The organism is Anabaena sp. CCY 9910 (genome assembly GCF_963920875.1).
Classification (GTDB): domain Bacteria; phylum Cyanobacteriota; class Cyanobacteriia; order Cyanobacteriales; family Nostocaceae; genus Trichormus; species Trichormus variabilis.
This window is the reverse complement of sequence record NZ_CAWUDJ010000025.1, coordinates 1-57,671: the sequence shown is the minus strand read 5'-3', so window position 1 is coordinate 57,671 and position 57,671 is coordinate 1. Positions and strand designations below refer to the sequence as shown.

Here is a 57,671-nt window from a genome sequence, read left to right as displayed (position 1 = left end):
TTTCGGTATAAATGTCGTCATCGGCAGTGTTTAACAAAACTTTGAGGAGATGGAGTAATAGGAGAAAATAGGAGAGAGTTTATTGATTTGAAGTTATATCTCCCTACACCCCTAAACCTCTACACCCCCACACCCAGTCTCAACCGACAATTTTAGTGCGTAAGTCCAATAGAGATTTATTTTTATTTACCAGCCTATGACTGCCTCACAACCTGCTCAGTTTAAGTCGGAAATCACGGCAATGCCCAGTTGGTTGCGCCGTCCCATTGGCAAAGCTAGTGAACTGTCAACAGTACAGCGCATTATTAAGCAGCGTCAAATTCATACAATTTGTGAAGAAGGTCGCTGCCCGAATCGGGGTGAGTGCTATGCCCAAAAAACGGCTACATTCTTACTTATGGGGCCTACCTGCACCCGTGCTTGTGCTTTTTGTCAAGTCGATAAGGGTCATGCACCAATGCCAATTGACCCAGAGGAAGCAGCAAAGGTGGCAGAAGCGGTACAACTTTTGGGACTGCGTTATGTAGTACTTACTTCTGTCGCTCGTGATGATTTACCAGATCAGGGAGCAAGCCACTTTGTCAAAACTATGCAGGCAATTCGTCAACTAAATCCGGGTACTCAAATTGAAGTGTTGACACCGGATTTTTGGGGTGGTGCAGGTGCAGGGGAAGCCGGACAACGCCAGCGCCTAAAAATGATTGTAGAGGCGCAACCAGCTTGTTTTAACCATAACATTGAGACAGTGCGTCGCTTAACTGGGCCAGTCCGCCGGGGTGCTAAATACGATCGCTCTTTGCGGGTTCTTTCTCTTGTCAAAGAACTCAACCCCCATATTCCCACCAAATCAGGCTTAATGGTGGGACATGGCGAGACAGTTGCTGAACTAGTCGAAGCAATGACAGACTTGAGGGCTATAGGATGCGATCGCCTAACTATAGGTCAGTATATGCGCCCATCCCTAGAACATCTACCAGTCCAAAAATATTGGACACCAGAAGAATTTGAACATCTGGGCAAACTAGCCAGAGAAATGGGCTTTAGCCACGTCCGTTCGGGTCCACTAGTTCGCAGTTCCTATCATGCTGGGGAGGAACCAATACCGTTCGGATAAGCAGGGGAGGCAGAGGAAGCAGAGGAGGCAGGGGAGGAAAGAAGTTTATTTTCATAATTTTTCTCTTCCCCTACTTCTGTTTTCCCCTTACTTCCCCTGCCTGCCTTAACCAATAAATCCCTTAACCGAAACGTATTGGGGGAGGAACAGGAATAATTCCAGATTCTCTACTCAACACCCCCTAATTTGCGATTCACACAAATATTTTTAAAGAATGTGGGCAATTGTGTCCTCTGTTTGGTATTTCTGAAAAAGTCATGACATAAGGAGAACCGATTTATGGCTAAAGCCAAAACTCCCGCAGTTGCCAATACAGGCGCTAAACCCCCCTATACTTTTCGTACAGCTTGGGCGCTGTTGCTACTAGGTGTTAACTTTCTGGTAGCAGCTTATTATTTCCACATTATTCAATAGTTCAATTGGGGAAGTAGGGAATAGGGACTAGGAAGGGGGAAAAGTTTTACCCAATCCCCCTTCGTGTTTGCAGTCGCCTGGTTCGGGAAAACCTCCCGCAGCGCTGTCTCACCAGACCCTAATCCCCAGTCCCCAAACTAAGTGGAATGGTGTTGCTCACATCGTGCCTTTAAATAAACCTTTAGGACGAATGAGCAACACCAAAATCATGATTAATAGGGCTACACCTTGTTTGTATTGGGAACCTAACAAAGGCGTACTCACCTCTTGAACAATGCCAATGATAAAAGCCGCAGCGATCGCACCGTAAGGGTTGCCAATACCGCCCAAGATGACGGAAGCGAATAGTGGCAGAATTAAAAACCAACCCATATTAGGACGTACTGCCGTAATTAAGCCATACATACTGCCACCTAAAGAGGTAACTGTGCCGGCAATTAGCCAAGTCCAAAAGATTACTTGCTCTACATCAATCCCAGAAACCTTGGCTAAATCCAAATCGTCAGCAACAGCACGCATCGCCTTACCAATTTTTGTGTTTTGTAAGAGGTAGTGCAGTACGCCGATGGATAATACTGCTAATGCCAACACAAGCAATTGATTTTGTGGTACTTTCACACCAAAAATATCTAAGGCGGGGGTGATGGGTAAATTATAATTTTGGTTTCTGCCGCCCCAAATTAAAATAATCCCGTTACGCAGGAATAATGCCAGCCCAATTGAGATAATAATAAGAGTAGTGGAATTAGCTCGAATCGAGCGCATCCTAGACCATAGCAATTTTTCTGACAGTAACATTGCTCCCACCGTTCCCACTACTGCCACTATCATCGATAACCAAATATTTATCCCAAAAGTGTTGACCAACAAAGTCAAATAAGCCCCTAAAGTTAAGAAATCACCGTGGGCAAAATTAGACAACCGTAAAATTCCATAAGTTAAAGTCAGTCCCACAGCCGCAAGAGCGATAATGCTACCTACCGCAATACCATTGACAATCAGTTGAATCGTTTGTATGTCCATATTGCTAATTAAATAAGCTAATCTATAGTTATTTAGAAAGTGGTGATTGACAACAAAAATTCCCAGTTTATTACCGAAAATCAGTACTATAAGTTATGATTTATCGACAAAAAAGAATTGTGAGCTAATATACATAGAATCGTGTTTGCATTTTTTGCAAAACTCAAGTTGTTAAACGGTCTAGTTGACCATGCAGCAGTATTCAAGCTTACCAGAACACAACTCATCGATAGACACAACGCCGACTCTGTTGGCAAAAAGTCAGCAGCTTTGCGCTGAGTTATGGCTGGAACGCAGCTTGAACCAGCTACAGACACGCCTGCTTAATTGCTTAGAGTCTGCTTTCAACAGTGTTCCCACAAGAACCACAGAAGCGGATATTTTCCAAACAGTGGTTAATGAACTAGACATTGCTTTAAACAATAGCAATGTGGGTTTTCCTTTGTGTGCTGTGGGTATTGCTCTGTTGCAACCGCAAGCAGCAGTTGGTAAAGTTTACTATATTTCTCGCCCTCTATCTCTAGGCTGTCAACCTCCACTCTTAGAAGAAATATCCAAAGACGGGAAAAAACTGCGGTTGCAATTGCAAGAAGCGATCAAAATTACAGATTTACAAAAACTAGAAAAGCAACAACCTCCACAAGCTTGGCAATTAAGGGATGATGCTGATGGTGTGATCGGGTGGTTACTTCTGGCGACAGATAACTCAAAGCCTCATGAAAACGCATTCACAGCACCACATCCTCAACTGAATACGCAACTCATGGAGCGATCGGCCGAACAATGTGTGAAAGCCTTAGCACATCTCAAAAAAATCCAATCTTTGCAGCAGAAATCTCAAAGTTTAGGTATTTCTAATCAGGAATTGGAGCGGACTAATCAACTGAAAAATCAGTTTTTAGCCAATACAAGTCATGAAATTCGCACACCCCTAAGTTCGATTATTGGTTTTACTCACCTGCTTCTAGCGCAAGGTTACGATCCAACGAGAGAGCGCCATCATGAATATTTAAATATTATTCAATCTAGTGGTAAACATCTATTGGCTCTGATTAACGATATTTTGGATCTCTCGAAGATTGAAGCGAATCAGTTAGAAGTACAGTGGGAAAAGGTGAATGTACCTGAACTTTGTCAAAATGTATTAACGCTGATCAAGGAGAAGGCTGCAAATAAAGGGGTGAAATTGTCTTTGGAATTAGATCCCCATATCAAGACTTTTGTTGCTGACCCTTTGCGGCTCAAACAGATGCTTTTGAATTTGTTATTTAATGCTCTCAAATTTACTAATCAAGGCACTGTTGGCTTAAAGGTGACACAGCGAGAGTCATTGATCCACTTTACAGTCTGGGACACTGGTAGCGGTATTTCTCCAGAAAATCTGGCGCTACTGTTTCAACCATATTTCCAAATTCCTAATTCTTCAGTTGCCCAACATGAAGGTACTGGTTTAGGTTTAGTGGTGACTCGTAAACTGGCAGAAATTCACAATGGTTTTGTAGAAGTAGAATCCCAAGTTGATCACGGTTCCCGCTTCACTATTATCTTGCCTCTACAACAGAATGGACAAGTATTAGTAGGAGAAGATATGGAGGATGAGGAAACGACATCTCCTGCATCTTTGACACCTAAAAGTTCAAAAGAAATTTTGTTAGTTGAGGATGATTTACCCAATGGTGAATTGATGCAAACTCACTTGTCTAAGTTGGGATATAACGTTACTTGGGTCAAGAATGCCCATGAAATGTGGGCATTCTTGACCAACAACAAGCAGCAGTTATCTTAATGGATATTCGGTTACCAGATGGTGATGGTTTAGATTTAGTCAAGCAGTTGCGAGAAAAATCTCAATATCAACAGATTCCTATTATTGCCCAAACGGCGATGGCGATGAAAGGCGATCGCTCTATCTGTCTATCTGCTGGAGTCAACGACTATATTTCTAAACCCATAGATTTAAATCTTTTGGCCAGTCTGGTGGCTAAGTATAGTCAGCTTTAGGGATTGGGGATTGGGGATTGGGGACTGAGGATTGGGGACTGGGGATTGGGGATTGGGAGGAAGAACTAATTACCAATGACAACTGACAACCGACAACTGACAACTGACAACCGACAACTAACAACTAACAACTGACCAATGACTAAAATATTGCTATAGGGTTTTGGCAGGATTTGGGAATGATGTTAACTGAAAAACTTGAGCAATTAAAAGCCTTATTTACAGAAATGGGACGGGCTTTAATTGCCTATTCCGGGGGTGTTGATAGTACTTTGGTAGCGAAGATAGCCTATGATGTGTTGGGCGATCGCGCTTTGGCTATGACTGCGGTTTCACCTTCGTTGTTACCAGAGGAACTAGAAGACGCGAAAATTCAAGCCGCAACGATTGGTATTCCTCATAAAGTTGTCCAAACACACGAAATGGACAACCCCAATTACACATCGAATCCCGTCAATCGTTGTTATTTTTGTAAAAGCGAATTACACGATACCCTCAAACCTTTGGCTTTAGAGATGGGCTATCCCTACGTAGTCGATGGGGTTAATGCTGATGATTTGCATGATTATCGTCCAGGGATTCAAGCCGCGAAGGAAAGAGGTGCGCGATCGCCCTTAGCAGAATTTGGTGTGACTAAATTAGAAGTCAGACAGCTTTCTCAGCAATTAGGCTTACCTTGGTGGGAAAAACCAGCCCAGCCTTGTCTGAGTTCCCGCTTTCCCTACGGTGAGGAAATTACCATAGCCAAATTGCAACGGGTAGGTAGAGCCGAAATTTATCTTAGGAAGTTAGGTTGGCAAAATTTGCGTGTCCGTTCTGAAGAAGATACAGCCCGGATTGAATTACCACCAGAAAAAATCCAAGATTTTGTCTTAACAACAGATTTACCCTCTGTAGTCAACGCATTCCAAGAGTTGGGATTTATCTACGTCACCTTAGATTTAGAAGGTTATCGCAGTGGTAAATTAAACCAAGTCATCAATCAGGCGAATACCCCAATAAAGGTCTAGTCACCAATTATCAAAAAGTCTCTGCTTCCACAGAAACGAGAATACAACCATTAATCCTCCAACTATCATCTGGTTGTTTCTCCATAAAATACAAAGCCCTGAGAGGAACACCATCGGGTGCTAAAAGCAATACTGGTTGAGTGATATTGTCCTGAATTGTGGTAACGTTTTCAAAGAAAACTGAGCGTGGACGATACACCGCCGGATAACTCATACTCACCATCCGCAGGAAATTCTCGGCGTTTTGAAACTGCTCTTGAATTGCTGGGGTAGCACAAGCAAAAGCACTTGGTGCATCATCTTGTTGAAAAGCTGCTAATTGGCTTTCAATCACAGATCGGATGGTAAGAAAATCTTGATCAGTAACTTCCATAAATGTATCAATTACGGTAGTTTTTGTTGACGCTTCACTGTTAAATATTGACTGTTATACCGTCTCTTAATGAAGATGTGCTTTGTTCTGGACTGTAGAGACGGTGCGTGCAAAGTCTCTACATCATTTATTTGGTGCAACTTCATAGATAATTAGTATTAACGGTCAACATTTTTGTTTTGAGAGAGTTTGAATTCTACCTGTTGGATAGCAAATCGCCACACATCATAACCATCAGCCGACAAATGCAAGCCATCTGTGGTTAAATCAGAACGTAAATTGCCATCACCGTCTGCAAACCAACTATGAATATCTAAATAATTTACTTTTTCTTTCTTAGCAATTTGAGCCAGTTTTGTATTAATTTCCCGAATCCGACTATTAGAAATTGTTGGTAGGTTAGTAGGTAATATAGATTGTATAAAAATCTGAGTTCTGGGGTGAGACTGCCGTAATCTCCGAACCATCTGCCGATGATTACGCAAAATGACTTCATCGCTGGTTCCTTTTCGTAGGTCATTAATCCCAGCCATGATGTAGATAGCATCAGGACGCGTATATGAAAACGCTGTCAATCTATTGGCGATACCAGTGGAAGTGTCTCCGGATATACCTTGATTTAGCCACAACTTACCAGATGGTAGCTTTTCTCTAGGAAACCACATACTCAAGGAATCCCCGACAAGGATACTAAGACGGTTTTTACCTTGACCTTGAGCGATCGCTTTAGCCTCTAGAGCCAATAGACTTTTCCAATCGTCATAAGTTAGTTGCTGCTTTTGAGTCGCATCTCGTAATGATTGGTCACTATCACCATCCTGGCGTGTGTAAATCTGACCTGTTTTCAGTGCAGCTAATCGGTAATAGTAAAGTTGATTACCAGAAGTTAATAGTTGGTTAGTCGGCTGGGGATTGAGGTTAAAGAATGAGTTTATGGGTGTTGATGATTCTTGATTGGTAAATTGCAGTAAAGGTATATCAGCACCGGGAATATTTTTCTCGCCATTCGTTGATTGAGAGGCTTTAGATGGTGACAAAGGTTGACTGCTAAATTCGGGGAAGGATACGTTAAAAAGCGTAGGCAAGCTTTTTTCATCTGCATCCTGTGGTAAGCTCTCAAACGCCTGTGATAGTTGGTTACTGAATGGGGATAAAGATATATCCTCGGTAATCACCTCCGGTGAACTTTGTTTTATATCCGATGCGAAACTAGAATTATCTGGCAGGATATTCGATATCTGTGGTAGAGCTGATGCTGGTAGTGTCAATCCTGTTAACAAGCCTACTGCCAACAGATAAGAATCCCTCATCACTTTATGTCTCCTCTGTGTACTTTTTTGTTCTATGACAGTTTTGATTTCCTACATTCAGGAATTTTACTGTTGTTAAAATATTATTTTTATTGAAACCGTATAGTTCTGTAAACTAGGTTAACGAGATCATATTTAACAATTCACCAATTCTTTAAAGCACGTCTTGCGGTTGAATTAGTAAAAATGATTGTACTGATGTTAACAGACTGTATTAATAGGTCATTAACTAAGTATTATTACTAGCCTTATGATATATGTAATAATTACTACTTAATTCCAGCATATCTTCCGTATCAAAACTTGTAAATATTCATCTTCATCCATTTAAATAAATTTCTATTGGTATAGAAGAAACCAGGATAAAGTGCTAAGATTTAGTCGCAGTGATTGATGATTCCCCATAATTTTGTGGCTAGAGCTAGTACAGCAATTGGTGTTAGTCCAATTATTAAAGAGATTGTGCAGAAACAGGCACATTCTACCCGTTTAACCCTAAAAGAGGTAATTCTCATGGGAATGTTAGCAATAGATAAACTTGACGATCAAGGTCGTCAAGAGTTAGCAGACAAGGTTCATCAAATGCAAGTTAATGGTGAAATATAAATTTGTTTGCTCTATGTTAATAGTCACAAGTTCATACACAATTGATTGGCTATTAAGCGAACAAGAGTAAGGATACAAACCCCTAAATTGTTTATGGGAATTGTGCTTCTGGACTCCAATTTTGGAATTTTTTGTAGTGGCTGACTATTCACTAAATCTATAGCGACTTCCCAGAACATAATCCTGATTAATTTCCACAGCAATCCAACGACGTTGGAAAGTTTCAGCAACAAACCCAGTAGTATTAGAACCTGCAAATGGGTCTAATACTAAATCCCCTTCATCAGTCAAGAATTTGATGAAGAACTCAGCAAACCCCTGAGGAAATCTAGCTGGATGTGGTTTAACCCCTGCTGCTTTACAACGTCGTAAATAAGTACTGTTGGATTCAGTATTAGCAATTTCTAGCAAATTTGGGGGAATTGCACCCTGATTATCTTTTTGAAACTTATCAGAAATATCATGTCCACTAGGACGAACTTGCGCTTTATAACCTTTTTTGAGTAATCGCTTCATACTCTGGCTATAGGGCTTTAAAATTTTTTTGTTATCTGCTTTGGGATTGGGAGTTTTTGATAGCCACCAAACAATATTTACTGCATCTTTGACACGGACTCTTCTAATAGTTACCCATTCAGCCGGGGTAGGTAATCGTGCAGGATTGTAGTGATAGAATTCCTGAGCCAGAAAAAATCCAACTTCCTTACATAATCTCACTAGCAGTTCGTATTGATAAATACTCCGCACAGGATTCCCTGGAAGATATGCGCCACCTAAATCTAAAATAAATGAACCATTTTCTGCTAAGACTCTCTTAAATTCGTCAGCAAAAGGTAAAAACCATTCAATATATTTTTCTGCGCTTTCGTTACCGTATTCTTTTTTACGCGTTAAAGCGAATGGTGGTGAAGTGAGGATTAAGTTAACACTGTTGTCGGGGATAGACTTGATAATTTCTAAACAGTCGCCTAAATATACTGCTCCGTGTTGCTGAGTATAGGAAGGTATAAAATTAGTTAATTCTATGGTTGTTGTTTGTTGTGAGTTCAAGCGACATTTTAACTATTGCGATGAGTCAAAGACTACCACTTTTTGTAAGGTAAGAATTTACCAGACATAGTAATCTTAACGCGATCGCCTTTTGGGTCTGCTTCTTTTTCCACATCCAAGGTAAAGTCAATTGCACTCATAATTCCATCGCCAAACTTTTCCTGAATGACTTGCTTAATCGGAAAGCCATACACCTGCATAATCTCATAGAAGCGGTAAATCAGTGGGTCTGTAGGCACAACTGGCCCCAAGCCTTTGATTGGATATTCAGTTAAATGTTGAATATAGCTGGGGTCTAATCCCAATGCTTCCACCAGTAACTTAGCTTCTTCCTCTGATGCGCTTGCTTGGCGGTAGAATAAGGCAGCAATCCATACTTCATTCCGCCCCAAAATTGCTTCTAAGTCAGCAAAGCTGAGTCCTTGGTCTTTCTTCGCCTGTAAGAGAGTTTGCGTAATTTCCGGTATCGACATCTGATAAATCTTCTACTGAATTAATTTTGTCAGAGAAAATTCTACCATGACGTAGCAAGTAATAGGCGATGGTAGGTCATCGTAGTCTTGCTATTCTACCAAGGTGCAAATTTATCTACGTTAAACCACAATCTGACCACTCATACGCTGTTCTAATAATTCCAACAACCCATCTACATCCTTCCCGACTTGCTCAAAACAGAGGGGTGGCGGGGGTTCTGGTGCAAACTGAATTAACTTGATTTCACCTCTACCAATACCAATCATCAAGACTTCAATTTCTGGTTGATTATGTTCAATAATTCCCAAAAGTTCTTGGAGTCGATTTTCTACATTATTATTTAATTTCTCTACAGCCTCTTGCGGGCAGTAAACAAAATGTGGTGTAGGCTGTAAATCGATACCGATAGTACCTTGGCTATCACCATTTTCTAACCATAACCCCCAAAAAAGTGCAGCCAAATCTTGCTGATTTTCTTTCACAAACCTATCTAACTGGCCACGCCACTTACTATCACCTGATTCCGACTTAGTACTACCAAACATCATAAATAATTAGTCATTGGTCAACAGTTATTACTCATTTCAAACCACTCTGCACACGCCAGAGACTAGCATATATTCCATCCTTGTTTAACAATTCTTGATGGGTTCCTGACTCCACTAATTGTCCATGTTCCATGACATATATACAATCAGCATTGCGAATTGTGGAAAGACGGTGAGCGATCGCAATTGTAGTTCTATTGATGGTAATTCGTTCGAGCGATCGCTGAATTGCTGCCTCTGTTTCATTATCCACTGCCGAGGTAGCTTCATCTAAAATCAAAATCGGTGGATTCTTCAAAACCGCCCGTGCAATGGCTATTCGTTGTCTTTGTCCCCCAGATAACTTTTGCCCCCTTTCTCCCACAATTGTTTCATAACCTTGGGGTAGATGGCTAATAAATTCGTGCGCTTCTGCTATCTTGGCAGCAGTGATGATTTCTTGTTCTGTCGCATCGAAAGTACCGTATGCTATGTTCTCAGCGACCGTGCCATGAAATAGGAATACATCTTGACTAACTAAACCCATACTACGGCGTACATCGCGTAGCTTTAAATCTTCTATATTGATCCCATCTAAGGTTATTTTCCCAGCTTGCACTTCATACAAGCGCAGCAGCAGTTTCACTAAAGTACTTTTACCAGAACCAGTAGAACCAACAATAGCAATAGTATTACCTGCGGGTATTTTCAAAGATAAATGTTTAACTACAGGTAATCTATCTTTATAGGCAAAAGTAACATTGTTAAATTCCACTGCACCGCGTACTTCTTCTACAGGTAAAGCAATATTTCCTGTATACGCTGTAATTGGAGTATCTAACAACTCCATCACTCTATTAGTGGAAGCCATAGCCCTTTGATAAAGATCAAAAGTTTCCCCCAATCTAGTTAAAGGCCAAAGTAGTAGCTGGACTAAAAATACTAATGAACTATAAGCGCCTACGGACATTCTCCCCGCAACGGTTGCCATACCCCCAAATAGCAGCAATGAGGTAAATCCTACGAGAATTAGCATCCGAATTAGGGGAATAAAAGCGGCAGATAAGGCGATCGCTCTTGTGTTACTTTGACGATAAGCGGAACTATCTATTTCTAAACGCCCTTTTTCATACTCTTCCGCCGTAAAGCTTTTAATTGTGGTGATACCACTCAGGTTATTGGACAAACGCCCATTGAGTAACCCTACTTTTTCCCTTACATCGGCGTAACGTGGTGCTAGCAATTTCTGGAAAGCCACCGAACCCCACAGAATAAATGGCATTGGTAAAATAGCCATCCAAGCTATGCTGGGAGCCAAAATAAAGAAGGCACCGCCAACGACTACAATAGTCGTGACTACCTGGATAATGTCGTTAGCGCCCACGTCCAAAAAACGTTCTAGTTGGTTAACATCATCACTGAGGATAGACATTAAACCACCTGTGCTACGTTCTTCAAAATAAGCCAATTCCAATTCTTGTAGGTGACTATATGCGTCCAAACGTAAGTTATGCTGGATATTCTGTGCTAGGTTACGCCATAACACGCGATAGCGATATTCAAAAAATGACTCTAGTATCCAAGTGATGACTGTGAGCAGCGCCACAATTAAAAATTGCCCAAAGATATCTTTTATTCCCAACTGAGCAATGATAGAATCCTGCTGCTTAACTACCACATCCACCGCCATACCAATTAAAGCTGGTGGAGCTAAATCAAAAAGCTTATTTAGAATTGAACAACCAACCGCCAACAACATTTGTTGACGATACTGGTATCCATAGTCAAACAGGCGCTGTAAAGGATGTGCAGAATGTCTACGCCTTTGTAATACCCGGTGAGATGGAGATGCTATAGCCACAGCCGTTGCAAGTTGTGTGCAACTGATATTACCACAGAGTGGAGACAGGGGGCATGGTGTAAGACAACACGGTCTTCTCGACGAGGTGCTACGCGAAGGGTAGGAAGAGAAGAGAACTATTAACTATGGACTGTCAACATTTAACCTTCAACTAATGACTACGGAGAAACAAGCTTGAAAAACCAGCAATTGGGAAATTGGCAAACTACTGTTTTCGGAATTTTGGTGGCAATAATTGTGATTATTGGGTTAAATTCCTTTATTATTATCAATCCAGGGCAGGCAGGAGTGTTGAGTATCTTAGGGAAAGCTAGGGATGGGGCGTTACTAGAGGGAATTCACTTGAAGCCGCCTTTGATTTCGGCCATAGATGTTTATGATCTCACCGTCCAAAAATTTGAAGTACCAGCAGAAAGTTCTACCAAGGACTTGCAAAATTTGTCTGCTAGGTTTGCTATTAACTTTCGCTTAGATCCCATTCAGGTGGTAGATGTGAGAAGAAAGCAAGGAACTTTAGAAAATATCGTCTCGAAAATTATCGCGCCCCAAACACAAGAAGCATTTAAAATCGCTGCGGCTAGAAGAACCGTGGAAGAAGCAATTACCAAGCGGAGTGAATTAAAAGAAGACTTCGATAATGCTTTAGGCGATCGCCTAGATAAATATGGAATAATAGTATTAGATACTAGCGTAGTTGACTTGACCTTCTCGCCGGAATTTGCCAGAGCCGTAGAAGAAAAACAAATTGCTGAACAACGCGCCCAAAGAGCCGTTTACGTAGCGCGAGAAGCCGAACAAGAAGCGCAAGCAGAAATTAATCGAGCCAAAGGGAAGGCAGAAGCCCAAAGACTTTTAGCAGAAACTCTCAAAGCCCAAGGTGGGCAATTAGTACTGCAAAAAGAAGCCATAGAAGCCTGGAAAACTGGTGGCGCGCAAATGCCCAAAGTTCTAGTCATGGGTGGAGAATCACAGGGCAGTGTACCCTTTATCTTTAATTTAGGGAACACCCAAAATTTAAACTAATTGTCTACTCACACACAAACACAACTTAGGAACATAATAAAGTAGTTTATGTCAATGCCCAATCATCCCAATCTTACCACCGCCGACGCGAAAAAAATCCTCAATAAATTCAACTGCTTAGATATCGCCCCGATTCTCAAGCCATCAGAAAAAGAATCAGTTCGTCGGGCATTGATTTTGATCACCAAACTTTCTGACTATCAAATATTAGGAATTTGCGCCGATACAGCCGACGAAGGACTACTAGCTATGAAAACCTACTCTCACGCTTTAGGTTATGAAGTTCCTATTGATCTACCTGTAGTTGAAGGCCCAGTCTACATTAAATTAAATGGCAAAAATGGTCTGTGTTATCTCGACTCCTACGCAGGGCATCATCGCGGTGTTCTAGTATCATGCCAATCTTACTATGAAGGAGGAATCAACGAAATGTATGGACATCTACCCCTCGACCTATTTGTTTAAAAGTTTAGATTTAATCTGAGGTACGCTACACTCAATAAGCGTACCTCTTCCTCCTCAAATCTTCTGACCTTTGCACCTGGGCGTGAGCTAAACAGTATCTTTTAAAATTGCTATGAGCGTCATCACATTACAATCAGTTAAAAAAGACTTTGGAATCAAAGAAATTTTAAAAGATGCTAGCTTTAGTTTAGATGCTACCGATAAAGTTGGCTTAATAGGTACAAACGGTTCCGGCAAATCCACTTTATTAAAAATGATCGCCGGCATAGAATCTATTGATAGTGGACAAATTCTTTGTACTTCTGGTTCTAAAATCATCTACTTACCCCAACAGCCAGACTTAGATGAAAACCGTACTGTTTTAGAACAAATTTTTGCCGACAGTGGCGAACAAATGACCTTAGTACGTGAGTATGAAGAACTTTCTGATAAACTAGCTCACTACCCGGAAGATAGCCAAATCATGTCTCGCCTTTCCGTTGTCATGCAGCGCATGGACGCAACTAACGCCTGGGAGTTAGAAACCAATGCCAAAATTATCCTCAGCAAACTAGGAATTACTGATTTTGATGCGCCCATTGGTAGTTTGTCTGGCGGCTATCGTAAACGCATAGCTTTAGCAACAGCCTTACTTGCAGAACCAGATGTTTTACTGATGGATGAGCCAACAAACCATCTGGATGCTCTATCTGTAGAATGGTTACAAAGCTATCTTAATCGCTTTCGTGGGGCATTATTCCTGATTACACACGATCGCTACTTTTTAGATAAAGTTACCAACCGCATCATCGAAATCGACCGAGGTGATGTCTACAGCTATGCAGGTAACTACTCATACTACCTGGAAAAGAAAGCCCTAGCGGAAGAATCAGCCATTAGTACCCAACGCAAACATCAAGGTGTATTGCGGCGAGAACTAGAATGGCTCAAGCGCGGCCCCAAAGCCAGAAGTACCAAACAAAAAGCCCGCATTCAACGCGTCCAAGCTATGCGCGAAACTGAGTTTAAACAAACTCAAGGTAAAGTGGATATCTCCACAGTTAGCCGCCGCATTGGCAAAAAAGTGATTGATTTACACAGCATTTCTAAAGCCTATAATGACCGCATCTTAATCAAAGATTTTACCTACGAGTTTAGCCCAGAAGACCGCATCGGCATTATCGGCGGTAACGGTGCTGGCAAATCTACCTTAATGAATATCATTACCGGGCGTATAGAACCCGATGCCGGTAAAGTAGAAATTGGTTCTACCATCCACATTGGTTATTTTGACCAACATTCTGAAGAATTACTCACAGCTGTAGATGAAAATCAGCGCGTGATTGACTACATTAAAGAGGAAGGGGAATTTGTTCAGATAGCTGATGGGACAAAAATTACTGCTTCCCAAATGTTAGAACGCTTTCTCTTTCCAGGGAATCAACAGTATGCACCAATTCATAAACTATCCGGTGGTGAAAAACGCCGATTGTTTCTCCTGCGTATCCTCATCAGCGCCCCCAATGTCTTGATTTTAGATGAACCGACAAACGATTTAGATGTGCAAACACTAGCAGTCTTAGAGGACTACTTGGAAGATTTTAGCGGTAGCGTGATTGTAGTTTCCCACGATCGCTACTTTTTAGACCGTACTGTTGATACAATATTTGCCTTGGAAGAAGGTGGAAACTTGCGGCAATATCCAGGTAATTATTCAGTTTATCTAGACTACAAAAAAGCCGAGGAAGCACAACAAGCAACACTTAACACTAAAGAAAAGACAAAAAATTCCCCAGAAACAAAAGTTACATCGCAAACTAAAGATGTAGAAACTAAAAAACGGCGTAGACTATCCAATTGGGAAAAGCGGGAATTTACCGAGTTAGAAGGCAAAATTGCTCAACTAGAGGACGAAAAAACCCAAGCCGAGCAAGCACTAACTCATGTCCCTCCCGGCAATTATACCCAAGTACAAAAACTCTACGAACAAATAGAAGCGCTAAAGCAAGCAATTGATGTAGCGACTGAGCGCTGGTTAGAATTAGCGGAGATAGAGTCTTCCGAGAGTGGGTAAGCGCAACATGATAGCTCGAAAGCAGAATCTACCATCAAACCTGGCATTAAAGGATGCCCGAATTGCCAACACAAATCAATTCTTTAAAAACTCGGCCACTGAGTTTACCAAAAGTTCGCCTTAATATTGACAATCAGATGTTACTCTTTGTCTGAGTGGAAGTTTGACTAGGTTTTCAGGTTAGTGCTTTTCATCGGGCTATTGATAACTTTAGCCGTGCATCCAATAGTTAGATATAGTGCCAAACAATGATCATGATCAATCCTCATACTCAAGACATCCGCTCTCAGTCCATTCATTTTTTAGAACAGAGTCCATCAGAACGCCTACAAATTCTGCAAGAATTAGGCTTAGGTCGTTTCAAGTTCTTATCTAAAATCCGTTTGAATGACAGCAACGTTGATTGTGTGATTCGCTTCTTTCAAAATCCCGGACAGATGAAATTTCCCAATCTTTCTGGTGCGGATTTATCTGAATTAAATTTAGACGAAGTAAGTTTAATTCGAGGTAATTTGTCAGAGGCAAATTTACAAGGAAGTAGCCTATTAAATGCTGATCTAATTTTTGTGAATTTCACAAAAGCTGACTTAAGAAAAGCTGATTTAAGAGGTGCAACTCTCAATGGAACTGTTTGGTTAGATACCCTTGTAGATGAATGTCAATTAGGTATTGGTAATGGTTTAACCAAGCAGCAACGTAAAGATTTACAACTGCGTGGAGCTAAGTTCAACTACTTGGCAGATGATAATTAAAATGCAGTATTAACTATTAGGCTGCTGGATTTTATTTATCTGGGAAAGGTGCATGAGTAAGGCAATTATGCTACCCCAAAAACTAATGTTATTGGGGTCAGGTGAGTTGGGCAAAGAATTTGTCATTGCGGCTCAACGTCTTGGTAATTATGTGATAGCCGTTGACCGCTACGCCAACGCACCCGCGATGCAGGTTGCTGATTGTTGTGAAGTAATATCAATGCTTAGTGCTGATGATTTAGAAGCTGTAGTCACTAAGTATCAACCTGATTTTATCATACCAGAGATTGAAGCAATTAGAACCGAGAAACTACAGGAATTTGAAGACAGAGGTATCACTGTCATCCCCACTGCGGCAGCTACAAACTATACAATGAACCGCGATCGCATTCGGGAATTAGCCCATGAAGAATTAGGTATTAGAACAGCGAAATATGGTTATGCGCTCACCTTAAAAGAATTGATTGCTGTTTCTGATAAGATAGGGTTTCCCAATGTAGTCAAACCTGTGATGTCGTCCTCAGGTAAAGGACAATCGGTAGTTACTACAAAAGAGGAAGTAGAAAAAGCTTGGAATTATGCGATCGCTAATTCTCGTGGTGATAGTCAAAAAGTCATAGTCGAAGAATTTATCAACTTTGAAATTGAAATCACACTCCTCACCATTAAACAGTGGAATGCACCCACAATTTTCTGTTCACCCATCGGACACCGCCAAGAACGAGGCGATTATCAAGAATCTTGGCAACCAGCAGGCATAAGTGAAGATAAGATATTAAAGGCGCAAGCCATAGCCAAAACCGTTACCGATGCTTTAGGCGGAGCGGGTATATTTGGGGTAGAGTTTTTTATAACTAAAGACGAAGTAATCTTTTCCGAACTATCACCCCGTCCCCACGATACAGGCATGGTGACATTAATTTCACAAAACTTGAACGAATTTGAGTTACATCTTAGGGCAATTCTCGGCCTACCAATTCCTAAAATAGAACAGTTAGGTTTCTGCGCCAGTGCCGTAATTTTAGCATCAGAAAAATTAGATGCAGTTGCCTTTACAGGGATAGCTGAAGCCTTAGCCGAACCAGATGTAGATATTAGACTGTTTGGTAAACCCACAGCACATCCTTACCGCCGCATGGGTGTAGCTTTAGCCAAAGCAGAGAACGTGGAAGCAGCTAGGGAGAAAGCGACAATAGCGGCGAGTAAGATTTATATCATTTGTGAGTCCTGAGTTGACTTTGATTTATGCTGTTTGATTTCAGTCTTTGTTCATTAGAAGATGTACATCCTTGGGGTGAAACTCCAAATTTAAGATTGTTATGGTATCGCTATGACAATCTGGCAAATTAACTCAACCCCAATCCCTGAAAACCCATGAAAGCGATCGAAACTACTGCTACCGTCAACGATCAAGGACAACTCTCTCTTGATCAGCCACTTGCTATACCTTCTACTCGTCGAGTGCGAGTGATTGTACTGATTTCCGAAGATGAACCTGATGAAGATATTGACGATACTCCCACTGAAGTTGTTATAGAAGGTATTCGCCAAGGGTTACACGAAGCTTTTACCGGAAAAACGATCCCCCTCTCCGAAATGTGGGAAGGTATTGATGTTGACTGACCCATCATCCATCCAAATTGAACTCACCCCGCGCTTCAAACGTGACCTCCGTGACCTTGTCAAACGCTATCGTCAAATTCGATCTGACCTCCAACCCTTAATCGAACAACTCAAAGCAGGTGAGCTTCCAGGCGATCGCATTGCTGGTGTAAACTATACAGTTTTCAAAGTCCGGCTCAAAAATAGCAATGTTCAAAAAGGTAAAAGGGGTGGCTATCGTGTCATTTATTACCTCAAAACCCCTGAAAATATTATTCTGGTAACTATCTACTCTAAATCCGATATCTCTGATGTAGATGCCGAAGTCATTGAAGAGGTGATATCACAATACGAACAACTCCAATTACCCGATCTTTAATATCCGGAAGCGATAGAAGATGAGTAAAAATACAGTCAAGTTGTTGGGTATAGTAGCATTAATAGTTAATCTGCCTAAATATAATCTTTATCGTGGTCAAGTTGGTACGGTAGTAGGATTATTAGCTTAATTCTCAATGATGAAGTTCAACTATCTCGTCAATTGGAGAACTTCAGCCAATGTACCAGAAAGCGATCGCTAATTATTAACATAGATGAAGGTGTAGAATTTCCCATCTAGGTTATGAAGTCAGAACTACCGATAATTGCTAGCGATCGCCTAATATTACGTATAGGTATCCAAGAAGATATCCCCAAAATCCTCAAATACTTTCTGGAGAATAAAGATTATCTCACTCCATTCTATCCTACTTGGGTTGACCAGTTCTTTACAGCAGAATATTGGCACTATCAATTAGAAAATAATTTTTTAGAATTTATCCATGACCAGTCTTTAAAACTATTTATCTTTCCCAAAAAGCGACCGACGGAAATTATAGGCACTATAAATTTTAATAATTTTGTTAAAGGCGCTGCCCATTTTTGTTATGTAGGATATAGCCTCGCAGAAACTGAACAAGGCAAAGGATATATGACGGAAGCTTTAAAAGCAGCTACCGATTATGTGTTTGAAGAATTGAATTTCCACCGCGTTATGGCTCATTATATGCCCCATAATCAGCGTAGTGGCAACGTACTCAAAAGACTAGGTTTTGTTGTGGAAGGTTACGCCAGGGACTATTTATTAATTAATGGTAAATGGCAAGACCATATCTTAACTAGTCTTATCAACCCCAACTGGCAAGAAAACGAAAATAGGTAATGAGTACTGAAAATCCCATAATTACCTATTACCACTAAAACTCCGAAAGGGTACGCCAACAAAATACCCTTTGCAACGCTACCGCGTAGCTTGCTTCCCCGTGGGGGTAAGGGTTCTCCGCAGGAGTACGAAAAGACAGAACAAGCGTTTGGGGCTGTGTATTTGTCGCATTCTTTTTTTAAATTGGTCTAATAACCATAGAAAAATTCTATGCAAACAATATTTTTATCTTAATCATCCATTAAGCACGAATACCCATAGTAGCGTAAAGTTAAAAACATCCAAATAATTTAAATATTACGATTTAGTTTTTTAAAGCTTGAAATCGCTCGACAATCATCCTCAACATTGTGTTGTTGAGACTTTTTTGAGTGTCTGATTGCCGATGCCAGACTTCATTCTCCAACTGAATCTTTATTCGTAGCCGATCTTTTCTATGAAAGGGGGCGCTTCCAATTAGTTCGATCTACCGTTCATTGACCACAAGTATGGCAATCACCAATCTCATCCGGTTTAATAACCTCCGAGGCGATATCTTCGGCGGTATCATTGCTGCCATTGTCTCGTTACCCCTGGCCTTCTGATCTGCCTCTAGGGCGGGTTCCCTCGGTGAACTCTATAGGGCAGTTTGTGTTGGCTTTTTTGCCGACTTGTTTGGCGGTAGCCAACGTTAATTTCTGAACCGACTGGGTTAATGACTATCAGCCCCGTCTACAGGTTCCCATACAGCACCTGCGCTGTAAAGGTGAAGCTCCTCACTCTTACTCAGAGTAACTCTTGAAAGTTCATTTAGTTCATTTATTGCAATACTCCTCATCAGAGGAAGCACAAGGAGGTATTCGTGGATTTTGTGTCGCTGTTCGTGAAGGACTTCATTGCCCAATTGCAGTCCCCAACACTCGCCTTTTTGATTGGTGGGATGATCATTGCTGCCCTCGGTAGCGAATTGGTTATTCCTGAGTCGATTTGTACGATCATCGTCTTCATGCTGCTCACCAAAATCGGTCTAACAGGTGGAATTGCGATCCGTAATTCCAATCTGACTGAGATGGTGTTACCCATGATCTTTGCTGTAATAACAGGGATTACGATTGTATTCATCTCGCGCTATACGTTAGCCAAGCTGCCAAAGGTGAAAGTCGTTGATGCGATCGCAACTGGGGGATTGTTTGGAGCCGTGAGTGGTTCTACAATGGCTGCCGGTCTGACGGTACTGGAAGAACAAAAGATGGCATATGAGGCATGGGCTGGCGCACTCTATCCCTTCATGGATATCCCAGCGCTGGTAACTGCAATTGTTATCGCCAACATTTACCTCAACAAGAAGAAGCGTAAAGAAGCAGTCTACTCTACTGAGCAGCCTGTTGCGGCTGGTGATTATCCCGATCAAAAAGATTATCCCAGCAGCCGTCAGGAGTATCTCAGCCAGCAGAAGGGAGATGAGGATAATCGCGTCAAGATATGGCCGATCATCGAGGAAAGCCTCCGGGGTCCTGCCTTATCGGCAATGTTGTTAGGTCTGGCTCTGGGACTATTCACCCAGCCGGAAAGTGTCTATAAAAGCTTCTACGATCCCGCCTTTCGCGGCTTGCTTTCGATTTTGATGCTGGTCATGGGGATGGAAGCTTGGTCAAGAATTGGTGAACTGCGTAAGGTAGCCCAGTGGTACGTTGTATATAGTGTGGTGGCACCGTTTGTACATGGGCTAATAGCCTTCGGTCTCGGCATGATTGCCCACTACACCATGAACTTCAGCATGGGCGGTGTTGTGATCCTAGCTGTCATCGCCTCCTCTAGTTCAGACATCTCAGGACCACCCACATTGCGAGCTGGTATCCCGTCAGCCAATCCATCCGCCTATATAGGCGCATCCACAGCCGTCGGTACGCCAGTTGCGATCGGCTTGTGTATACCGTTCTTCCTCGGACTTGCCCAGGCGATCGGCGGCTAATCCCAGGCGGATTGAGGTCTGTCGGCGCTTCCTTGACCTGGCAGACCAAGTAGATCAATGTACATCATTTAAGGAGGTAAATAACATGAGCAAGCGTGCCAACAAGCTCGTCATCGTCACAGAAAAGGTTCTGCTGAAAAAGGTCGCCAAGATCATTGAAGAAGCTGGGGCGACCGGTTATACGGTGGTGGATACTGGCGGTAAAGGCAGTCGCAACGTGCGCTCTACGGGTAAACCCAACACTTCCGATACCGATTCCAATGTAAAGTTCGAGGTACTCACCGAAAATCGGGAGATGGCAGAGAAGATTGCAGATCAGGTCGCAATCAAGTTTTTCACCGATTATGCGGGCATTATCTATATCTGTGAAGCAGAGGTACTGTACGGGAGAACTTTCTGTGGGCCAGACGGCTGTTGAATCGAAATGACGCGCCACGAAAGGAACAAGCAAGTCATTGCTGCGAGTTTCTGTGGGTCAGACGACTGTTGCATCAAGAGGACACAGACCCCAAAGGCCGAGGTCATAACCTCGGCTTTTGAGTGACCGTGTTTCCTGTCCGCACTACCTTGATCCTGGTGCAGAATTTATTCTCCCCGCAGTTTTATAACTTCCTCAAACCCTTAACCTTCATTGCTTTAAACTCATGATTTTGTCCAACATTCTGCCTCCTTTCATTGGGGGTATGTCCGCTCTCATGACTCCGATACCATTCCTGGCGACCGTTGTTGCTGAGGATTCACCCATTATTTTGTCTGGCGTATTGCTGACGCTGGTGGTGATTTATCTGGCCAGCAAGTTCGGTGCAGAGATCGCTAGACGCTTGGATTTTCCTCCCGTCCTGGGGGAACTAGTCGCTGGTGTAATTGTTGGCGTTTCGGCATTGCACCTGGTGATCTTTCCCGAAGGGGGGCTGTCTGCCTCTGACTCGGTGATTATGAGGGCGCTGCAAGGATTGAACCAATTGGCACCGGACGCGCTGACCCGAATCTTTGAGTCGCAAAGTGAAGTGATTTCAGTTCTAGCTGAAATCGGCGTGATTATTCTGCTGTTTGAAATCGGACTGGAATCCGATCTGCGGCAACTGAAGGAAGTGGGAATTCAAGCCACGGTTGTCGCCTGTGTCGGAGTCGCGGCACCTTTTGCGGCAGGTACGGCAGGGTTAATGATACTCTTTCATGTCGCAGCCATTCCAGCGATTTTTGCGGGTGCTGCGTTAACGGCAACGAGTATTGGCATTACTTCTAAAGTGTTGTCAGAGTTAGGTCAACTCAAATCCAAAGAAGGGCAAATCATTGTTGGCGCGGCGGTGATTGATGATGTTCTCGGCATTATTGTCTTGGCTGTAGTCGCCAGTTTAGCCAAAACCGGTGAGATTGATGTTGCCAATGTCATTTATTTGATTGTCAGTGCTACGGCATTCTTGATTGGATCAATTTTGTTGGGGGGTGTCTTTAACAAAAGTTTTGTGGCGATCGTAGAGCAGCTCAAAACCCGTGGAAATATTGTGATTCCAGCATTCATCTTCGCTTTCTTCATGGCATTTTTAGGTAACGCCATTCACCTCGAAGCGATTTTGGGTGCCTTTGCTGCGGGTTTGGTACTCGATGAAACCGATCCCAGGAACGAGTTAGATGAATTAATCAAACCGATCGCCGATTTACTGGTACCTGTCTTTTTTGTGACAGTGGGAGCGCGTGCCGACCTCGGTGTTTTAAACCCGGCGTTACCAGAGAATCGGGCGGGACTATTGATTGCAACGTTTTTGATTGCAGTGGCGATTATCGGCAAGCTGATCACAGGTTGGGCAGTGTTTGGACAACCCGGCATCAATCGAGTGGCAATCGGGATTGGGATGATTCCACGCGGTGAGGTGGGTCTAGTGTTTGCCGGCATCGGATCAGCTAGCGGCATTTTGGATAAGCCTCTGGAGGTGTCAATTATTATCATGGTAATTTTGACAACCTTTCTGGCCCCACCTTTTTTACGGGTTGCCTTTGGTTCATCCACGAATCCCATCCCAGAATCTACCACGCCTGCAGAAACAGTAAGTGAGTAACGGCTTTAGGGAGTTCCAAGCAATAAAATCCCCAATGTATAAGAATGATAATTATTATAGGGGAAGGGAAGTCGGGGCTGTCATCGGCAGCCCTGACTTCCCTTTTTATTGAATATATGAATTCACAACATAATGATGAATAGGAAGGCAAATTTACTTAGTGGTCAATCTCAGATAAGAATAACAGGAGCAGAAATAATGAATGAACTTAAAATACTCTTTCCTGTTGAGTTATGAGGGATGAGTAAGTAGAACGTAGCCTAAGCAAATAACAAAAGAAGCAAGTTATTAACTGTTAAATGGGTTCTTTATTAGAAAAAACTTTCACAACTCCCCTATTAGAAGTAAGGGGAGTTTTTGGATTTTACAAGCAGACGCTTTTTAGTTCCAGGGTGAAGGGATAGCTGTTGTTGATAGTACCTTATCAGCCATCAACCTGATTGCGGTTCTACCACAACTGGGACAAGTGAGTTCTAAAACTTGTGGGGAAACTCCTTCTACCTCACTTAATAACCCTTGTTTACAGTGCCAACATTCAAAAATAACTCTGCTGACTGGTTGGTTACAGTCTAGTATTTTAACGTGTTGAAAGTTTCTAGTTTCGTTGTCTTGAGTTCTTGGCTTGTAAGATTTTTTAATTTCTTTAATTTCCATATTGTCTGTAAGTGCTGGTAATTTACATTACAAAATGATGCTCAAGGCATGGGTTGACAATCCGTAGAAGAAAAGGAAGTGTTCAAACCTTGGCTTTTTCTCTTTTCAGGCTTTTTCACATAAAACTGGGCGTCCTTCGATTTTATGTGGAAGACTTCCTTAACTCAATAGAAATGCGGAAATTCACAATAAAGCTGGGTAGATTATTTTATAAAAATCACCATCTCTGAGATCAACAGGGTACATTTATGACGGACTTAAAAGAAGTATTAACCTTTATTGAAAAAATTGAAAGTGAAAATCTGGGCAAATCGGCTTATGAAATCGCTAATCTTTTACGTGGTTATACAAAGTCAGAATACACGAGTAAGTTATGGACTTTAGCCACAGGGTATGAGCAAAAATACATTGCAGGAGCATTTCAAGGCAGACTCAACAAACATTTATTATTGAGTGGCGAAATGACTGACTTTGCTCATTTCATCGCCTCACTTTCCGACCAAATCAACCAACCAGGAATTAAAAAGTCTGACTTAACCAGTTGGACTGCTGACCATACCTCATGGGCTGGGGATATTGGCTCTGCTATTATATTTTATCGCTCTCAAGCTGATAAAGGGAATGCCATGACCCTTGAGAGAGTACTGATGGGTCTGGCTAGTGACTCCGATTTTACCGCTAATGTTGCCGCTTACTTAGTTGGCTTTGTGATTAATTTAAATCAGCAAACTACCATTTCACAAGCTATTGCTGATTACGATAAAATCCAATATGCAGAGCATATTAAAATATTTATCAAGAAACGTTTTGGGGGCATTATTGAGGGTAATAAATTACAAAGTCCAGATTTAATTGAATCGGAAATTCAGCAATCTGTGTCTACTTTTATGAAGTTATATTCCCCTGCATCTAATTTATATAAATCTTTAAAAACCTTACTAAAATTTCCACCTCAATTAAGATGGCAGAACAAGACTGTGCTTAATAGTGGTGATTTGCAGATTGGTTCCCAACATTTCTTGTCTCATTTGATGAAATATGCAGCCTTAGAGAGACCATAGTTATTTTTCAGAATCCTTGGCTTTTCTCATCTTCCTACTCTCAGGGACTTCCATCTCAAAAAATATCCCATCGCTTTGATGAGCAGAGAGAAGTCTGAGCGCAGGTTTCCTCGGATCAGAATTTCGGGGGGATCAGGGGGAGAAATCATCTTTCCATCGTCTTTGCTATCAACATTGGATAATGTATTTTCTGGAAATCCCCGATAACTGTGTGTTTTGACGCTTTGTCATCAAGCCGAGGTAGGAGCATGAGGCTTCTAGAATTAAATTGAGCGATCGCGCTTACCTCCTTAAGCATGAGCATTCAAAAACCAACCAGAATTTCTCTATGCTGCAATTTAAAGGAGTAGCATAGTTTAAGAGTTGATAAAACTTGAATTATTTCCGGGATATTACAGTTGTCACTGATTACTTTATCAAAAATCTACGCTTTTGCGACCCCCTTCCTCCCCAAATCCTAGTCCGAATTTAAAGATTACTCACAGACTTTTTAAGAATCTCTATAAAGTCTATTTTTCTCTGCCAGTATTCATCAACCTGAAGCGTACAATAAATATATATAAGTACATAGTGTAGATATGATGGGCAAATACCACCCGTATTTGCTCGGAATCTCTGGTTTACTGACAAAACTTCTAGCTTCATTGTCTAGAAAGTTCAATGAAAATTGCCACTGGCTATCTGAATGCTGTTAGTTTAGTGAAATTTCGGGGAACTATGTAACTATAAACTTTTAATATTTGTCAGTAAAATACCCGAACAGTCAATGCAACTGCTTTATAAAGCTTGTGAAAAGACAGTTTCTGAGTATATAAACCTATGAATATGAAAGAAAGAGCTACCGACGCGGATTCAAGCCAAGCCGATAAGGTAGAAATCGCTGTCCAACTGGATTCGGAGTTATTGGAGCAAATTCAGCACCTAACTAACGACCCCAGCAAAGTGATTGAAGTAGCCATTCGTCAATGGTTACGGGGTGAAGCTCTCAGAGATGATGAACTGACACGCAGTCCCAATCGCGTGCCAGTACCGCCTCGTGGAGAATGGAACGATTAACTTTCATAAATAGGCTGTAAAGATAAAGCCTAAAAATGTAAAGTTTGTCAATCTAAATACCAGAACAGTTACAATACGCAATACTCAGTATGTAAAATTGGTCAAATTTTACGCCAAGCTTTGCCCAGCCTTAGTAAGACTGTTTTGAGTTGCCATTAGTCCATCCAACTCGATTCAACGTAATGACTATTACTGCCAATTCCCAATTACCAAATAGATTTCCCCAAAATCTAGAATCGATGAACCACAAGGCTGATGGATTATTAGCAACCCTCGGTGCTGAGTTGGTATATGTGCAGGATGGGGTGGGGCGTTACCTGTCTTTTTATTGGCAGAAAAGTGAACTTTTGGGTTTCAACCAAGAGCAAATAGTATGCGATGGTAATGGACAGGAAATTTTTGTCCCACTGGACAAAGTTTCTTACATGAAGAGACTGCACTATGTCATGGCTAACTTAGCTCCAGAAAAGTTCTCTTGCTGGTTTAGCTGTCATCAAAATCTATTTGAGTTGGAACTGGCTATCACGCCGATTATTCCACCTTTGGGAACTGCTGCCACGACGGTCTTGGTAATGGGTAGGTTATTACAAGTTAAAGTAAATAACCAAGAGGTCAATGTAGCAATTACCACCCCTACACAAACAGACCTAGCTTCGCGATCGCAACAACACCAAAGATTGGTAAATAAAATTACCAGAAATATTCGCCGGACACTAGATTTAGACGTTATTTGGCAACAAACAGTTGACAGTCTAGGTAAAGCACTCAGGCTAGAGCGCTGTATTATTTGTCCTTACCAGCCCTCTAGCTCTAAAGTGCGAGTAATTGCCGAATATCATCAACCAGACCGTCCTTCCATGCTGGGTTTAGAAATAGATGTGACTTCTGAACCAGCTTTTGCTCAGGCGTTGACAACCTTGGAACCAATCATTATGGAAGTTCCTGGTTATAAACTTTGCCCACAACAGAAAATTTTAGTAGTAGCCACTTGTTACCAAGACCAAGCTAATGGCTTAATAGCGATCAATTTACGGCATGAATGTTATCCCTTAACCAATGCCGAATTAGAACTAGCTAAAGAAGTAGCAGATCAGTTGGGAACAGCGATCGCTCATGCTACCTTATATAAAGAATTAGAAGCAGCACGACAAAAAGCTGAAGAAGCTTCCCGCCTCAAGAGTGAGTTTCTCGCTAATGTCTCCCATGAAATCCGCACTCCCTTGAATGGGATGATTGGTTTCCTCAAGCTGATTTTAGAAGGCATGGCAGACGATGTCGAAGAAAAAAACCAGTTTTTATCCGAAGCTCATCAATTATCTTTACATCTACTCAACATTATTAACGACATCTTAGATATAGCTAAAATCGAAGCTGGCAAAATGGAGTTAGTGTGCGCTCCCATCAAGTTGGAAGAGCTATTCTCTGATGTAGATAACTTTATGCGCCCACAAGCAGAGGTCAAAAACCTCAGCTTCCGGATGCAATTGCCACCAACCTCCGATGAAATTGTGGTGCAAGGTAATTACCAACGGCTTTTACAAGTCATGTTAAATATAGTCGGGAATGCGATTAAATTTACCCACGAAGGTGGCATTACCGTTTCTGCCGATGTTGTCCTGAAAAAAGGGAAACTCCAAGAACAGAACTTTCCTGGTATGGTAAGAGTCAGAATAGCCGATACAGGTATTGGTGTTTCCTTAGACCAGCAAGACAAATTATTTCAATTATTCTCTCAAGTAGATGGTTCCCGTACTCGTCAGTATGGTGGTACAGGTTTGGGACTGGCAATATCCCAAAAACTTGTAGAGACGATGGGTGGGGAAGTGCATTTTTACAGTCTTGGTGAGGGACTTGGTTCGACAGTCACATTTACCGTACCTCTATACCAACAGCCAGTCATGCTTTCCTCTAACGACGCTGACGCTGAGTGCATCGGTTAAGTCTAGGACTTATGTACTCAGGGATTAGGGGGAAGGGTGTGAGGGTGTAAGGGTATAAGGGTATGAGGGTTTTAAACATTTACAGTCCCATACCCCTATACCCCCATACCCCTACAAGCAATCACAGATTTGCTATGTAGGAATATTATGTGTTCATGACTATCGCATGAAGCAACCGAGAATAAAACACAATTTGGCAACAATTGGATCTAGGATCGATTTAATCAAGCTGCAAAATAAAACTCTGTGTGGGATATAGAAAAATAGGTAAAGGCAAAATAGCCAATGCCAAATGTTTCCTATCTCACAAATTTTGTTAATTTACTAGGTATCAAGCAATGGAACTAACAATTGACAACGTGGAAACTGTTTTAGATGAAATGCGCCCTTACCTAATTTCTGATGGTGGTAACGTGGAACTTGTAGAACTCGATGGGCCTATTGTTAAATTACGTTTACAAGGTGCTTGCGGTTCTTGTCCTAGTTCTACCATGACTCTGAGAATGGGTATTGAGCGCCGTCTGCGGGAAATGATTCCTGAAATTGCCGAAGTTGAACAGGTAATTTAGGGAATAGGGACTGGGGACTGGGGACTAGGTAAGGACTGAGGATTAGGAAAGAGGCAATTTACCCAATACCCAATACCCAATCCCCGATACCCAATACCCAATACCCAATACCCGATACCCAATCCCTAAGACCCTATGACTCATCCGCTATACGTTGCTTTTATTTGGCATCAACATCAGCCATTGTATAAATCTCCTGGTAGCAGCCTTTCAGTGCCTTCTAGTCAGCAATATCGCCTGCCTTGGGTGCGCTTACATGGTACAAAAGATTATTTAGATTTAATACTAATTTTGGAAAAGTATCCAAAATTACATCAAACAGTAAACTTAGTTCCTTCCTTAATTCTGCAACTGGAAGATTATATTGCTGGTACAGCGTTTGACCCTTACCTCAAAGCCAGTCTGACACCAACTGAGCAACTGACTCAGCAACAACGAGAGTTTATCATTCAGCACTTTTTTGATGCTAATCACCACACCTTGATTGACCCTCACCCTCGTTACGCCGAGTTGTACTATCAAAGGCAGGAAAAAGGGCCGGCTTGGTGTTTGGCGAATTGGCAATTAGCAGATTACAGCGATTTGTTAGCGTGGCACAATTTGGCATGGATAGACCCATTGTTTTGGGATGATCCAGAAATTGCGACTTGGTTACAGCAGGGGCGTAACTTTAGCTTAGGCGATCGCCAGCGCATTTATTCCAAACAACGTGATATTCTCAGCCGCATTATTCCTCAGCACCGGAAAATGCAGGAATCGGGGCAATTAGAAGTTACCACCACACCCTACACACACCCGATTTTGCCTTTGTTAGCTGACACTAATTCTGGTCGGGTAGCTGTGCCAAATATGGCATTACCTGAGTCCCGATTTCAGTGGTCAGAAGATATTCCTCGTCATTTAAGAAAAGCTTGGGAACTATATACAGAAAGATTTGGGCGAGAACCAAAGGGTTTATGGCCGTCCGAACAGTCAGTTAGTCCAGATATATTACCGTATATTATTAAACAAGGATTCCAGTGGATTTGCTCAGATGAGGCAGTCTTGGGGTGGACACTGAAACACTTCTTTCATCGGGATGGGGCAGGGAATGTACAGCAGCCAGAACTTTTGTATCGACCTTATCGCCTATCAACTCCAGCCGGAGATTTGGCGATTGTCTTCCGTGATCACAGATTATCAGATTTAATAGGCTTTACCTATGGGGCAATGCCCGCCAAACAGGCAGCCGCCGATTTGGTGGGACACCTACAAGCGATCGCCAAAATGCAACGAGAACGGCCAAGCGAACAGCCTTGGTTAGTGACTATCGCCTTAGATGGCGAAAACTGCTGGGAATTTTACCCCCAAGATGGCAAACCATTCCTAGAAGCTTTATATCAAAGTTTAAGTAACGAACCCCACATCAAACTCGTTACCGTCTCCGAATTTATCGAGGAATTTCCCGCCACAGCCACCATTTCCGCAGAACAACTACATAGCGGTTCTTGGGTTGATGGTAGCTTTACCACCTGGATTGGTGATCCTGCCAAAAACCGGGCTTGGGATTACCTCACCGAAGCGAGAATCATGTTGGCAAATCATCCCGAAGCAACAGAAGAAAATAACCCCGAAGCTTGGGAAGCTTTATATGCTGCCGAAGGTTCAGACTGGTTTTGGTGGTTTGGTGAAGGACATTCCTCAAATCAAGATGCCATTTTTGACCAATTGTTTCGAGAACATTTGTGTGGCATCTATAAAGCTTTGAATGAACCCATACCCGTATATCTCAAGAATCCAGTGGAGGTTCATGCAGCCAGAGATGATCATTCCCCAGAAGGCTTCATTCATCCTGTAATTGATGGCAGAGGAGATGAGCAAGATTGGGACAAAGCTGGACGGATAGAAATTGGTGGGGCGAGGGGGACAATGCACAACAGCAGCATAGTTCAGCGCCTATGGTACGGTGTAGATCACCTGAATTTCTATTTGCGAGTAGATTTTAAGAGCGGTGTTACCCCTGGACATGGTTTGCCCCCAGAGTTAAACCTGTTGTGGTTTTATCCAGATCGAACAATGCACAATAGTCCGATTCCTTTAGCTGATGTGCCGGATACAGCCCCACTTAATTATCTATTCCATCATCATTTGGAAATTAACTTGCTGACCCAATCAATTCAGTTTCGGGAAGCAGCAGAAAATTATCAATGGCATCCCCGTTTCAGCCGCGCTCAAGTCGCCTTAGAAAATTGTTTAGAAGTGGCGATACCCTGGGCAGATTTGCAAGTTCCCCCAGATTATCCTCTGCGGCTAATTCTAGTACTTGCTGATGAGGGGCGTTTTAGTAAATATTTACCAGAAGATACTTTAATTCCGATTGAAGTGCCGTAAGCAGCAATGGAGAGTCGGGTATAAAATTTTATAGGATTGGTATGTAAGGGTTAATAAAACTATGATGATATCCTGAGCTTTATGGTGATTACTCATAGCTTTATAAAAAACCTACACTTGTCAGACTCTCCACTACCCGATAAATATTAATTTTGCAAAGTTGCCGTAATGCTACTGGCACAGAAAAACTTTTGTGGTTAGATTGATAACATCACAAAGTAGCTATTGTTGGGCTATGAATCGCTTTTCGGGAAATATTACTAATTTACATCAGTACAATTTGCAGCAGAATCAGCTAGCGCAAATGTGTGGTTCTAAAGAGCTATTTTGCGATCGCTATCAGATATTGCGGATATTAGGTAGAGGCGGTTTCGGGATCACGTTTCTAGCTGGAGATGCGGTGTTACCAGGAAATCCTTTGTGTGTAATTAAACAGCTTTGCCCTAAAGTTACTAGTGCTAAAAGCTGGCAAAATGCCTGTCAGCGCTTTCAAAAAGAAGCTAAAACTCTCGCTAAACTCGGTAGCCACTCGCAAATTCCCATGCTGCTTAACTACTTTGAAGGCGACGGGGAACTGTATTTAGTCCAAGAATATGTGCGGGGCTATACTTTGTCACAAGAAGTCAGACATCATGGTATAAAGACAGAAGCAGAAGTTAAACGATTTTTGCTAGAATTACTGCCAATTTTGCAATATCTTTATCAAAATCAAGTAATTCACCGAGATATTAAACCGCAAAATATAGTACGTTGTGCAGACGACGGCCGCATAGTATTAATAGATTTTGGTGCAGTTAAGGAAAAATTATCTGATGTGGGTCTAAGTTCATTTAGTCAAAATGCTCACACCAACTTCGTGGGGACAACGGGATTTGCACCACCAGAGCAGTTTTCTTTACGTCCAGTTTATGCCAGTGATATTTACGCCTTGGGTATGACTTGTATTTATCTGTTAACTGGCAAAGCACCTTTAGAAATGGAAAATAACAGCAAAACTGGGGAAATATGTTGGCATAAATACGTAAAAGTTAGTGATGATTTCGCCAAGATTATTCGCAAAATGGTGAAATTTTCCTTAGATGAGCGTTTCCAAAAACCACAGGATGTCATTGAGGCTTTGAATAAAGAAAGGGATTTACCCAACTTTAGTGATTGTCTGACTAGCCAACCATTAAGTAATAAGCGCCAAACAAAAGTAGAAACTTCCGAGAAATACGTCCCATCCGTAACTAGAACTGCAACGGCAATCCGTGAATGGAAAGCCAAACTGCAACAAAAACAGCTACAACGTTCATTGCAGCATTTTTCGTCTGTATAATACACAATTCTGGGGATGAAAGACTAATCAATCACTCCTGTCCTCTGCTTTTCTGCGATAATTTTCACAGCTTGGGGGTTGTTAAAGTTGCTCGACAATCACTAGAGTAAATAGAGAAGAACACAAAGCATATTTAACATACAGCTAACTAAGCATAATTGCCCATGACCACTTCTAACCGCCGCTATCACATTACTACCTTTGGTTGCCAAATGAACAAAGCCGACTCAGAGCGCATGGCTGGCATTTTAGAAGACATGGGCTTTGAGTTTTCCGAAGATCCCAACAATGCAGATGTGATTCTCTACAATACCTGTACAATTCGGGATAATGCTGAACAGAAAGTCTATTCTTACCTCGGTAGACAAGCCAAGCGCAAACACGAACAACCAGACTTAACCTTAGTTGTAGCTGGTTGTGTTGCCCAACAGGAAGGCGAAGCACTACTGCGGCGAGTACCAGAACTAGATTTAGTCATGGGGCCACAACACGCCAACCGTCTCAAAGATTTGCTGGAGTCGGTGTTTGCGGGTAATCAAGTCGTTGCTACTGAAGCCGTCCATATTATGGAAGATATCACCCAGGCGCGGCGAGATAGCACCGTAACAGCTTGGGTAAACGTGATTTATGGCTGCAATGAACGCTGTACCTATTGTGTAGTTCCCAACGTGCGCGGTGTGGAACAGTCCCGTACACCGGAAGCCGTTCGTGCAGAAATGGAAGAATTGGGACGGCAAGGTTACAAAGAAATTACCCTACTTGGTCAAAATATTGACGCTTATGGTAGAGATTTACCAGGCGCGACACCAGAAGGACGACACCTACACACCTTCACAGACTTACTGTATTACGTCCATGATGTGCCAGGAGTAGAAAGAATCAGATTTGCTACCAGCCATCCCCGTTATTTTACAGAGAGACTAATTAAAGCTTGTGCAGAGTTGCCCAAAGTTTGCGAACATTTCCACATTCCTTTTCAATCTGGAGATAACCAACTACTGAAAGCAATGGCGCGGGGTTACACTCAGGAGAAATATCGCCGGATTATCGACACAATTCGTAGATATATGCCAGATGCTTCCATTAGTGCTGATGCAATTGTTGGGTTCCCAGGGGAGACAGAGGAACAGTTTGAGAATACGTTGAAACTGGTGGATGATATTGGCTTTGACCAATTAAACACAGCCGCCTATTCACCCCGTCCCGGCACACCAGCAGCTTTGTGGGAAAATCAACTGAGTGAAGAAACCAAAAGCGATCGCCTACAAAGATTAAACCATTTAGTGAACGTAAAAGCAGCCGAGCGATCGCAACGTTATATGGGACGCATCGAGGAAGTTTTAGTAGAAGAACAAAACCCCAAAGATCAAACCCAAGTCATGGGACGCACACGCGGTAATCGTCTCACCTTCTTCAAGGGAGATATTAATGAACTAAAAGGGCAATTAGTCAAGGTGAAAATTAACGAAGTTCGCGCTTTTAGTTTGACTGGTGAACCGATAGAAATGCGCCAAGCTGTACAAGTTTAAATGAATTTACACCACACTAAAAGTAATTATTTGTGGAGTCTGAATCTAAATGTCAAACTTGTTGCAACGAATCACGGTCAACCCTAAACAGTGTGGTGGTCGTCCCTGCATTCGTGGTATGAGAATTAGGGTATCAGATGTACTTGATTTGTTGGCTGCGGGACTTAGCTCCGAGCAAATCTTAGCAGAAATGCCCGATTTAGAGATGGATGATTTGAAAGCATCACTCGCTTACGCTGCTCGTAAATTAAATCATCCCATCCTGACGGCATGACAACGATTTGGATTGATGCACATCTGTCGCCGGCGATTGCTACCTGGATTAACAATACATTTGGGATTACAGCATCGGCATTGCGTGACATTGGCTTGAGGGATGCTGAAGACCTGGAGATTTTTGAAGCAGCAAAAGCTCAAGGAGTTATCTTCATCACCAAAGACAGCGATTTTGTTGACTTAGTAGAACGATTAGGAGAACCACCAAAAATCATCTGGCTAACCTGTGGTAATACATCAAATGCTCGTTTGCAAGAGATTCTGAGTGTCACACTACCGGACGCATTGAGGCTTCTACAAGCAGGCGAGAGATTGGTAGAGATTAGTGGAGTTTAATATAACTGCATAAAAGCGATCGCCAGTTAGTGTCAAGCTGTCTTAAAAAAGCGAATGATTTCTCGCACATGATCGAGGAACTGTCCATCGGTAGAAAGCTGGGCGATCGCATTTCTGGCTTCCCTAGATAATCGCTCATGTTCAGTTTGATTTGTAGCCCGTAATTCTTCTAAATTGGCGGCGATTTTTGCTAAATCTCTACGGGTTTCTTCACCAAAGCGTTGTTGTGTGGCTGCTAAAGAATAGGGCTGTTCTAGGTTAAATTGGTCTTCCAAAACTTGGACTTTTTGTTCTAATTCAACAAAGCGATGACGGAGTTCTACGATATCTTCACGGGGATATTTCCATTCTTGGCTAATCATTGTTAGCCGTGCATAGATATATTCATAAGCACGAATTGCCGGTCTGAGGATTGTTAATAATAATGCTGCGCCAGAACTGATATAACCTACAGCACTAATACCTGTGGCGGCGAGGAGATAAAGACCAATAGCTGAGAATAAGTGTAAAGCCAAAGCCACCCACAGCGATCGCTTGGCTAACCCTTGGACATATCGCACTTGTCGCTCATCCACAGGAATTTCTTTTTCTCTGGACTGTGCGGCTTCAGCTAACACTTGTTTAGCTTGAAAATGAATATTCCAAGGTACAGTCACAATGACTAACAACCACCAAAAACTCGCCCCTCCAATTACCCAATCCAGAAAGCTACCCGCAGGTACATGAAACCATTGCAATACGCTAAAAGCTAGCAATACTGTAATGACAATTCCGGCAATAGAACTAATAAAAAAATTTACATACATATAGCCATTTCTCCAATGAAACTAATTTGTAATAGTTAATACTTACGCAAGTGTCATAATCAAAGTAACTGTAGGGTGCGTCAGCCCCAATAATTTCGTACACATTAGAGGATTTTCCGCATCTGACGCACCCTACTATTGTGCCAGTTGCATAAGTCCTGATAGTCTTGCCATAGGCTATTACAAATTACGAATTAGTTTCATCATGGCTATGCTGGAGGATTTATACAGAAAAGTCTGTGATGCTTTTTCCAGTTGCATATATGATTTATGGGATGAGATAGCTATGCCAAACTGGTTCCGTATCTTTACTGGTCTTATCTGGAAGTAACAATCGCCAAGTTTTACCTTCTTGCTGGATTTGGAGGTAAACATCAAAGGGTTGTTGCAGTTTGGTTAACTGTCTCTTTGGTAACTGGAAAATTAAGTCATAGGTTCCCAGAACTCGGAAGGCAGGAAGATTTTGAATTGTCAGGGGTTGTTCCTGGCGAATCTTCAGGTGTTTAATTTGAAAACCTTGGAAATTTAAATCTAGCTGTTGATTAAGTTTTTCTTGAGTTTGTTCTAGCTGGAGTGCGATCGCTCTCTGCACTAATTCGCTAGTCGGCAACAAGCCAATATTATTACAACCCACTAATAGTAATAGTAGTACTGCTGTGAAAAAGAACCGCACCATGTCACTTGTAATAGACTTCAGCGATAGTATAGCGGTAGATACCTGTAGTTTTTTAGTCAATAGTCAATAGTCAGTAGTTATCTTTCCCATATCCCTGCTTCTTCCCTATCCTCTATCTCTGGCGATGAAAAAAAGTTGGTGGCAATTTTTGGGATTAGTGATGGCGATCGCGATCGCCATCATTGCTTACCATAGTTGGCAAGTGCAAAGTTCGTCTTCAGCATCTGCCCCAGTCACTGTTAAACTCAGTGGCTGGGGTGGTTCTCCCGTTGAGCAAAAACTATTGAAACAGGTTTTACAAGACTTTGAAGCACAGCATCCTCTGATCAAGGTCAAATATGAAGTGATTTCTGACCAATACATGGACGTGATCAAAACCCGCTTGATTGGAGAAGCTGCCCCTGATGTCTTTTACTTGGATGCCCTGGAGGCTCCTTTTTTGATGAGCCAGAATGTGCTGGAACCATTAGAAAGTTACATCACTCCCGCATTTGACTTAAGTGACTTTGAAACCAATCTCCTAGAAACCTTTAAATACCAGAACCATATTTATGGTTTCCCTAAGGACTATTCCACTTTGGCGCTGTTTTATAACAAAAAAGCCTTTGCTGCTGCTGGTTTGAGCAGCCCCCCAGCGACATGGCAAGAATTACGCACCTACTCCCGAAAATTAACAGGTAAGCTCAACAAGTATGGCTTTGGGGAAGCACCGGAATTAGCGCGCCAAGTTTACAAAATTAAAGCTTTTGGTGGGGAGGTTGTCAATCAAAATGGTCATGCTACCTTTGCGAGTGAAGCTGGTTTACGGGGATTGCAATTAGTGATAGACCAGTATCAAAAAGATAAATCATCTGCTCAAAAATCTGACGTAGGGACAAACTCAGGTAGCGAAATGTTTGGTCAGGAGAAAGTGGCAATGGTAATTGAAGGTAATTGGGCAATTCCATACTTACAAGAAACCTTTCCGCAATTGGAGTTTGCAACTGCACAATTACCAACGATTAATCAAAAAAAAGGCACAATGGTATTCACTGTTGCCTATGTTATGAGTAAGCAATCACAGCATAAAGCTGAAGCATGGGAGTTAATTTCCTATCTCACAGGTAAAGCCGGAATGCAGAAATGGACAAGTACAGGCTTTGCTTTACCTACACGCAAATCAGTATCTCAACAATTAGGATATGAGCAAGATCCCTTGCGATCGCCTTTAGTTGCCGGTGTTGATGATGCTACACCCTGGCAGGTTGGTAAATACCCAGCCCCAATTGTGAACAACTTTGATAATCAATTTGTCAGTGCCTTACTAGGACAACAACCATTAAAACAGGCGATGCTTAGGGCGCAGAATCAGGCAAATAAGCAAATTCAAGCAATGGAGTGAAGCAAGGAAGCAGGGAATTATGGACTGGACTGAGAACTAAACTGCTACGTACAGACGTTGCTGTGCAGCATCTCTATTGAATACTTGGTAGCGATCGCCACTAAATAAAACCCTTTGATATTAGTAATCAAAACTCGATAAATGTTGATGTTGGGGTATTTAGCAGTATTAAATTTATTTCCATCTAGAGAATCAATCAACACATACATAAACACTACCATTACCATTAGAAAAATGAATTTCTATTTTTTCAGCCTAATTGGCATAGCACAGCCATCAATTACGATAATCTTTTTAAAGTCGGAGATCACCTACTACTGATTTGCCAATAGAATAATTTTGAAGACCCACAATATCATACAAACATCCCATCCGACCAAATCATTGAACGCATAAAATAGCCTGTTTGTCTAGTCTTACTATATTGCAATTTCTTCTTAGATATTGCTATTTAACCCAAGCAAATCACAATTAAAACCTAATATTGAAATTTTACTCACTATCAGTTTAGCTAACTCGTTTTGCGGTCAATAAGATAATGAAGATTGACGAATTAACTATGCCATTCAACGAGCTACCGAGTGATTTACATAATTTATATCATTTGATCGATCGTCATCCTTTGACGATCGCTCCTGATAGTTATGTTATTGATGCTATTAGACTGATGAATCAACAAGGTAATAGTCCACCATTCATCAGCTTAAACTCATCGGGGACTTATAGCAATAAGAATTTAAAACAAACTAGCTATGTTTTAGTAGTTGAGGCAGGAAATATCTTAGGAATCTTTACGGAGCGGGATTTAGTCAGGTTGGCTGCATCAAAATTTGATTTATCAGATTTAAAAATATCTGAGGTGATGACACAACCAGTGATCACGATGAAAATGTCAAACTCCCTAGATATTTTTACAGCTTTGTCCTTATTAAATCAGCATCAGATTCGCCATTTGCCAGTTTTGAACAGTAGAGAGCAATTAATAGGGGTTGTGAGTGCAACTAGCTTATTGCAAGGATTGCATCAATTAGAAAGCTTTTACTGTCTGCAATCCTTACAACAAGCACAACAGATAGAATTTTTACGCTACCCTTCTCGTAACCCTTTCAACGAAGTGGAACATCACGACGAATTTCTGGGATTGAGGAAGGTTTGCCAACGAGGTATTGTTGAGGTTCAACGGGCAGAACAAGCATTACAGCAAAGTGAGGAACTGTATCGCCAGTTAGTTGAGCTGCAAAATGAGGTAATTTTGCGTGTTGATAATTTAGGGAGATTGACATTTGTTAATTCAGTAGCTTGCAAAATTTTTGGCAAGCCAATGGATGAGTTAATTGGTCAGCTAATATTTGAGTGGATGTTCCCTGAAGATGAAATCCCTCAAGCACAAGAATATTTCCAAGCCCTCAAATCACCACCTTATCAAATCAGTATTAGTGAGCAGCCTATATTAACACCTAGTGGTATACGTTGGTTTCAGTGGAATATTATCGGCATTGAAAATACCATTGGGGAGGTTGTTGAGTTTCAAGGAGTAGGCAGAGATATTACCGAACGCAGACAGGCAGAAGAATCACTACGACAGAGTGAGGCAAGATTAAATTTAGCCTTGGAAGCTGCCAACATGGGTATCTGGGATTGGTATCTTTTGACCAATGAAACCATCTGGTCTGCCAATATGGGATTACTGTATGGTCTGCCAAGTACAACTTTATGTCCTAGTCCTGAAGACTTCCTGCAATTAGTCCATCCTGAAGACCGAGAGAAGTTCTCTCAGTCTGTCAAGAACAGCATTGAGCAAGGAATACCATTTACTATTGAATATCGGACTGTCTGGAATGATGGCAGCATTCATTGGCTCAATAGTAAGGGTCAAGTCTACTATGACAAAGCTGGTAAACCAATCAGGATGATTGGCACTACTAGAGATATTAGCGAACGCAAACAAGCAGAGGCATCCCTACGGGAAAGTGAGGAACTTTATCGCTCAGTGGTGACAGCTATGAGTGAGGGTATTATCTTACTGGCTAACGGCAAGATTCTAGCCTGTAATGCAAGTGCCGAGAGAATTTTAGGGTTAAGCCGAGAGCAAATATTAGAACGTACCTGTGTTGATGAGCGTTGGCTGACGATTCATGAAGATGGCTCTCCGTTTCCTCATGAACAGCATCCAGCAATGGAGACGCTACGTACAGGTAAACCCTGCTCTAATGTGGTCATGGGAGTTCACAAGCCGGACGGACAAATAAGCTGGATTTCGATTAATTCTCAGCCCTTGTGTCGGGAAAATGAAACGGTTCCTTATGCGGTAGTTACATCCTTTGCCGATATTAGTGAACAGCAAGCTGCACTACGCTCACGCCAACAAGCAGAGCAGAAGATTCGTGAGCAAGCAGCTTTACTAGAAATAGCCACCGATGCCATTTTTGTTCGAGACTTACAAAGCAATATCTTATTTTGGAATCAAGGTGCAGAACGCTTGTATGGTTGGTCACAAGAGGAAGCTATCGGCCGTAATACCCAAGAATTACTCTATTCTGAAACTTCATTTCACCTGCATGAAGCAGCTCTCAATGTTGTTATGGAGTTGGGATTGTGGCAGGGTGAGTTACAAAAACTGACTCAATCTGGCAAAGAAATTATTGTGGAAAGCCGTTGGACACTGATGCGTGATGCAGCTGGGCAACCCAAATCAATTTTAGTTGTTGATACCGATATCACCCACAAAAAACAACTAGAAGAACAGTTTTTCCGCGCTCAAAGATTAGAGAGTCTGGGTACCCTTGCAGGTGGTATTGCTCACGACTTGAATAATATCTTGACCCCCATTTTGGCAGCGTCCCAACTCCTGAAAGTCAAATTTCCCGACGAGCAAGGACGAACACCTATGGTAGGCAGTACATCTTTTCAACACCTGTTAGAGATTGTGGAAAGCAACGCCAGACGGGGAGCAGGTTTAGTCAAGCAGGTGTTATCTTTTGCACGCGGTTTTAAAGGAGAACGGACAATAGTCCAACTCAAACACTTAATTACCGATATTATTCTGATTGGTAAACAGACGTTTCCCAAGTCAATCGAATTTATCAGTAGCTTTCCCGAAGCACTGTGGTCAGTCTGTGGGGATGTCACTCAATTACACCAAGTATTGATGAATCTTGTCGTCAATGCTCGTGATGCCATGCCCAATGGTGGGAAGATCAATGTTACAGCAGAAAACATTTTTATTGATGAAACCTATGCCAGTATGATTTTAGAAGCGCAAGTTGGCAACTACATTCAGCTGACAGTCACTGACACTGGTATAGGAATGCCTCCAGAAATCTTAAATAGAATTTTTGAGCCATTTTTTACGACAAAAGAAGTGGGAGCAGGTACGGGTTTGGGACTGTCAACCGTGCTGGGAATTATTAAAAGTCATGGAGGTTTTGTCAAGGTCTCCAGCAAAGTTGGTCAAGGTAGCCAATTTAAGCTGTTCTTACCAGCAATTCCAGCAACGCCAGATTTAACGATAGAAGAGATAGAAACACCATCGGGTAACGGTGAATTAATTTTAGTTGTGGATGATGAAGCACCAATTTGCGAAATTGCCAAGGTGATTCTCGAAAAGTTTAACTATAAAATTCTTACCGCCTGTAATGGTATTGAGGCGATCGCACTTTATGCCCAACACAAACATCGTATTAGCGCTGTTCTCATGGATATGATGATGCCAGAAATGGACGGGATCACAGCCATTCGCACCTTAAAAAAAATGAACTCAAAGGTACAAGTTATTGCTAGTAGTGGGATCAATTCTACAGAAACAGTGGCACAAGCAGCCATGATAGGTGTGCAGCAAGTTTTACCCAAACCTTTTACAGCCAAGGAATTATTAAATAGCTTACATCACGTACTTAGATGTTGAGATTAGGGGGAGTAGGGGGAAGAATTATTTGTGAATTTTGGGTTGTTAAGTTTTTTCTCCTACATAAATACCCAAACAACGAGCGCTCTGTACCAAATAACCTTGGGGATTTACGTGTAAAGGACTTTGAGCTACAACGTCTTGAATGGGTACTGGGATAGCTTCGCCATTTTGCCAGGCTACCATCTGCCCAAATTTACCTTGAGCTACTAAATCAACGGCTGTTTTCCCAAAAATTGTGGCTGTTAAACGGTCTAAGGCTGATGGGATACCGCCACGCTGAATGTGTCCCAATACAGAAACTCTGGTATCGATGAGATTTTTGCTGCATCGAGCAATTTGCTCCGCAATATATTGACCGCGACCGCATTTAGGAGACGCACAAGAAGAGGGATTATTTTCTTGCACGTCTTCCAGACACGGTTTCGCACCTTCAGCAACAACGACGATCGCAAATTTGCGTTGCCAGCGATCGCGCAATTCAGCTATGTATTGACATAAACCACTAATTGTGTGTGAAATTTCGGGGATTAAAATCACATCTGCACCCCCGGCAATACCCGCGTGTAGGGCTAGATGTCCGGCACTGCGTCCCATAACTTCGACAATCATCACGCGATCGTGACTTGCAGCCGTAAAGGTCAAACGATTGAGGGCATCGACAATTGTATTGACAGCCGTATCAAAACCCACAGCGCGTTCTGTCAACGCCACATCACTATCTATAGTTTTGGGAATCGCCACTAAATTCCAATTACCTCGGCTAGCTAGTTCATGGAGAATGCCCAGACTACCATCACCACCAATGACAATCAAAGCATCCAAAGCCAAAGCTTCATAACTGGCAAGCATTTCATCTATATGGGCTAAGGTGTCACCCTTATTAATAGTGCCTAAAATCGTGCCACCCATATTTAGCAGAGGGTCAATACCGCGCAAATCCCAGCCGTGCATATTCAGAGCGATCGCTTGACGCTCTAGTAAACCCTGAGTGGCATAAGGTATACCAAATACTTCCCAATCATAAGTAAGTGTTGCATGGCTGACAACTGCACGAATCACGCAGTTAAGCCCTGGACAGTCACCACCACTGGTGAGGATACCAATTTTTTTACGCATATGAGTTTTGGCGTTAACCTCTTGTAAAGAAGCCGTAGGCTATGAGTAAATTTTGTAGCTTGCTTCTCTTGCGAGACGCTACCACGTTGGCTTTAGCCTCTCGAAGAGTACCCGTAAGGTATTTTGAATTTTGAATTTTGAATTTGTATTACCCGTGATAATGAGAAGGCTCGTAAACCCGCCCCCAGTCTGGTTGATAAGTTTGCAGCGCCCGCATATATTGAGCGCGTTCAAAGGCGCTGGGGTTAGGACAGTGTTTTTGACTCATGCTTCCCTGGAGTTGTTCTACTGATTCGTATTCATGTTTTTCCATCCATTGACGTATTTCCTGTTCGATATACTTGATATGCTCAATGCCGTGTCGTAATAAGACGGAACACAACATAGTAATATTTGCCCCTGCCATGAGCATTTTTAAGACATCATGACCATTGTGAATCCCACTGGTAGCAGCGAGGTGAGCATTGATGCGACCGTAAAGAATGGCAATCCAACGCAGAGGTAAACGCATTGCTTGAGGGGTGCTTAACAGTACGTGCGGTTCTACTTCTAGGGTTTCTAAATTAATATCTGGTTGGTAAAAACGGTTAAATAGCACCAAAGCATCAGCCCCAGCATCATCTAAACGCTTGGCCATGTTTGCCATATTGGTAAAATATGGACTCAGTTTAATTGCTACGGGAATCTGTACAGATGCTTTGACAACCTTGAGCATATTGATATAACTCTGCTCTATTTGTTCGCTAGTTAATGCAGGATCGGTATGGACAGAGTAAGTATTTAACTCCAAGGCTGTTGCACCAGCTTGCTCAATCATTCTGGCGTATTCTGTCCAGCCATCTAGGGAAGAACCATTCAAACTGGCAATGATGGGAATTTTTACCTTTTCCGTGGTTTTTTGAATCAGGTTTAAGTATTCTTCTGGCCCAAGGCGAAAATCTTGGTGTTCAGGGAAATATGTTAAGGACTCAGGGAAACTTTCAGTTCCGTAAGTCAAATGATGATGTAGTTCGTAACTTTCTAAACTCAACTGTTCTTCAAACAACGAAGGCAGAACCACTGCGGCTGCGCCTGCGTCTTCCATCCAGAGAATGTTGTCTATTTCTCCAGACATGGGAGACGCTGACGGGACGAGTGGCGATCGCAATCGTAATCCCAGATAATTAGTAGTTAAATCCATGATTATTTTCCTGAAAAACTTTTAAATATAGTCAACAGTCAACAGGTTTGGTAGGGTGCGTCATTATGAATAATTTCTGAGTATATTTAGGTTCTATGGCACTGACGCATCCTACATTTTGGATATTTTTTATCTGGAAGTCCCTTATCCCTGTGTAACCTCTCTCGCAGCCAGATATTGATACATCTGCCACCGTAGGTTTACATCCGTTTGCGCTTCTTTGAGTAACTCTTTCGCCACTTCAGGATTAATTTTGGTTAGCATCTTGAAGCGGTTTTCCAGATACATAGATTCTTCCAGGGGTAGCTTTGGTGTGCGCGAGTCAAGTTGTAGGGGATTTTTACCTTGCTTAACTAAATCTGGATGATACCGATACAACAACCATCGCCCAGAATCGACGGCAGCTTTTTGATTTTGCATTGCCGTACTCAAGTTAATACCGTGAGCAATACAATGGCTGTAAGCAATAATTAACGAAGTCCCAGGATAAGCTTCTGCTTCTAAAAATGCTTTTAGGGTATGTTCATCCTTTGCACCCATCGCCACACTGGCAACATAAACATTACCGTAAGTCATTGCCATCAAGCCCAAGTCTTTTTTTGCCGCAGGTTTACCGCCAGAGGCAAACTTAGCTACAGCCCCCTTGGGTGTGGCTTTCGACATTTGTCCGCCGGTATTGGAATAGACTTCTGTGTCGAGGACGAGAATATTTACGTTGCGTCCACTAGCTAAAACGTGATCTAAGCCCCCATAGCCGATATCATAAGCCCAGCCGTCACCGCCAATAATCCAGACGCTCTTTTTCACTAAGTAATCAGCAAGACTCAGAAGGAGTTGGGCTTTGCTTATTAATTCTGGGTTGACAATGGCTTGTAACTTTTGCTTGAGTATAGAGATGCGATCGCGTTGTTCCCAAATCTCAGCTTCATTGTTTTGCTGATTATTTAAGATATCATCGACCAATTCCCTTCCTACCACTGTTGCTAGTTCTTGCAGTAATTGGCTGGCAATTTCTGTTTGTTTATCTAGAGATACGCGGAAACCCAAACCAAATTCGGCGTTATCTTCAAATAAACTATTAGACCAGGCCGGGCCTCGTCCTTGGGCGTTCTGTGTCCAAGGTGTGGTGGGTAAATTACCGCCGTAAATGGAAGAACAACCGGTGGCGTTAGCAACAATCATGCGATCGCCAAACAACTGTGTTGCTAATTTAATATAGGGTGTCTCTCCACAACCCGCACAAGCCCCAGAAAATTCAAATAACGGTTCCTGCATCTGTTGTTGATTAATATGGGTCAGCTTCAACTCCCGCCTATCGGGGTTGGGAATACTCAAAAAGAAATCCCAGTTTTCCCGTTCTGCTTGGCGTAACGGTAACTGCGGCTCCATATTAATCGCTTTCTTACGTGGTTGTGCCTTATTCTTTGCCGGACAAACATCTACGCAAATACCACAACCTGTACAATCTTCTGCTGCTACCTGGATGGTGAATTTTAACCCATGCCAATCATGATCTTTTGCATTGGCACTCTTAAAGGTTGACGGTGCATTCTCTAGTTGTTCCGGTTCATAAACCTTACTGCGAATCACACTATTAGGACACACCATCACACACTTACCACACTGAATGCAAACATCTGTATCCCAAACCGGGATTTCTTGGGCGATATTACGTTTTTCCCATTTTGCTGTTCCCGTGGGATATGTGCCATCGTTAGGTAATGCACTCACAGGTAACTCATCCCCTTCACGGGCAATGATTTTACCCAGGAAATAGGGGATTGGGGAAGGTGGGGCCCCCTCTGGGGATAAGGGGTAATGGTGATTGGTGATTGGGGATGAGGCAGAATATTCTCTAGTAGCTAACTCATGTAAATTATCCAAGGTAGTATCAACGGCTTTGATATTCATTTGGACAATTTGGTCGCCTTTTTTGCCGTAAGTTTTGCGGATATATTTTTTAATTTCGGCGATCGCTTCTTCCCTTGGTAGTACATTAGATAATGCAAAGAAACAAACCTGCATCACCGTATTAATTCTTCCAGCCATCCCTGCTTCACGGGCAACTTTATAAGCGTTAATTACATAAACCTTGAGTTGCTTTTGTTGAATTTGTGCCTGAATTTTACCGGGTAGGCGTTCCCAAACTTCATCTTGATCATAGGGAGAATTTAATAAAAAAGTACCCCCCTGGACAATATCTTTCAAAATGGGGAATTTTTCTAAAAAGTCCCATTGATGACAAGCGACAAAGCTAGCTTTGTTAATCAGATATGTAGAACGGATAATTTGAGAACCAAAACGCAGGTGAGAAACCGTCACCGAACCCGATTTTTTCGAGTCGTAAACAAAGTAACCTTGAGCGTAATTGTTTGTCTCTTCACCAATAATCTTGATGGAATTTTTATTCGCTCCTACTGTTCCATCAGCACCCAAACCGTAGAAAATAGCTCTAACTATATTGTCTGTCTCAATGTTAAAGTCGGGGTCATAATCTAAACTAGTATGGCTGACATCATCATTAATCCCAATCGTGAAATGATTTTTGGGTATACTAGCTGCCAAATTATCAAACACAGCCTTAACCATCCCCGGCGTAAATTCCTTGGAAGACAACCCATAACGACCACCAATAACCGTAGGAAGAGATCCTACACCCCATTTTTCATACAAAGCCGTCACTACATCCAAATACAACGGCTCACCCGATGCGCCTGGTTCTTTGGTACGGTCTAAAACAGCAATACTCTGAGTAGTTGGTGGTAAAGCGGCGATAAATCTCTGGCTATCAAATGGCTGATATAACCGCACTTTGATCACCCCAACTTTTTCCCCAAGGGCGTTGAGATAATCGACAGTTTCATGGACAGTTTCACAACCAGAACCCATGAGGATAATGACTCGTTTTGCTGTTGGGTCGCCATGATATTCAAATAGTTGATATTGTCGCCCAGTCATTTGGGCAAACTCATCCATAACTTTTTGGGTAATCTCTGGACAAGCTAGGTAATAAGGATTAACGGTTTCTCTAGCTTGGAAATAAACATCAGGGTTTTGGGCTGTACCGCGTAAAACTGGTTTATCTGGTGTTAAAGCCCTTGACCGATGGGCAATCACTAATTCATTAGGTATAAATCCTTTGAAATCTTCTGTTGTTAATAGTTCGATTTTATTAATTTCGTGGGAGGTACGAAAACCATCAAAGAAATGTAAAAAAGGTATGCGTGATTCTAAAGTTATTCTGGTAGAAATGAGCGCAAAATCATGGGCTTCTTGAACAGAAGCCGCGCACAGCATAGCAAAGCCAGTACCACGGGTAGCCATAACATCGCTGTGGTCGCCGAAAATTGATAGGGCTTGGGCAGCGAGCGATCGCGCCGCAATATGAAATACTGTAGGTGTCAGTTCCCCCGCAATCTTATACATATTAGGGATCATCAGCAATAATCCCTGGGATGCGGTAAATGTCGTTGTTAATGACCCCGTTTGCAACGCCCCATGTACTGCACCCGCTACTCCTCCTTCACTCTGCATTTGTACTACCGTCGGTACAGTACCCCAAATATTTGGTTTACCTTCACTCGCCCAAGCATCTGACCATTCTGCCATCGGTGAAGAAGGTGTAATCGGATAAATAGCAATAACTTCATTGATTTGATAGACGACTTGGGCAACAGCCTCATTGCCATCTATGGTTGCAAAGGTTCTGTTTTTCATCTTCCTGGCCTATGAGAGTTGCTGCACTCAATCATCAAACTATTAGTTGGACTGAGATTTAGCCCGTAGCTTCTATCTTGAAATTAAGCCCAAAAGTTGAGGAACTTGTGAAGAAATGCCAGAGATATTCCCATAGCTTTGTCCACCACACACTATAAAGCAGTGCTAATCCGCAATTAAATATACTAAGTAAAAATTCTCGCCCTCTAATTCTAAAATCAGATAGGCTCCTCACAACTTCCTCAAATTTTTTTGATAAATTGTCGGTGTAAACAAGCCAATGTTTGTGTAACAACTAATCAGGGAAGTTGGGCATTCCGCCATCATACAACTATAATCTGGCATTTTTAAATCAAACTTTATCTGCAACTAAAATATTTTTAATTCCGCCAAAACTTTATACAATTACCAAATTTGTGAAATATTAGGAAGTCGCTAAAAACTTGAATTAATAATTTTTTATTCAGAGTTATTCTTTATCAATATTTGTCACATGAGTAATCTTAAACATCAAGAAAAAGGTTATGTATTGCAAAATTTACAGATAACTCACGAATCGAGGAGGTGATGATAATGGATACTGTTAGAAAGATTAATAACGAGTTAGCGATCGCCGGACAAATTACACCTGATCAGTTCCAAAAAATCACTGAAGATGGTTACAAATCAGTGCTGAATTTGCGATCACCTGATGAAAGAGGATTGCTCGATAATGAACAAGAGAAGCTTGAGTTTTTAGGAATACGCTATATTAATTTCCCCATGAAATTTGAAGAGATTAATAATCGAACTACACTACAAATCTTACAAACAATTAGTGAACTGCCAAAACCTCTCTTAATTCACTGTGATAATTCTATTCGTTCCTCAGTTTTAGCACTTTTATATGTCGCTACCAAACAAGGTATCACATTTGAAAAAGCTCTAGAATTAAGCAGTAATTTAGGTTTGATATAGCAGTTATTTATCGGAAAAGCGAATTGCTTTTATTTTGAATTGATTCATGCGTAAGTCCTAAAATATATGTGAGGCAAATCCGATCGCTCCTCCTGCTAGCACTAACCAGACAGAATTGATTTTAAATCGGAATACAGCGATCGCACTCATAATTGCCAAAATAATGGTTAACCAATCCACTAGTGCGGTTTGTCCCAAGGTGTAAGTTACACCTACCATTAATCCCAGGGAGGCTGCATTCACGCCATCGAGAAACCCACTAGCCCAGGAAGATTGACGCAATTTAGTCACCCAAGGGTTAATTACCCACACCAGTAGGAAAGCTGGTAAGAATATACCGATAGTACCAGCGATCGCTCCCGCATTCCCTGCCAACAAGTATCCAATAAATGTGGCGGTAGTAAACACAGGCCCCGGTGTAAACTGTCCAATGGCTACCGCATCTAAAAGCTGCTGTGATGTCAGCCATTGGTGGCGTTCAACTAAATCCCGTTGCAGAAACGCCAGCAACACATAACCACTACCATAGAGAATACAGCCAATTTTAAGAAAGAAGAGAAACACACTCAGCCAAGTAACTGAGGTGACTGCTGCTGTTGTTGTCCCAACTTGAGCGACAATACCTGAGAATGGCAGTAAAAATGCTCCGGTGATACGCCCCCTATTGTGCCAATTCTTCAGCACCATAACGGCGACACCTAGCAAAATTAGCAGCAAAATTTCATTCAATCCGACAAAGTAGGCGGCTACAGCTATCACTCCAGCAATTCTCGTAGGTAAGTCTTTGGCTGCCTTTTTACCCAGATTCCACACAGCTTGCAGCACGATCGCTATAATTACGGGTTTAATCCCATATAATAGCCATCCCACTTGTGGCACAGTTTGATAACGGTCATAAATGGCGGCTAATGTCCAGACTATAAGCATAGCCGGGAGAATAAAGCAACTACCGGCCACCAATAAACCACGCCATCCGCCTTGTTCGTAGCCTATGTGTATAGCTAATTCGGTCGAGTTGGGGCCAGGAATCAAATTTGTGATTCCCAACAAATCCAGCAGTTTCTCTCGACTCATCCATTGACGGCGATTCACTACCTCGTTATCCATCATGGCAATGTGAGCAGCCGGGCCACCAAAGGCGATCGCCCCTAGTCGCAAAAATACCACCGCTAATTCTCTTAATCGCTGCTGCTGTTGTTTAGGAGTCAGCTCATCATAGGAAACCGCTTCCTGTGTCACTATAATTTTCCTGATTTATGACGTTGACAGGATTAGTATATCGAATTTCGATAACGAGAACCTATATAATACAAGTCACTCTGTGTTACTATACGGCTTATAACTACGGTAAGTCAATCGAGTTTAAGGAGTATACATGACCGAGATCAAGAAGGTAAGTGATGAATTTTCGGCGGGTGGACAGCCAACCACGGAAACATTAAAACAACTTGCGGATGAGGGATATAAATCTGTGGTGAATTTGCGATCGCTTGATGAGGCGGGAGCCTTAGCAGATGAAGAACAACAAGCGCAAGCCGCAGGTCTTGAGTATGTGAATGTACCAATTAAGTCAACAGAAGCCAACCATAACTCAACAGCAAAAGTTCTCTCCGAGCTAGAGAAATTGCCGACTCCTGTATATTTTCATTGTGGTGCAGGTGGAAGAGCTAACGCCTTAGCACTGATTGCTTTAGCAACTCAACAAAAACTGAACCGCGAACAGGTTTTAGCAAAAGCCAAAGAACTCGTTATCAACCCAGATCAATCACAATTAAAACAATTTTTAGAAAATCTTTCTTAAATTATGGTGTCGAGTTCCGAGGTGTAGGTTGGGTTAAGCACACCACAAAAATATTTGGTTTTGGGTTTATTTAACGAAGAAAATACCTGAACTTTAGTGGCTATCCCACCTACAATTTTTGCATGATTTTAGCTTTGTCAGTTCATAGATTCAGCTAAACATTTATCTAGGATGAATATGCCGTCTAGGCCCCCATCCTGGATTGACAATAGTTGCTAACTCTTCTTCACTCAACTTACTAATTTCGTTCTCCAATTCTTCAACAGTGAAGTCATAACCACCTTCTTTAGCAATCTGAATAAACTCCTCTGGGTTATTTGTTGCTTTCAGCCTTTCTCTGAAGGCTTGGTTTTCCTTAACAGCTTTTAATAGTTTGGCAGCATTTTGCTGTGTCATCTCATTTATCTCCTATCTCAAATATCAGATTTTAAGTTAGAGCCAATGTTATTAAAGGCTCAATCTATAATTTAGATAGTTGCATTATTTTTAATTATTCGTCTTGTACCGATAGAAATAAAAATGTTAACAATTCAAAATACCCTACAGGTTCTCCGCAGGAGTACAAAATTAAAGACAGTTGGAGTTGGGGATGTTTTACCCCAAATCAACTGATACTATGTGTAGATGCAGGGGTCTTAAACCCTTGGATTTACGATAAATAATGTTATGGCTGGATGATACTTTGAATATAAGTCCGATACCATATCTAATACAGGTCTTAGGTATAATTTTGTGGAAAATATTCATGGATGCAATACTTAAACAATAAGTATTTATACATTGTGTTAATGTATTTAAAGATTATTCCTTTGTTTTTAAAGCTTCATTATTCATGAGGATAGATGCAACATAATTAAACTGGTAATAGAGGCACAATATTATCAAAAATAGTATCTCCATTTTGGATGATTTTTCCTAGAATAAGAAATTTCCAATGAAAAGGTGATTACACTCTCGGCAACTAATGCTAGAGTTTCAGGAAATTCATCGGCACTGTTCAGCGAGTATCCATGCTGAAAAAACTACAAAAAAAGCAAATTTCTATAATCGCTGGTGCGGCACTGTTTGCCTTTTCAGCTGGGGCGATGGTGTCAGCACCGGAGATTGGTAAATCCTTGGGGCAATGGCTCAACGTGACTCAAGGTCAGCCCAAAGATTTATCCGAGGGAAGTAGGGCGAAATCAGATGTATTTCCACTGATATCACAATCGCCGGTAGAACGAGCAGCCAAACTAGCAGAACTCTCGCAAAACTCCCGATCGCCGGATCGCGAAAGAGCGCGTTATTTGTTGGCGAGTGATTATATAGACACAAAACAAGGCCAAAAAGCCTTGGAACTACTCACGGGTTTAGAGAAAAGCTATCCTGTCCTCGCACCCTACATCTTACTGAAACAAGCACAAGCACAGGATTTATTAGGGGAAGATGGGAAAGCTTCTGACTTGAGGCAACAAGTATTAAAACAGTATCCCAAGGAAGCGGCGGCGGTGAAAGCCATATATCTGATTGCTCAACCAAAGCTACAGGATACAGCGATCGCCCAATTTCCTTCCCATCCCCTCACCTGGGAGATTATCAGGAAGCGCCTATCAGAAAATCCCAATCAGCCGCAGTTGCAGCTCATCTTGGCTCAACACGCTTATACCCAACCAGGGATAGTAGGGGTGTTAGACGAGCTAGGAAAACAGACAAATCTCCAACCCCAAGATTGGGAAGTGATTGGTACAGCCTACTGGGAAAATAATCAATTCCTCAAAGCGGCAAACGCTTACGCCAAAGCGCCAAAAACAGCCCGTAATCTCTACCGGACTGCGCGGGGATGGCAAGTAGGCGGGAAAAATCGAGAACAAGCAATCTCTACCTATAAGCAACTAGTACAGCAATTTCCTGATGCGCGAGAAACAGGACTAGGCTTGGTACGGTTGGCAGAAATGACTAAAACCAACAAAGATGCTTTACCCTATCTCAACCAAGTAATTGCTAAATTCCCGGAACAAGCAAGTCAGGCGTTGGTCAAAAAAGCCGAAATCCTCACAGCCCTTAAGGATGAAAAAGCAGCCCAACAAACTTGGCAACAACTCATTACCAAATATGCCAAATCCGATGAAGCCGCCGAATATCGGTGGAAAAATGCTCTAGAGAAAGCCAAAGCCAGAGATTACACCAGCGCTTGGAAGTGGGCGCAACCAATTGTCATCAACAACCCTAACAGTATTTTGGCTCCCAGGGCTGGTTTTTGGCTAGGTAAATGGGCAGCAGCCGTAGGGAAACAACAAGAAGCTCAAACTGCCTATGAGTATGTGATTAGCCAGTTTCCTTATTCTTATTATGCCTGGCGATCGGCAAACCTTTTGGGGTTGAATGTCGGCAACTTTGATAACGTCCGTCAACTCACCCCAGAAGTAATTCCCTATCAGCGCCCCATACCTCCCACCGGTTCCCCAGCCTTCCAAGAATTGTATTTACTTGGTCAAGATCGTGATGCGTGGTTGCAATGGGAGACAGAATATCTCAATAAACAGGAACCCACAGTAGCAGAACAATTCACCGAAGGCTTGATGCGGTTAGCCAGGGGTGAATATCTGTCAGGAATTAACCTGATTTCTAAACTAGAAGATAGGGAAACACCAGAAGAACAAGCCGAATATCAAGCCTTAAGTAAACAAATTACCTACTGGCAAGCCCGTTACCCGTTCCCCTACTTGAAAGAAATTGAAAAATGGTCATCTGAGCGAGAAATTAATCCCTTGCTAGTTACTGCCTTAATGCGTCAAGAATCCCGGTTTGAAGCAAAAATCAAATCCGTTGTCGGCGCGACTGGCTTAATGCAGGTAATGCCCGATACAGCTAAGTGGATAGCATCAAAAATTCCCTTAGATATCAAGACCATTAATTTAGAGAATCCCAATGACAACGTGATGCTAGGGACATGGTATTTAGATCATACCCATGAGCAGTATGGTAATAATTCCATGTTAGCGATCGCTAGTTACAATGCTGGCCCAGGTAGCGTCGCCCGATGGTTGAAAACTTTACCTAACCAAGACCCAGATGAGTTTGTTGAAGCCATCCCCTTTAATGAAACTAGGGATTATGTCCGCCAGGTATTTGGTAACTATTGGAATTATCTCCGACTATATAATCCTGAGATTGCCAGCATCGTAGCTAAATATTCCGCCGAACAACCGAAATTGCCTGGAAATTAGGGAAGAGGGGACGAGGAATTTTATGGTTGTTGATTGTTGACGGTTAACTGTCAACCGTCAACAATCAACAAATTACACCAATTTGAAAAAAGAATGCGACAAATAAACCATTTGTAGAGACGCGATTCATCGCGTCTTCTTCACCTACGCCGTAAAGTACTTGGCTACTGGGTGATAGGTAATAATCGCCGTTGTAGACTGTTCTGGATAAAGTTGCTCACTTTCATCCATGTATAAATTAATTCTGCTAGTCTCCAACAAATCCAGCTGCTTAAACTGGTCTTGAATATTCGGACAAGCCGGGTAGCCAAAACTGTATCGGGAACCCTGATAGCGTTGTGCCAAAATATCCCGGATATTGTCCGGTTCTTCAGCACCGAACCCTAACTCACGGCGGATTCTGGCGTGTGTCCACTCAGCCAAGGCTTCTGCTACTTGCACCGCTAAACCGTGAAAATAAAGATAATCAGTGTACTGATTATTCGCAAACAGTTTTTGCGCGAACTCTGTAGCAATATCTCCTACAGTCACCGCCTGCATGGGGAAGACATCGATGATTCCCGAATCTTTCGGTGCAAAGAAATCGGCAATGCACAATCTTCTTGATGACTTTTGTCGGGGAAATTCAAACTGAGTGATTTCTTTGGCATTTGGGCTGTTACTGTCGTAAACATACAAAGTATTACCCTCAGATTGACAAGGAAAATACCCATAAATTACCTGGGGATGTAACAGGTTTTCTGCAATGATGCGCTGTTTCCAAGTTTCTAAAATTGGATAAACTTGCTCATGCAGGAAGGCTTGATATTCTTCCTTTGATTGTTCTTTGGGTTTGCGGAATTGCCATTGTCCTGCAACCAAGGCTTGCAAATCCATGTGCCAGAATACCTCCTCTAAGGAAATATCACTAGGCTGTAATAATTGGGTTCCCCAGAATGGTGGTGTGGGACGGGGGATGTCTACGGCTACGGCTTCGGAACGTCGGGTGTCTATGGGGACTGGGGACTGGGGGCTAGGGACTGGGGACTGGGGGCTAGGGACTGGGGATTTGTGATTAGTAGGTTCTGTTTCCTCGGTTTCTACTTCATCCAAGAATCCTAAGAAATTGTCCCATTTACCAGTGGCTTTGGCTGGCATTAATTTATCCATGAAATGTAGGTCTGAGAAAGCATCTTTGCCGTAGATGACTTTACCTTTGTAGGTGTTTTGGCAATCTTTATGCACAAATTTCGGGGTTAATGCCGCACCACCTAAAATTACGGGAACATTAATGCCTTTTTCGTTAAAGACCTCCAAATTTTCTTTCATGAATGCGGTGGATTTTACTAGCAAGCCACTCATAGCAATACAATCAGCTTTGTGTTGGTTGTAAGCTTCGATGATATTTTCCACCGGCTGTTTAATTCCCAGGTTAATTACCTTGTAGCCGTTGTTGGACAAGATAATGTCCACTAGGTTTTTACCAATGTCGTGAACATCACCTTTCACGGTGGCAATAATTACTTTACCTTTGGCATTATTGCCACTTTCCGATTTTTCCATGAACGGTTCTAGGTAGGCTACCGCCGCTTTCATGGTTTCGGCTGACTGTAAAACGAAAGGTAGCTGCATTTGTCCTGAACCGAACAATTCCCCGACTACTTTCATCCCATCTAATAGGAAAGTGTTGATAATTTCTAGGGGGGGATATTGTTCTAAGGCTTTTGTCAGTTGGGCTTCTAAACCAATGCGTTCTCCGTCGATAATGTGACGTTTGAGACGTTCTTCGATGGGTAAGCTTTCATCAACGCCTTTGTTCCGTTTGGTGGTGACTCCCTCAAATAATTTGGTGAGTTCTGTTAAGGGGTCGTAGATGCAGACATCGCCGTCAAATTTGCGCTCATCATAAATTAACTGGCGGCATACCTCCTGATGACGGTCTTCAATCTTCGACAGTGGTAGAATCTTGCTAGCACTAACGATCGCTGCATCCATGCCAGCTGCCATTGCTTCATGGAGAAACACGGAGTTTAAAACTATCCGCGCAGCTGGACTCAAGCCAAAGGATATATTGGACACCCCTAAAATAACGTGACACCCTGGTAATTGCTGACGGATACGGCTAATTGATTCAATGGTCGCCTTGCCATTTTCCCGGTCTTCTTCAATCCCGGTCGAAATTGGTAGCGCTAAGGTATCAAAGAATATTTCTGTGGGGGGAATGCCATATTCTACCGCTTGACGATAGGCACGCTGGGCAATTTGAAACTTTTTCTCTGCCGTCCGCGCCATCCCTTCTTCGTCAATTGTGCCAATGACAACACCCGCGCCGTATTTCTTCGCCAACTCCAGCACTTTTAAAAAACGTGGTTCCCCATCTTCGTAGTTGGTGGAGTTTAGCAAACACTTACCACCAGCCACCTTTAAACCCGCCTCCATTTTTTCCCATTCGGTGGAGTCGAGCATTAAGGGGAGTGTGACATTATTCACAATGCGGGAAACTAGTTCGTGCATATCTCGCACACCGTCCCGTCCCACATAATCCACGTTGACATCAAGGATGTGTGCGCCTTCCTTGACTTGTGACCTAGCCATTGATACCAATCCGTCCCAATCTTCCGCATTCAGCAAATCGCGGCATTTCTTGGAACCACTGGCGTTGAGGCGTTCACCCACAATCAAGAAAGAATTATCTTGTTCGTAGGGTTGAGTACTATATATTGATGCAGCCGCAGGTTCTAAACTCGGTTGTCTCACCTTTGGCTTTAAATCCTTGGCAATTTCCGCCAATTGTTGAATGTGTTCTGGTCGTGTCCCACAGCAACCCCCGATCACTTGGACACCCAAATCTTCAACAAAGTGCATCAACGCCATGCGTAATTCCATTGGTGTTAAGCGGTAGTGCGCTTGACCACCAACGTTTTCCGGTAAACCCGCGTTAGGAATACAAGAAACCACAAATGGCGAATGTTCTGCCAAATATTTAATATGTGGTTTCATCAAGTCTGGGCCTGTGGCACAGTTCAGACCGAGAATATCAATTGGGAAAGGTTCTAAAATTGTCAGGACGGCGTTGATTTCGGAACCGACCAACATTGTCCCCATGCTTTCCATTGTCACAGACACCATTAAGGGTATGCGTTCCCCTCTCTTGGCGAAAACTTCTTCAATTCCATTCAGCGCCGCTTTGATTTGCAGCACATCTTGGCAAGTTTCCACCAAAAGTAAATCCACGCCACCATCTAACAGCGCTTGTGCTTGTTCAGCAAAAGCAGTTTTGAGGGTGTCAAAGTCAATATGTCCTAAGGTGGGAAGTTTAGTTGTGGGGCCGATGGAACCGGCGACAAACCGGGGTTTATCCGGGGTGGAGAATTCAGCAGCAACACTTTTCGCTAATTCAGCAGCTTTCTTGTTGAGGTAATACGTTTGGTCTGCTAAATCATATTCTGCCAAAACAATCGATGTCGCGCCGAAAGTATCAGTTTCGATAACATCTGCACCCACGGCGAGAAAGTCGCGGTGAACCTTGGCGACAGCTTCAGGTTTGGTGTGGACTAGGTATTCGTTACAACCTTCATACTGCACACCCCCGAAATCCTCAGCCGTGAGGTTTTGGGTTTGTAGATTAGTTCCCATTGCACCGTCGAAGACGATAACCGGAAATTCCGGACTGTGCAGGCGTTTCAGGAAAGGATGAGTCATATTTTCCTAGAGGAAATGAGGAAATCAAGTGAGCCTTGCGATACTCAACTTACATATATTATTTTCCATAATTGCGAGAGTTTCGTATGCTGAGTATTGGCATTGATGCAGCTTTTGTCTGCTACCGACCGGAAATCATTGCCTACAGTTGAGCATCAAACAAAGTTTCTATGAGTAAAAGGGGAACAGGGAAATTCAGCCGCTAGATCATTAAACCAGGTCAAAAACCACTGACATGACAACTCCCGACTGATACGCACGACGTAGTAAATGAGAACAAGAAAGACTTAACCCCAGATGGACGCAGATAAATTGGCACGCCAGCAGACTAGAAAACACTATAAACGTGATTTTGGTGTTGCAAAATTAAAGTAGTTGTAGCCAAAGATAGACAACACTCATAGGATTTTTTACTCTTTGTGTAAGGATTACAGTTCATGAAAGTTCTTAAAAGGTCAATTAAACCAGAAACCTACATATCATTTCTCTACATTTACCAAACTACTTGGGGTACTGCTGGTGATATCTGTTTAATCCGTGAATCTGTGGCTAACTCTGGTATGTCAAAATTTATCGGTCGGAAAGTCCAGCTAGCGCTACCCAAAGGATTAGAGCGCGATCGCGTGGCTAATTTTCCAGTCATCAAAGTTGCAGGTAACGTCGGCGAAGGACACCCCAAAGAACACCCCAATGAATGGGAACTTTATGAAGGGGTAGATCGTGAAATAGCGATCGCAGCTCTCAAGCCTTGGGGTTTCAAGTTAATTGAGTCTCAAGATTAAAGGGGCGATCGCTACAACGGAGTTACACTTGTTTCTCTTCCCGCTTCTAGGAACTAGTAAATGAGTGTTTAAACTCCGTCAGCAAGTCATAAGGGACTTCCAGATAAAAAAATATCCCAAATGTAGGGTGTGTCAGTGCGAGAAAACTTAGCTGTACCAAAAAATTATTCATACTGACGCACCCTACTAACCTCATCAACAAGTCATAAATACTCGCGGACAAGTCTTTGATACTCATGAGCAAGTCATAAATACTCGCGGACGAGTCTTTAATACTCATGAGCAAGTCATAAATACTCACGGATGAGTCTTTGATACTCGTGAGCAAGTCATAAATACTCACGGACGAGTTTTTGATATTCGTGAACGAGTCATAAATACTCACGGACGAGTTTTTGATACTCGTGAGCAAGTCATAAATACTCACGGACGAGTTTTTGATATTCGTGAACGAGTCATAAATACTCACGGACGAGTTTTTGATA

General features: G+C 42.2%; 48 protein-coding genes and 2 pseudogenes. 33 read left to right on the top strand and 17 right to left on the bottom strand.

Annotated elements, in window-relative coordinates; genetic code table 11:
* The first annotated feature begins 196 nt into the window (after positions 1–196).
* Positions 197–1,114: a lipoyl synthase gene (gene lipA / locus ACM5QX_RS18275; RefSeq protein WP_414754816.1), complete on the top strand. Its 918-nt coding sequence runs from the start codon at positions 197–199 to the stop codon at positions 1,112–1,114.
* A 279-nt stretch (positions 1,115–1,393) separates the two neighbouring features.
* The gene (locus ACM5QX_RS18270) at positions 1,394–1,528 is read left to right on the top strand and encodes a photosystem I protein PsaX (RefSeq protein WP_011319749.1); all 135 of its coding nucleotides are present in this window, start codon (positions 1,394–1,396) and stop codon (positions 1,526–1,528) included.
* A 156-nt stretch (positions 1,529–1,684) separates the two neighbouring features.
* On the opposite strand, the gene ACM5QX_RS18265 is transcribed toward ACM5QX_RS18270, so the two are convergent.
* On the bottom strand, positions 1,685–2,551 hold the full coding sequence (locus ACM5QX_RS18265) for a branched-chain amino acid ABC transporter permease (protein ID WP_414754815.1): 867 nt from the start codon (positions 2,549–2,551) through the stop codon (positions 1,685–1,687).
* A gap of 190 nt (positions 2,552–2,741) precedes the next feature.
* Between ACM5QX_RS18265 and hrmK the strand changes: the two are divergent.
* Positions 2,742–4,552 (top strand): annotated as a pseudogene (gene hrmK / locus ACM5QX_RS18260) (hybrid histidine kinase/response regulator HrmK).
* Between the two features lie 179 nt (positions 4,553–4,731).
* A complete protein-coding gene (gene larE / locus ACM5QX_RS18255) occupies positions 4,732–5,562 on the top strand; it encodes an ATP-dependent sacrificial sulfur transferase LarE (RefSeq protein WP_414754814.1) in 831 nt (276 codons plus the stop codon).
* Between the two features lie 10 nt (positions 5,563–5,572).
* Here larE and ACM5QX_RS18250 read toward each other — a convergent pair whose 3' ends face one another.
* Positions 5,573–5,935, bottom strand: coding sequence for a DUF4864 domain-containing protein (locus tag ACM5QX_RS18250; protein ID WP_011319753.1), 363 nt, complete (start codon positions 5,933–5,935; stop codon positions 5,573–5,575).
* A gap of 158 nt (positions 5,936–6,093) precedes the next feature.
* Positions 6,094–7,245: an SGNH/GDSL hydrolase family protein gene (locus ACM5QX_RS18245; RefSeq protein ID WP_414754813.1), complete on the bottom strand. Its 1,152-nt coding sequence runs from the start codon at positions 7,243–7,245 to the stop codon at positions 6,094–6,096.
* 393 nt (positions 7,246–7,638) lie between these two features.
* On the opposite strand from ACM5QX_RS18245, the gene ACM5QX_RS18240 reads away from it, so the two are divergent.
* Entirely contained in the window at positions 7,639–7,851 is a 213-nt protein-coding gene (locus ACM5QX_RS18240) for a hypothetical protein (RefSeq protein ID WP_011319755.1), read from the top strand.
* Between the two features lie 144 nt (positions 7,852–7,995).
* On the opposite strand, the gene ACM5QX_RS18235 is transcribed toward ACM5QX_RS18240, so the two are convergent.
* From ACM5QX_RS18235 to ACM5QX_RS18220, 4 genes are all read right to left on the bottom strand, one after another.
* Entirely contained in the window at positions 7,996–8,901 is a 906-nt protein-coding gene (locus tag ACM5QX_RS18235) for a DNA-methyltransferase (RefSeq protein ID WP_011319756.1), read from the bottom strand.
* Positions 8,902–8,933: 32 nt separating this feature from the next.
* Positions 8,934–9,374: a cyanase gene (cynS, locus tag ACM5QX_RS18230; RefSeq protein ID WP_414754812.1), complete on the bottom strand. Its 441-nt coding sequence runs from the start codon at positions 9,372–9,374 to the stop codon at positions 8,934–8,936.
* Between the two features lie 120 nt (positions 9,375–9,494).
* Positions 9,495–9,923, bottom strand: a complete 429-nt coding sequence (locus ACM5QX_RS18225) for a hypothetical protein (RefSeq protein WP_414754811.1) — start codon at positions 9,921–9,923, stop codon at positions 9,495–9,497.
* A 31-nt stretch (positions 9,924–9,954) separates the two neighbouring features.
* Positions 9,955–11,763, bottom strand: a complete 1,809-nt coding sequence (locus ACM5QX_RS18220; protein WP_414754810.1) for an ABC transporter ATP-binding protein — start codon at positions 11,761–11,763, stop codon at positions 9,955–9,957.
* A gap of 174 nt (positions 11,764–11,937) precedes the next feature.
* On the opposite strand from ACM5QX_RS18220, the gene ACM5QX_RS18215 reads away from it, so the two are divergent.
* From ACM5QX_RS18215 to ACM5QX_RS18155, 13 genes and pseudogenes are all read left to right on the top strand, one after another.
* The gene (locus ACM5QX_RS18215; RefSeq protein WP_041456237.1) at positions 11,938–12,786 is read left to right on the top strand and encodes a prohibitin family protein; all 849 of its coding nucleotides are present in this window, start codon (positions 11,938–11,940) and stop codon (positions 12,784–12,786) included.
* 48 nt (positions 12,787–12,834) lie between these two features.
* Positions 12,835–13,251 carry a DUF1824 family protein gene (locus tag ACM5QX_RS18210; protein WP_011319761.1) on the top strand — a complete coding sequence of 139 codons (417 nt, stop codon included), beginning with the start codon at positions 12,835–12,837 and terminating at the stop codon, positions 13,249–13,251.
* 112 nt (positions 13,252–13,363) lie between these two features.
* Positions 13,364–15,304, top strand: a complete 1,941-nt coding sequence (locus ACM5QX_RS18205) for an ABC-F family ATP-binding cassette domain-containing protein (protein WP_414754809.1) — start codon at positions 13,364–13,366, stop codon at positions 15,302–15,304.
* A 248-nt stretch (positions 15,305–15,552) separates the two neighbouring features.
* Positions 15,553–16,056: a pentapeptide repeat-containing protein gene (locus ACM5QX_RS18200; protein ID WP_010995470.1), complete on the top strand. Its 504-nt coding sequence runs from the start codon at positions 15,553–15,555 to the stop codon at positions 16,054–16,056.
* A 52-nt stretch (positions 16,057–16,108) separates the two neighbouring features.
* A complete protein-coding gene (gene purT, locus ACM5QX_RS18195) occupies positions 16,109–17,287 on the top strand; it encodes a formate-dependent phosphoribosylglycinamide formyltransferase (RefSeq protein WP_414754808.1) in 1,179 nt (392 codons plus the stop codon).
* Between the two features lie 143 nt (positions 17,288–17,430).
* Positions 17,431–17,679: a hypothetical protein gene (locus tag ACM5QX_RS18190; protein WP_414754807.1), complete on the top strand. Its 249-nt coding sequence runs from the start codon at positions 17,431–17,433 to the stop codon at positions 17,677–17,679.
* Positions 17,669–18,037, top strand: a complete 369-nt coding sequence (locus ACM5QX_RS18185) for a type II toxin-antitoxin system RelE/ParE family toxin (RefSeq protein ID WP_414754806.1) — start codon at positions 17,669–17,671, stop codon at positions 18,035–18,037. The genes ACM5QX_RS18190 and ACM5QX_RS18185 overlap by 11 nt, the downstream gene beginning before the upstream one ends.
* A gap of 19 nt (positions 18,038–18,056) precedes the next feature.
* Positions 18,057–18,167, top strand: coding sequence for a DUF4926 domain-containing protein (locus ACM5QX_RS18180; protein WP_414754805.1), 111 nt, complete (start codon positions 18,057–18,059; stop codon positions 18,165–18,167).
* 113 nt (positions 18,168–18,280) lie between these two features.
* Positions 18,281–18,859 (top strand): GNAT family N-acetyltransferase, encoded by a 579-nt coding sequence (locus tag ACM5QX_RS18175; protein ID WP_414754804.1) that lies wholly within the window; start codon positions 18,281–18,283, stop codon positions 18,857–18,859.
* 488 nt (positions 18,860–19,347) lie between these two features.
* Positions 19,348–19,562: pseudogene (locus ACM5QX_RS18170) on the top strand (SulP family inorganic anion transporter); the annotation flags it as partial.
* A gap of 138 nt (positions 19,563–19,700) precedes the next feature.
* On the top strand, positions 19,701–20,810 hold the full coding sequence (locus tag ACM5QX_RS18165; protein WP_011319769.1) for a sodium-dependent bicarbonate transport family permease: 1,110 nt from the start codon (positions 19,701–19,703) through the stop codon (positions 20,808–20,810).
* 85 nt (positions 20,811–20,895) lie between these two features.
* A complete protein-coding gene (locus ACM5QX_RS18160) occupies positions 20,896–21,228 on the top strand; it encodes a P-II family nitrogen regulator (protein ID WP_011319770.1) in 333 nt (110 codons plus the stop codon).
* Between the two features lie 277 nt (positions 21,229–21,505).
* On the top strand, positions 21,506–22,867 hold the full coding sequence (locus ACM5QX_RS18155) for a cation:proton antiporter (protein WP_414754803.1): 1,362 nt from the start codon (positions 21,506–21,508) through the stop codon (positions 22,865–22,867).
* A gap of 381 nt (positions 22,868–23,248) precedes the next feature.
* On the opposite strand, the gene ACM5QX_RS18150 is transcribed toward ACM5QX_RS18155, so the two are convergent.
* Positions 23,249–23,521 (bottom strand): hypothetical protein, encoded by a 273-nt coding sequence (locus ACM5QX_RS18150; RefSeq protein ID WP_011319772.1) that lies wholly within the window; start codon positions 23,519–23,521, stop codon positions 23,249–23,251.
* 248 nt (positions 23,522–23,769) lie between these two features.
* Between ACM5QX_RS18150 and ACM5QX_RS18145 the strand changes: the two genes are divergently transcribed.
* The 9 genes from ACM5QX_RS18145 (at position 23,770) to ACM5QX_RS18105 (ending at position 33,976) form a co-directional block, all read left to right on the top strand.
* The gene (locus ACM5QX_RS18145) at positions 23,770–24,582 is read left to right on the top strand and encodes a hypothetical protein (RefSeq protein ID WP_414754802.1); all 813 of its coding nucleotides are present in this window, start codon (positions 23,770–23,772) and stop codon (positions 24,580–24,582) included.
* Positions 24,583–25,401: 819 nt separating this feature from the next.
* Positions 25,402–25,638, top strand: a complete 237-nt coding sequence (locus ACM5QX_RS18140) for a hypothetical protein (RefSeq protein WP_414754801.1) — start codon at positions 25,402–25,404, stop codon at positions 25,636–25,638.
* Between the two features lie 182 nt (positions 25,639–25,820).
* Positions 25,821–27,578, top strand: a complete 1,758-nt coding sequence (locus ACM5QX_RS18135) for an ATP-binding protein (protein WP_414754800.1) — start codon at positions 25,821–25,823, stop codon at positions 27,576–27,578.
* 338 nt (positions 27,579–27,916) lie between these two features.
* Positions 27,917–28,147: a NifU family protein gene (locus ACM5QX_RS18130; protein ID WP_010995481.1), complete on the top strand. Its 231-nt coding sequence runs from the start codon at positions 27,917–27,919 to the stop codon at positions 28,145–28,147.
* A 135-nt stretch (positions 28,148–28,282) separates the two neighbouring features.
* Positions 28,283–30,517 (top strand): glycoside hydrolase, encoded by a 2,235-nt coding sequence (locus tag ACM5QX_RS18125; protein WP_414754799.1) that lies wholly within the window; start codon positions 28,283–28,285, stop codon positions 30,515–30,517.
* A 235-nt stretch (positions 30,518–30,752) separates the two neighbouring features.
* Positions 30,753–31,835: a protein kinase domain-containing protein gene (locus ACM5QX_RS18120; protein WP_414754798.1), complete on the top strand. Its 1,083-nt coding sequence runs from the start codon at positions 30,753–30,755 to the stop codon at positions 31,833–31,835.
* 164 nt (positions 31,836–31,999) lie between these two features.
* Positions 32,000–33,364 carry a tRNA (N6-isopentenyl adenosine(37)-C2)-methylthiotransferase MiaB gene (gene miaB / locus ACM5QX_RS18115; protein WP_414754797.1) on the top strand — a complete coding sequence of 455 codons (1,365 nt, stop codon included), beginning with the start codon at positions 32,000–32,002 and terminating at the stop codon, positions 33,362–33,364.
* Between the two features lie 49 nt (positions 33,365–33,413).
* Positions 33,414–33,638, top strand: coding sequence for a DUF433 domain-containing protein (locus ACM5QX_RS18110; protein WP_011319779.1), 225 nt, complete (start codon positions 33,414–33,416; stop codon positions 33,636–33,638).
* The gene (locus ACM5QX_RS18105; RefSeq protein WP_414754796.1) at positions 33,635–33,976 is read left to right on the top strand and encodes a DUF5615 family PIN-like protein; all 342 of its coding nucleotides are present in this window, start codon (positions 33,635–33,637) and stop codon (positions 33,974–33,976) included. Before ACM5QX_RS18110 ends, ACM5QX_RS18105 begins: the two co-directional genes overlap by 4 nt.
* A 32-nt stretch (positions 33,977–34,008) precedes the next feature.
* Here ACM5QX_RS18105 and ACM5QX_RS18100 read toward each other — a convergent pair whose 3' ends face one another.
* Together ACM5QX_RS18100 and ACM5QX_RS18095 are read right to left on the bottom strand one after the other, a co-directional pair.
* Complete coding sequence (locus ACM5QX_RS18100) at positions 34,009–34,782, bottom strand: hypothetical protein (RefSeq protein ID WP_414754795.1); 774 nt, start codon at positions 34,780–34,782, stop codon at positions 34,009–34,011.
* 268 nt (positions 34,783–35,050) lie between these two features.
* Positions 35,051–35,458, bottom strand: a complete 408-nt coding sequence (locus ACM5QX_RS18095; RefSeq protein WP_414754846.1) for a hypothetical protein — start codon at positions 35,456–35,458, stop codon at positions 35,051–35,053.
* 124 nt (positions 35,459–35,582) lie between these two features.
* Here ACM5QX_RS18095 and ACM5QX_RS18090 point away from each other — a divergent pair, with 124 nt between their 5' ends.
* A complete protein-coding gene (locus ACM5QX_RS18090; RefSeq protein ID WP_414754794.1) occupies positions 35,583–36,839 on the top strand; it encodes an ABC transporter substrate-binding protein in 1,257 nt (418 codons plus the stop codon).
* Positions 36,840–36,883: 44 nt separating this feature from the next.
* Here the strand turns inward: ACM5QX_RS18090 and ACM5QX_RS18085 are convergent, their stop codons facing one another.
* Entirely contained in the window at positions 36,884–37,066 is a 183-nt protein-coding gene (locus ACM5QX_RS18085) for a hypothetical protein (protein ID WP_414754793.1), read from the bottom strand.
* Between the two features lie 311 nt (positions 37,067–37,377).
* Between ACM5QX_RS18085 and ACM5QX_RS18080 the strand changes: the two genes are divergently transcribed.
* Positions 37,378–40,743, top strand: coding sequence for a PAS domain S-box protein (locus tag ACM5QX_RS18080; protein WP_414754792.1), 3,366 nt, complete (start codon positions 37,378–37,380; stop codon positions 40,741–40,743).
* Between the two features lie 45 nt (positions 40,744–40,788).
* Here the strand turns inward: ACM5QX_RS18080 and ACM5QX_RS18075 are convergent, their stop codons facing one another.
* The 3 genes from ACM5QX_RS18075 to nifJ all read right to left on the bottom strand — a co-directional run bounded on the left by ACM5QX_RS18075 (position 40,789) and on the right by nifJ (position 46,759).
* Positions 40,789–41,862, bottom strand: coding sequence for an ATP-dependent 6-phosphofructokinase (locus ACM5QX_RS18075; protein WP_414754791.1), 1,074 nt, complete (start codon positions 41,860–41,862; stop codon positions 40,789–40,791).
* A 148-nt stretch (positions 41,863–42,010) separates the two neighbouring features.
* Entirely contained in the window at positions 42,011–43,042 is a 1,032-nt protein-coding gene (locus tag ACM5QX_RS18070; protein ID WP_414754790.1) for a dihydroorotate dehydrogenase-like protein, read from the bottom strand.
* Between the two features lie 144 nt (positions 43,043–43,186).
* On the bottom strand, positions 43,187–46,759 hold the full coding sequence (gene nifJ / locus ACM5QX_RS18065) for a pyruvate:ferredoxin (flavodoxin) oxidoreductase (RefSeq protein ID WP_414754789.1): 3,573 nt from the start codon (positions 46,757–46,759) through the stop codon (positions 43,187–43,189).
* A gap of 573 nt (positions 46,760–47,332) precedes the next feature.
* Between nifJ and ACM5QX_RS18060 the strand changes: the two genes are divergently transcribed.
* The gene (locus ACM5QX_RS18060; RefSeq protein WP_414754788.1) at positions 47,333–47,716 is read left to right on the top strand and encodes a hypothetical protein; all 384 of its coding nucleotides are present in this window, start codon (positions 47,333–47,335) and stop codon (positions 47,714–47,716) included.
* Between the two features lie 57 nt (positions 47,717–47,773).
* On the opposite strand, the gene ACM5QX_RS18055 is transcribed toward ACM5QX_RS18060, so the two are convergent.
* A complete protein-coding gene (locus ACM5QX_RS18055; RefSeq protein ID WP_414754787.1) occupies positions 47,774–48,955 on the bottom strand; it encodes a chromate transporter in 1,182 nt (393 codons plus the stop codon).
* A gap of 136 nt (positions 48,956–49,091) precedes the next feature.
* Here ACM5QX_RS18055 and ACM5QX_RS18050 point away from each other — a divergent pair, with 136 nt between their 5' ends.
* Positions 49,092–49,517, top strand: a complete 426-nt coding sequence (locus ACM5QX_RS18050) for a fused DSP-PTPase phosphatase/NAD kinase-like protein (protein ID WP_414754786.1) — start codon at positions 49,092–49,094, stop codon at positions 49,515–49,517.
* Positions 49,518–49,679: 162 nt separating this feature from the next.
* Here the strand turns inward: ACM5QX_RS18050 and ACM5QX_RS18045 are convergent, their stop codons facing one another.
* Positions 49,680–49,913, bottom strand: a complete 234-nt coding sequence (locus ACM5QX_RS18045) for a Nif11-like leader peptide family natural product precursor (RefSeq protein WP_011319791.1) — start codon at positions 49,911–49,913, stop codon at positions 49,680–49,682.
* Between the two features lie 614 nt (positions 49,914–50,527).
* Between ACM5QX_RS18045 and ACM5QX_RS18040 the strand changes: the two genes are divergently transcribed.
* Entirely contained in the window at positions 50,528–52,723 is a 2,196-nt protein-coding gene (locus ACM5QX_RS18040) for a transglycosylase SLT domain-containing protein (RefSeq protein ID WP_414754785.1), read from the top strand.
* Between the two features lie 144 nt (positions 52,724–52,867).
* Here the strand turns inward: ACM5QX_RS18040 and metH are convergent, their stop codons facing one another.
* The gene (gene metH, locus ACM5QX_RS18035; RefSeq protein WP_414754784.1) at positions 52,868–56,404 is read right to left on the bottom strand and encodes a methionine synthase; all 3,537 of its coding nucleotides are present in this window, start codon (positions 56,402–56,404) and stop codon (positions 52,868–52,870) included.
* 437 nt (positions 56,405–56,841) lie between these two features.
* Between metH and ACM5QX_RS18030 the strand changes: the two genes are divergently transcribed.
* Positions 56,842–57,186, top strand: a complete 345-nt coding sequence (locus tag ACM5QX_RS18030) for a hypothetical protein (RefSeq protein ID WP_414754782.1) — start codon at positions 56,842–56,844, stop codon at positions 57,184–57,186.
* Positions 57,187–57,671: the final 485 nt, after the last annotated feature.

Bases quoted from the DNA above. Each gene is read 5' to 3' on its own strand.
- ACM5QX_RS18250 (WP_011319753.1), bottom strand. From the start codon at position 5,935: ATGGAAGTTACTGATCAAGATTTTCTTACCATCCGATCTGTGATTGAA.
- ACM5QX_RS18125 (WP_414754799.1), top strand. From the start codon at position 28,283: ATGACTCATCCGCTATACGTTGCTTTTATTTGGCATCAACATCAGCCA.
- ACM5QX_RS18155 (WP_414754803.1), top strand. From the start codon at position 21,506: ATGACTCCGATACCATTCCTGGCGACCGTTGTTGCTGAGGATTCACCC.
- ACM5QX_RS18075 (WP_414754791.1), bottom strand. From the start codon at position 41,862: ATGCGTAAAAAAATTGGTATCCTCACCAGTGGTGGTGACTGTCCAGGG.
- larE (WP_414754814.1), top strand. From the start codon at position 4,732: ATGATGTTAACTGAAAAACTTGAGCAATTAAAAGCCTTATTTACAGAA.
- ACM5QX_RS18245 (WP_414754813.1), bottom strand. From the start codon at position 7,245: ATGAGGGATTCTTATCTGTTGGCAGTAGGCTTGTTAACAGGATTGACA.
- ACM5QX_RS18150 (WP_011319772.1), bottom strand. From the start codon at position 23,521: ATGGAAATTAAAGAAATTAAAAAATCTTACAAGCCAAGAACTCAAGAC.
- ACM5QX_RS18240 (WP_011319755.1), top strand. From the start codon at position 7,639: ATGATTCCCCATAATTTTGTGGCTAGAGCTAGTACAGCAATTGGTGTT.
- ACM5QX_RS18120 (WP_414754798.1), top strand. From the start codon at position 30,753: ATGAATCGCTTTTCGGGAAATATTACTAATTTACATCAGTACAATTTG.
- lipA (WP_414754816.1), top strand. From the start codon at position 197: ATGACTGCCTCACAACCTGCTCAGTTTAAGTCGGAAATCACGGCAATG.
- ACM5QX_RS18100 (WP_414754795.1), bottom strand. From the start codon at position 34,782: ATGTATGTAAATTTTTTTATTAGTTCTATTGCCGGAATTGTCATTACA.
- ACM5QX_RS18080 (WP_414754792.1), top strand. From the start codon at position 37,378: ATGAAGATTGACGAATTAACTATGCCATTCAACGAGCTACCGAGTGAT.
- ACM5QX_RS18130 (WP_010995481.1), top strand. From the start codon at position 27,917: ATGGAACTAACAATTGACAACGTGGAAACTGTTTTAGATGAAATGCGC.
- ACM5QX_RS18145 (WP_414754802.1), top strand. From the start codon at position 23,770: ATGACGGACTTAAAAGAAGTATTAACCTTTATTGAAAAAATTGAAAGT.
- ACM5QX_RS18200 (WP_010995470.1), top strand. From the start codon at position 15,553: ATGATCATGATCAATCCTCATACTCAAGACATCCGCTCTCAGTCCATT.
- ACM5QX_RS18050 (WP_414754786.1), top strand. From the start codon at position 49,092: ATGACCGAGATCAAGAAGGTAAGTGATGAATTTTCGGCGGGTGGACAG.
- ACM5QX_RS18160 (WP_011319770.1), top strand. From the start codon at position 20,896: ATGAGCAAGCGTGCCAACAAGCTCGTCATCGTCACAGAAAAGGTTCTG.
- ACM5QX_RS18040 (WP_414754785.1), top strand. From the start codon at position 50,528: ATGCTGAAAAAACTACAAAAAAAGCAAATTTCTATAATCGCTGGTGCG.
- ACM5QX_RS18140 (WP_414754801.1), top strand. From the start codon at position 25,402: ATGAATATGAAAGAAAGAGCTACCGACGCGGATTCAAGCCAAGCCGAT.
- ACM5QX_RS18060 (WP_414754788.1), top strand. From the start codon at position 47,333: ATGGATACTGTTAGAAAGATTAATAACGAGTTAGCGATCGCCGGACAA.
- metH (WP_414754784.1), bottom strand. From the start codon at position 56,404: ATGACTCATCCTTTCCTGAAACGCCTGCACAGTCCGGAATTTCCGGTT.
- purT (WP_414754808.1), top strand. From the start codon at position 16,109: ATGAGTAAGGCAATTATGCTACCCCAAAAACTAATGTTATTGGGGTCA.
- ACM5QX_RS18210 (WP_011319761.1), top strand. From the start codon at position 12,835: ATGTCAATGCCCAATCATCCCAATCTTACCACCGCCGACGCGAAAAAA.
- ACM5QX_RS18090 (WP_414754794.1), top strand. From the start codon at position 35,583: ATGAAAAAAAGTTGGTGGCAATTTTTGGGATTAGTGATGGCGATCGCG.
- miaB (WP_414754797.1), top strand. From the start codon at position 32,000: ATGACCACTTCTAACCGCCGCTATCACATTACTACCTTTGGTTGCCAA.
- ACM5QX_RS18030 (WP_414754782.1), top strand. From the start codon at position 56,842: ATGAAAGTTCTTAAAAGGTCAATTAAACCAGAAACCTACATATCATTT.
- ACM5QX_RS18270 (WP_011319749.1), top strand. From the start codon at position 1,394: ATGGCTAAAGCCAAAACTCCCGCAGTTGCCAATACAGGCGCTAAACCC.
- cynS (WP_414754812.1), bottom strand. From the start codon at position 9,374: ATGTCGATACCGGAAATTACGCAAACTCTCTTACAGGCGAAGAAAGAC.
- ACM5QX_RS18265 (WP_414754815.1), bottom strand. From the start codon at position 2,551: ATGGACATACAAACGATTCAACTGATTGTCAATGGTATTGCGGTAGGT.
- ACM5QX_RS18135 (WP_414754800.1), top strand. From the start codon at position 25,821: ATGACTATTACTGCCAATTCCCAATTACCAAATAGATTTCCCCAAAAT.
- ACM5QX_RS18205 (WP_414754809.1), top strand. From the start codon at position 13,364: ATGAGCGTCATCACATTACAATCAGTTAAAAAAGACTTTGGAATCAAA.
- ACM5QX_RS18185 (WP_414754806.1), top strand. From the start codon at position 17,669: ATGTTGACTGACCCATCATCCATCCAAATTGAACTCACCCCGCGCTTC.
- ACM5QX_RS18180 (WP_414754805.1), top strand. From the start codon at position 18,057: ATGAGTAAAAATACAGTCAAGTTGTTGGGTATAGTAGCATTAATAGTT.
- ACM5QX_RS18105 (WP_414754796.1), top strand. From the start codon at position 33,635: ATGACAACGATTTGGATTGATGCACATCTGTCGCCGGCGATTGCTACC.
- ACM5QX_RS18070 (WP_414754790.1), bottom strand. From the start codon at position 43,042: ATGGATTTAACTACTAATTATCTGGGATTACGATTGCGATCGCCACTC.
- ACM5QX_RS18095 (WP_414754846.1), bottom strand. From the start codon at position 35,458: ATGGTGCGGTTCTTTTTCACAGCAGTACTACTATTACTATTAGTGGGT.
- ACM5QX_RS18085 (WP_414754793.1), bottom strand. From the start codon at position 37,066: ATGGTAATGGTAGTGTTTATGTATGTGTTGATTGATTCTCTAGATGGA.
- ACM5QX_RS18225 (WP_414754811.1), bottom strand. From the start codon at position 9,923: ATGATGTTTGGTAGTACTAAGTCGGAATCAGGTGATAGTAAGTGGCGT.
- nifJ (WP_414754789.1), bottom strand. From the start codon at position 46,759: ATGAAAAACAGAACCTTTGCAACCATAGATGGCAATGAGGCTGTTGCC.
- ACM5QX_RS18175 (WP_414754804.1), top strand. From the start codon at position 18,281: ATGAAGTCAGAACTACCGATAATTGCTAGCGATCGCCTAATATTACGT.
- ACM5QX_RS18110 (WP_011319779.1), top strand. From the start codon at position 33,414: ATGTCAAACTTGTTGCAACGAATCACGGTCAACCCTAAACAGTGTGGT.
- ACM5QX_RS18190 (WP_414754807.1), top strand. From the start codon at position 17,431: ATGAAAGCGATCGAAACTACTGCTACCGTCAACGATCAAGGACAACTC.
- ACM5QX_RS18045 (WP_011319791.1), bottom strand. From the start codon at position 49,913: ATGACACAGCAAAATGCTGCCAAACTATTAAAAGCTGTTAAGGAAAAC.